Origin of the sequence: Cysteiniphilum marinum (genome assembly GCF_014857925.1) — a bacterium.
Lineage (GTDB): Bacteria > Pseudomonadota > Gammaproteobacteria > Francisellales > Francisellaceae > Caedibacter > Caedibacter marinus.
In genome coordinates, this window is the sequence record NZ_JACYVZ010000021.1 from 1 (window position 1) to 47490 (window position 47490).

At 39.1% G+C, this 47490-nt stretch carries 35 protein-coding genes, 1 tRNA gene and 1 pseudogene; 10 read left to right on the forward strand and 27 right to left on the reverse strand.

All coding sequences use genetic code 11. The features are described from left to right. Positions 1-88: 88 nt before the first annotated feature. The 9 genes from IE867_RS09600 to ligA form a co-directional block, all read right to left on the reverse strand. Positions 89-2236, reverse strand: a complete 2148-nt coding sequence (locus tag IE867_RS09600; RefSeq protein WP_192484509.1) for a hypothetical protein — start codon at positions 2234-2236, stop codon at positions 89-91. A gap of 14 nt (positions 2237-2250) precedes the next feature. Beyond that, the gene (locus tag IE867_RS09605) at positions 2251-2430 is read right to left on the reverse strand and encodes a hypothetical protein (protein WP_192484510.1); all 180 of its coding nucleotides are present in this window, start codon (positions 2428-2430) and stop codon (positions 2251-2253) included. A gap of 197 nt (positions 2431-2627) precedes the next feature. Then, positions 2628-3803 carry a hypothetical protein gene (locus tag IE867_RS09610; protein WP_192484511.1) on the reverse strand — a complete coding sequence of 392 codons (1176 nt, stop codon included), beginning with the start codon at positions 3801-3803 and terminating at the stop codon, positions 2628-2630. Between the two features lie 219 nt (positions 3804-4022). Then, a complete protein-coding gene (locus IE867_RS09615; protein ID WP_192484512.1) occupies positions 4023-4460 on the reverse strand; it encodes a hypothetical protein in 438 nt (145 codons plus the stop codon). A 27-nt stretch (positions 4461-4487) separates the two neighbouring features. Further along, positions 4488-4988 carry a peptide-methionine (S)-S-oxide reductase MsrA gene (gene msrA / locus IE867_RS09620; protein WP_203249656.1) on the reverse strand — a complete coding sequence of 167 codons (501 nt, stop codon included), beginning with the start codon at positions 4986-4988 and terminating at the stop codon, positions 4488-4490. Next, a complete protein-coding gene (locus IE867_RS09625) occupies positions 4989-6074 on the reverse strand; it encodes a 5-(carboxyamino)imidazole ribonucleotide synthase (protein ID WP_192484513.1) in 1086 nt (361 codons plus the stop codon). It lies immediately after the preceding gene. 34 nt (positions 6075-6108) lie between these two features. Continuing rightward, complete coding sequence (locus IE867_RS09630) at positions 6109-6369, reverse strand: Txe/YoeB family addiction module toxin (RefSeq protein ID WP_192484514.1); 261 nt, start codon at positions 6367-6369, stop codon at positions 6109-6111. Beyond that, entirely contained in the window at positions 6369-6611 is a 243-nt protein-coding gene (locus IE867_RS09635) for a type II toxin-antitoxin system Phd/YefM family antitoxin (RefSeq protein WP_192484515.1), read from the reverse strand. Before IE867_RS09635 ends, IE867_RS09630 begins: the two co-directional genes overlap by 1 nt. 267 nt (positions 6612-6878) lie before the next feature. Continuing rightward, entirely contained in the window at positions 6879-8933 is a 2055-nt protein-coding gene (gene ligA, locus IE867_RS09640) for an NAD-dependent DNA ligase LigA (RefSeq protein ID WP_192484516.1), read from the reverse strand. A 53-nt stretch (positions 8934-8986) separates the two neighbouring features. Here ligA and IE867_RS09645 point away from each other — a divergent pair. After that, positions 8987-9301: pseudogene (locus IE867_RS09645) on the forward strand (ATP-grasp domain-containing protein); the annotation flags it as partial. Positions 9302-9494: 193 nt separating this feature from the next. Continuing rightward, positions 9495-11069, forward strand: a complete 1575-nt coding sequence (locus IE867_RS09650) for an ATP-binding protein (protein ID WP_192484518.1) — start codon at positions 9495-9497, stop codon at positions 11067-11069. Between the two features lie 7 nt (positions 11070-11076). Here the strand turns inward: IE867_RS09650 and IE867_RS09655 are convergent, their stop codons facing one another. Continuing rightward, positions 11077-12330, reverse strand: coding sequence for a glycoside hydrolase family 5 protein (locus tag IE867_RS09655; protein WP_192484519.1), 1254 nt, complete (start codon positions 12328-12330; stop codon positions 11077-11079). Positions 12331-12730: 400 nt separating this feature from the next. Between IE867_RS09655 and purL the strand changes: the two genes are divergently transcribed. Beyond that, positions 12731-16621, forward strand: a complete 3891-nt coding sequence (gene purL, locus IE867_RS09660) for a phosphoribosylformylglycinamidine synthase (protein WP_192484520.1) — start codon at positions 12731-12733, stop codon at positions 16619-16621. 29 nt (positions 16622-16650) lie between these two features. On the opposite strand, the gene IE867_RS09665 is transcribed toward purL, so the two are convergent. From IE867_RS09665 to istA, 3 genes are all read right to left on the reverse strand, one after another. Then, positions 16651-17283, reverse strand: coding sequence for a PP2C family protein-serine/threonine phosphatase (locus IE867_RS09665; RefSeq protein ID WP_192484521.1), 633 nt, complete (start codon positions 17281-17283; stop codon positions 16651-16653). A gap of 83 nt (positions 17284-17366) precedes the next feature. Continuing rightward, positions 17367-18116, reverse strand: a complete 750-nt coding sequence (istB, locus tag IE867_RS09670) for an IS21-like element helper ATPase IstB (RefSeq protein ID WP_192484522.1) — start codon at positions 18114-18116, stop codon at positions 17367-17369. A gap of 10 nt (positions 18117-18126) precedes the next feature. Next, the gene (istA, locus tag IE867_RS09675; RefSeq protein WP_192484523.1) at positions 18127-19668 is read right to left on the reverse strand and encodes an IS21 family transposase; all 1542 of its coding nucleotides are present in this window, start codon (positions 19666-19668) and stop codon (positions 18127-18129) included. A 232-nt stretch (positions 19669-19900) separates the two neighbouring features. Here istA and IE867_RS09680 point away from each other — a divergent pair, with 232 nt between their 5' ends. After that, on the forward strand, positions 19901-20386 hold the full coding sequence (locus IE867_RS09680) for a hypothetical protein (protein WP_192484524.1): 486 nt from the start codon (positions 19901-19903) through the stop codon (positions 20384-20386). 149 nt (positions 20387-20535) lie between these two features. On the opposite strand, the gene miaA is transcribed toward IE867_RS09680, so the two are convergent. From miaA to tig, 8 genes are all read right to left on the reverse strand, one after another. Next, complete coding sequence (miaA, locus tag IE867_RS09685; RefSeq protein ID WP_192484543.1) at positions 20536-21453, reverse strand: tRNA (adenosine(37)-N6)-dimethylallyltransferase MiaA; 918 nt, start codon at positions 21451-21453, stop codon at positions 20536-20538. Positions 21454-21472: 19 nt separating this feature from the next. Then, a complete protein-coding gene (locus IE867_RS09690; protein WP_192484525.1) occupies positions 21473-23203 on the reverse strand; it encodes a SurA N-terminal domain-containing protein in 1731 nt (576 codons plus the stop codon). Between the two features lie 138 nt (positions 23204-23341). After that, positions 23342-23417 (reverse strand) — tRNA-Val (locus tag IE867_RS09695). Positions 23418-23432: 15 nt separating this feature from the next. Then, the gene (locus tag IE867_RS09700; RefSeq protein ID WP_263478727.1) at positions 23433-23738 is read right to left on the reverse strand and encodes an HU family DNA-binding protein; all 306 of its coding nucleotides are present in this window, start codon (positions 23736-23738) and stop codon (positions 23433-23435) included. A 122-nt stretch (positions 23739-23860) separates the two neighbouring features. Continuing rightward, positions 23861-26212 carry an endopeptidase La gene (lon, locus tag IE867_RS09705; protein ID WP_192484526.1) on the reverse strand — a complete coding sequence of 784 codons (2352 nt, stop codon included), beginning with the start codon at positions 26210-26212 and terminating at the stop codon, positions 23861-23863. Between the two features lie 11 nt (positions 26213-26223). Next, on the reverse strand, positions 26224-27534 hold the full coding sequence (gene clpX / locus IE867_RS09710) for an ATP-dependent Clp protease ATP-binding subunit ClpX (protein WP_192484527.1): 1311 nt from the start codon (positions 27532-27534) through the stop codon (positions 26224-26226). Between the two features lie 80 nt (positions 27535-27614). Continuing rightward, positions 27615-28226 (reverse strand): ATP-dependent Clp endopeptidase proteolytic subunit ClpP, encoded by a 612-nt coding sequence (gene clpP, locus IE867_RS09715; protein ID WP_192484528.1) that lies wholly within the window; start codon positions 28224-28226, stop codon positions 27615-27617. 146 nt (positions 28227-28372) lie between these two features. Next, entirely contained in the window at positions 28373-29689 is a 1317-nt protein-coding gene (gene tig, locus IE867_RS09720; RefSeq protein WP_192484529.1) for a trigger factor, read from the reverse strand. 233 nt (positions 29690-29922) lie between these two features. Here tig and IE867_RS09725 point away from each other — a divergent pair, with 233 nt between their 5' ends. The 3 genes from IE867_RS09725 to fabV all read left to right on the forward strand — a co-directional run bounded on the left by IE867_RS09725 (position 29923) and on the right by fabV (position 33500). Further along, the gene (locus IE867_RS09725) at positions 29923-31137 is read left to right on the forward strand and encodes a multidrug effflux MFS transporter (RefSeq protein ID WP_192484530.1); all 1215 of its coding nucleotides are present in this window, start codon (positions 29923-29925) and stop codon (positions 31135-31137) included. Positions 31138-31140: 3 nt separating this feature from the next. Then, positions 31141-32199, forward strand: coding sequence for a DNA polymerase IV (dinB, locus tag IE867_RS09730; RefSeq protein ID WP_192484531.1), 1059 nt, complete (start codon positions 31141-31143; stop codon positions 32197-32199). A gap of 107 nt (positions 32200-32306) precedes the next feature. Next, positions 32307-33500: an enoyl-ACP reductase FabV gene (gene fabV, locus IE867_RS09735; protein ID WP_192484532.1), complete on the forward strand. Its 1194-nt coding sequence runs from the start codon at positions 32307-32309 to the stop codon at positions 33498-33500. On the opposite strand, the gene IE867_RS09740 is transcribed toward fabV, so the two are convergent. Then, a complete protein-coding gene (locus IE867_RS09740; protein WP_192484533.1) occupies positions 33497-34177 on the reverse strand; it encodes a response regulator in 681 nt (226 codons plus the stop codon). The genes fabV and IE867_RS09740 overlap by 4 nt on opposite strands. A 349-nt stretch (positions 34178-34526) precedes the next feature. Here IE867_RS09740 and IE867_RS09745 point away from each other — a divergent pair, with 349 nt between their 5' ends. Next, entirely contained in the window at positions 34527-35489 is a 963-nt protein-coding gene (locus IE867_RS09745; RefSeq protein ID WP_192484534.1) for an FUSC family protein, read from the forward strand. Positions 35490-35608: 119 nt separating this feature from the next. Here the strand turns inward: IE867_RS09745 and pgi are convergent, their stop codons facing one another. The 5 genes from pgi to alaS all read right to left on the reverse strand — a co-directional run bounded on the left by pgi (position 35609) and on the right by alaS (position 43792). Beyond that, on the reverse strand, positions 35609-37237 hold the full coding sequence (gene pgi, locus IE867_RS09750; RefSeq protein ID WP_192484535.1) for a glucose-6-phosphate isomerase: 1629 nt from the start codon (positions 37235-37237) through the stop codon (positions 35609-35611). 15 nt (positions 37238-37252) lie between these two features. Continuing rightward, entirely contained in the window at positions 37253-37975 is a 723-nt protein-coding gene (gene pgl / locus IE867_RS09755; protein WP_192484536.1) for a 6-phosphogluconolactonase, read from the reverse strand. Between the two features lie 238 nt (positions 37976-38213). Beyond that, positions 38214-39725: a glucose-6-phosphate dehydrogenase gene (gene zwf, locus IE867_RS09760; protein WP_192484537.1), complete on the reverse strand. Its 1512-nt coding sequence runs from the start codon at positions 39723-39725 to the stop codon at positions 38214-38216. Positions 39726-39816: 91 nt separating this feature from the next. After that, positions 39817-41160: a TolC family outer membrane protein gene (locus IE867_RS09765; RefSeq protein WP_192484538.1), complete on the reverse strand. Its 1344-nt coding sequence runs from the start codon at positions 41158-41160 to the stop codon at positions 39817-39819. 43 nt (positions 41161-41203) lie between these two features. Next, positions 41204-43792: an alanine--tRNA ligase gene (alaS, locus tag IE867_RS09770; RefSeq protein WP_192484539.1), complete on the reverse strand. Its 2589-nt coding sequence runs from the start codon at positions 43790-43792 to the stop codon at positions 41204-41206. Positions 43793-43938: 146 nt separating this feature from the next. On the opposite strand from alaS, the gene IE867_RS09775 reads away from it, so the two are divergent. Both IE867_RS09775 and IE867_RS09780 read left to right on the forward strand, forming a co-directional pair. After that, complete coding sequence (locus tag IE867_RS09775; protein ID WP_192484540.1) at positions 43939-44637, forward strand: fimbrial biogenesis chaperone; 699 nt, start codon at positions 43939-43941, stop codon at positions 44635-44637. Beyond that, positions 44591-47104, forward strand: coding sequence for a TcfC E-set like domain-containing protein (locus IE867_RS09780; RefSeq protein WP_192484541.1), 2514 nt, complete (start codon positions 44591-44593; stop codon positions 47102-47104). The genes IE867_RS09775 and IE867_RS09780 overlap by 47 nt, the downstream gene beginning before the upstream one ends. Positions 47105-47490: the final 386 nt, after the last annotated feature.

A 47490-nucleotide genomic window follows, 5' to 3' on the forward strand; every position in this document is an offset into this window, starting at 1 on the left:
TGTTCCCAGCGCTTAATGACCTCATACCATTGTTCTTCCGTCATAAACCAAAGCTCTTTGTATTATCAATGCAATCAGTTTGCCAGATTTAAAACAGTATTCTAGATGGGGTTCGTGGGACGCTTACATTGCTATCGTTGCCGGCTTGGGTAATTAATGTTTGTAGATCACTGATGCACGCATCTCTTGCTGCTCCTGCGGCAAGGGGAAGTAAGTTTTGCGCAATACCCAACTGCTTGACAAAATAGCTAACATTGGCATTTGCTGTTTGCGTCAGTTCAGTCCCTGTTGGCACATTATAATCAGGCACCCAAATCTGATCATTGCCATTACATTGAGGCTGTAAGGTATTATCTAAACGACTATAACATTTACCTGGAATACCGTTTAACTGTCCAAAAGATTCGTACTCGATAAAACGACTACCCTGACCATCATTGTAGGTTAAGCTAATCGGTGGCTCAAAACTACTGATACTATTGTCACTGGTTGCTTTAAAAGTATAGAACTTATTCCAAGGTTGCGGACCACTTTGCCAAGTATACTTTTGAGTAATGGTGCCATTGTATAAATTATCAATATTCGTACCGACATTAACTGTATTTGGTACCATCTCACCAACCCATAAATTATCAGTTGTTGAGGTTACAGGCACACCATTTGGATCTAATAATGCATAGGCATTATTAGTCGAAAGAATGTTTTTATTAATCGTATAGGTTAAGTAGAGATTAGGAGACCCTGAGCTATCCCACGCTGGATACTTGGTTTCCCATTGGCTTAAGCCATTATTCCATACAGGACAATTGTTATAGCAATGTAATGTTAATATATCATCTGCTGCTGTCGGTGCTACAAGTGCGCTTGTCCATACGACTAATTGTGTATTATTGGTTGGTAACACAACTTGATTATTTTGATCACGCATTGGAATATTGGTAAAGCCACCGCCTCCAACACCATCAATCGATACATTTAGACTATAGTTCTGACCTAAATAAGTATTTTGCAAATCTGAGTTGGAAATAGCTACTGCAGGTGTTACAGGGGTAAAGTTACAACCACTTTGACCACAACTATCCTCACCAACTTTGTCAAATTGCTGAGTTGTTGAATTCCATAACACAATCGCTGTGGCTAGACTTTGATTAAGTGCATGTAGACGTAAACGTGTACCTGTTAACTGGTCCAATGTAATTGAACGTGCCGTTTGCAACTCAAGCCTTCCTGGCCCCACTTCAATGGTACCAGCAGTTGACGCACCTGTTTGCATGTCTTTTTTCGTAGCAGCCGCACCATCAGCAACCGTCGGGTTACCCGGCAACCATAATCCATAAAAACTTAACCAACCACGTTTTGTTTCATTATTAATGGTAATTTCAACGGGAAAGCCACCGGAATCACGATTAACACGACTACCATCCGCATTGTATAAACCATAGCGATAGACACTTGTGGTGTAATTATTGCGATCATAACAAATCTCAGCTTGACCATTGGTTAAATCAGCACGTGTGACCAAATTTTCTAAATGGCTGCTATTAAAAGCAATTTTTGCCAACATTGAGCTTTGATTAAAAACACTTGAGATCTGACCATAACCGGTATTTTCAGCCGTTTGTATAAAGGCTAAAGCAACATTACGACTATTATTAATGGTAGTACCTTCCGTTTCAAAGTATTTTACCAAAGCACGTCCATTGGTCGCCTGTGAAGCACTAATAAATCCTCTAAACTGCGGTGTTGTGCGATTTAACACACCGTTAACATAAGGATAAGACACGTAGTTCAAGCTAAAGACACCATAAGGATTAAGTGTCGTTGGTGTTTCCGTTGCCACTAATTTCCCTTCAATCAATACCGTGTCACCATAACCCACTTGTAAGCCATCAATCCAGAAAGTCACCGTTTGCACGCCATTGACATTCGTTGACTCACCGACAATATCAGACAAAATCGGTACACTGTTGTCACTCCGCTCATCACCCATATTACAGGCATTCATATCAACCTTTGACAGATAAGCACCTTGATTTGTAAACTCAGGATAATTGGTTTGTGCAAACACACACAAAATACCATTAATCTGATCCATCGTCTCTTGCGTGAAATTGTTGGTATAGGTCTGTGGCAGATCGTTTACATAATCGCCTGATGTCGGCACAGCATACGATGCCGACACAGACGCCCCCATTAAAATCGCAAGATAATATATATTTAATCGTTTAATTTTCATCGTATCCTCCTTGATTATGATTGAGCTTCAACCATTGACACCTGTTCAGGTGCACAGGTTGACCCCTGTGGGCAATTCACGGTCTGAGTGCCTACAGCAGCTGATGAGCCACCACCGCCACCACAAGCGCTTAATAATATAATGAAACCGATTGCAACGAGTGCAAACAGATTTTTTGAGTACCTTCCTAGCATATCATCACCTTTTATCATTTATGTTTTCTTCTGCTTTTTACTTTTTTTACTTTTTTTACTTCTTTTACTTCCAAGTTTTAAAGAATTTCTGATTCACCTGACTGCTAACCTAGCAGCAAGCAGTATTGTAAACATAGTGAATATTGATTTTTTTGCGAGCAATGTGCGTGATATTTAAAAACTTTATCTTTTTTAGCTTATTTTACTTCAACACCATTACTGAAAAACTGATAAGAAAAACCCGTCTTAAAGAGAGCTAGCACCTTATTTTTATATTTAACTCTTTGTCCATTGACCTTAAATATTTTTTGTTGCAGTGCACTACTTTTATCCTCTTGCTGCTTAAGTGTCAGCGTCTGCCATTGATAATCAAAGTTAAGCCAATTAAGCATATCTTGCCATAAGCTAAAGCTTTGTTGCTGCCCGTAGTTATTTACAGCCTTAATACTCAAACTTATGGGTAACACAATAAAATCAGCCAAACTAATAAATCCTCGTTTTAATAACGGATCACGTTGCAATAAGGCAATTTGCGTGAAATAGTCCGATAAATGCATCAATAACATGGGTGAATATATCAATGATTGATCGCCCAATAACTCCTGCATAATATCTTCAATAAGCCCTGTATTAGTTAAACTAAGCGTAAACTCACTGGGATAAACTTTATTTTTAGCACCATCTTGAACGTCTTGTTCTGTAAAATCTGCCCATAATGGACTAAGCGATAGCACACCATCAACTTGAGCATGAAAACGCATATGCACAAGTGCAAGTTTTGCAATATCAAGTTGAATATCAATATCAATGATTTGCTTCTTTTTGGTAATCACTGCCGTTAATTGCGCAGAATACATTTTCTCTAACTGTTGCGGCATAAACTGTTTCTGTGAAGGCAGTCCGATAAATTCAATGATTTGACGACTAGCAATCATCAATGGATAGGAGATTTCTATTACACCCTTATTAAGGATTGAGGGATTTAAATACGCTTGCCAATTCATAGGTTGTTGCAGCAAGCCCAATTGTTCTAAAAATAAATTAACATTTACATAAGGCGCGTTAGTCTCTTTGGCAACAGTCAGCTGAACTTGTGATTTATGCGCATCAAGCGCTTTAAGATGTAGACTCACAGTTGATTGGGCAATTTGTGATTTAATCGTCGGTGACAACCAACTATTCAAAGCACATAAGGTTGTTAATGCTTGATCTTGATCTTTCTTGCACTTTTCTTGCTGTTGTATAACCCATGAATTAAGTGGCACAATCTGCTGATAACCATTTGCTGCCGGATAAGCTAACTTCACACTGGTTGCAGTCACTATCAATGTATAAAAAATATAAAAGATATAAAAATAAAGACTTTTTCTCATACCGCCACCATCCTTGCCATCCGTTTGGTTTTTCCGCTATTTAAAATCCATTTAAGCCTAGGAGTAATTAAGAAAATTAGCAAATTCAAATTTGGGAGTATACATATGCATACTCCTCACCCGTGCAGCTGAAGCTACACGACCTCTCCCACAAGGGGAGAGGTGCTAGCTGGTGCAACTTATTGATACATCGTTACTATATGCAATACGCACCTACATTTAGTTGTCGACTAATCTCTCATTAAATTCAAAAAAGCTTTCAAGCACGATTTGATGCAACAAATCATCACAAGAATCATTATAATAATGCGCAAGTTTATCCAACGATTGTTGGTAATATTCTTCAGATCTTGCCAAATTGCTAATCTCAAATTTCTCCATCAACTCCAGATAGACTTGTAAACGGATCAATGCTTCATCTGCTGATGCTGTTGAGAAAAATACCGGTGCTTCGTCGTCATCCGATTCTCCTGCAATAATCGATACACCATATAATGATGATTTATCATCTTGATTGATAATCTGAAAATCAACGGTCAAGTTCCAATCCAAAAGCTCACCCAACTGATCTGCCATATCATCAATCATGCGCATTTTCTCGCGCACTGTCTGGCCTAACTCATAATAATTCTCAATATTTTCACTTATTTCAAACATATACTTTCTCGTTTTACTCGTTCATAGTTAATCAAATCGTTTTACACGTTGATGACAGACATGCAAGTGCGCATGTTTGTCAAAATACTGTTGATGATAATCTTCAGCTAACCAAAACTGGTGAAGGTTAGCATCAATTAATTGTGTTGCAATCGTTAAACCTTGCGCTTCAAGATAATCAATCACTTGCTGGCAAGTCGTTTTTTCCATGTCATTTGTATATAGAACAGCACTTAAATATTGCGAGCCAATATCAACACCTTGACCATCTTGCTGTGTCGGATCATGAATTTCAAAAAAAAGCTTCACTAAAGTTTCATAACTGACAAGACGTGGATTATACTCAACTTTAACGACTTCCAAATGATCGGTTTGCCCTGTTTTCACGTCATAATAAGTAGGATTCGGCGTTTTGCCCGCCATATAGCCAACTGCCGTTTTGACAACGCCTTTTTCTTTCGCAAAGTAATGCTCGACACCCCAAAAGCACCCTGCCGCAAAAAAAGCCACATTTAGCTGATCTGACACTTAAAACTCCTCCAAACATGGTTTTGCCTCAATATTTTGATAGATCATATTAACACTATTGATAAATGTTTCTAGTTCATTATCGACAATATTAATGTGCCCCATCTTGCGCCCTGCTCTTAAGCTCTTGCCATAACTTTTGGCATGGCTATTAATAGGTAGTTGTATATTGGGCACATCCTCAGCAATGAGGTTAATCATTAATATATATTGCGCTAATGTTTTGATCTTAGCAACGTTTTCACCAGTGATCGCGCGCATATGATTCTCAAACTGACTGGCATTGGCTCCATTGATTGACCAATGCCCTGAGTTATGCACTCGAGGCGCCATTTCATTGGCAAAAAGCTGATTATTTTTAACAAAAAACTCAACAGCAAAAGTGCCGACATAATCAAAGTGCTCGAGCAAACGCTTCACTGCTTCTTGCGCGTCAATACTTAGTTCATTTTTCTCCATCAACACATGCGTTTCACGTAAAATGCCATCACGATGCTCATTTCTAACCAAAGGATAAAAGGCAATATGCCCAAACTGATCGCGTGAGGCAATTTGTGAGACTTCATAATCAAATGGTACAAAGCTCTCTGCAATGAGTGGATGCTCTCCCAAAGCTTCCCACGCTTTTTCTAAACATTCAGGCGTTTTAATAATATATTGCCCCTTGCCATCATAGCCAAAGCGCCTTGTCTTAATAATAAATGGCAAGCTCAATAACTTGGCAGCCTTTTGAAGTTCAGCAAAAGAATCTACCGCCATATAATCATTAGTATTAATATCAAGTCGTTTAAAATTATCTTTTTCTAACAGCCGATCTTGAGCAACACTTAAGGCCTCAATCGTTGGAAAGACACACGTTTTTTTTGATACTGCTTGCAATAAATCAACTGAGATATTTTCAATCTCATAGGTTACAACATCATAGCTCTGAAGCTTCTCCTGCCAACGATTTATTTCCTCTGGAGTGCTCTTACCATAGCGATCAATCTCTGGCAAAGAATACGTGTCAATGCTTACATTTAACTCCCCAGCACTTTCAATCATCATCTGAGCGAGCTGCCCATTTCCTAATATTGCGATTTTCATTGTTTATTAACATCCTATTCTATTACTGTCATCATTATTCGTAGTGACTCCACATTCTGATCACTTTAATTATTTTTTGATCTTCTAACACCTGATAGATCAATCGATGTTGTATATTAATTCGTCTAGAGTAAGCACCCGACAAATCACCTATTAGTTTTTCATAGTTTGGCGGTTTTTGATAAGGAGATTCTTTGATGATATCAAGCAAAGTTTGAACCTTTACATGTAAGTTTGACTGCTTGATTTTCTTAGCATCTTTAAGCGCCTGCTTAGTATAGAAGAGTTGAGACATTACCATGCCAATTTATCTGAACAATCCGCTATATCTGTCGCTAATCCCTTTTGAATACTCTCACGCATTCCTTTTATTGACAGTAAATAAAGTGTCTCATTAATTGCGCTCCAATCTTCTTCTGAAATTAAAACGGCATTATTTCTTTTACCATTTATTTGGATTGGTTGATGGTCAACATTTACTTGATCAATCAAGTGATAAATATCTTTTCTAGCTTGTGTTGCATTAAGTGACTTCATCTTTAACCTCACCTATTTACTGATTAACAGAACCTATATCAAAGTTTAGCGTACATTATTTCGTACGTCAATTTACAGATATTTACCTCTCAAGCCAATTATTACCCTAATTTCTTTGCAACAAAGTAATGTCCCAATCACCTCTCCCCTTGTGGGACAGGTCGCATTGCTATGCAATGCGGGTGAGGGGGATATCTTATTGTTGTAACACTTGATAGATCTCTGCCAATACATTTTCTGTCTCTTTTAGTATGTCATGATTATTGATTAGTTTACTTGTAATTCATCTTCAGTTATCACTTCAATACCAAGTGCTTGTGCCTTAGATAATTTGGAACCGGCCTTTTCCCCTGCAATGAGAAAATCAGTTTTGCTTGATACATTGCCACTACACTTAGCACCCAATGCTTCAAGTTTTTCTTTAAGCTCATCACGTGTAAACTCAGCAAAGCTACCCGTAATTACAACGGTTTTACCAAAAAATGGGTTATCAACAACAGCTTCTGCTACTTCAGCCGCAACTTTCTTGGGTTCAATAATTGTAATACCCGCAGCAATCAGCGCATCAACAAGTTCGATATTTAAAGGATCCTGCCAAAAAGCTTTAACATGATTTGCCATCACCTCACCGATATCATAAATCGATACCAGCTCTTCAAGCGTGGCATTTTTAATCGCCTCTAGTGACCCAAAGTGATTAGCAAGTGCTTTGGCACTGACCTCACCGATATCTTTAATACCTAAAGCATAGATAAAACGATGCAATAGCACAGTTTTGCTCTTTTCCAAAGCATCTAATAAGTTTAATGACGACTTACGTCCCATACGTTCCAATTGACTTAGAACGGGTAAACTCAATGCATACAAATCAGCCGGCGTTTTAATCATCTCTTTATCGACTAATTGTTCAACGATTTTGTCCCCCATACCATCGATATCCATTGCCTTACGTGAAGCAAAGTGCTTAATGCGTTCTTTGCGTTGTGCCAGGCAGTGCCACCCACCTGTACAACGCGCAATTGCTTGATCGTTGATATACTCGATAGTTGATTGGCACACAGGACACACCTTGGGCATTACGATTTCTTGTATTGTATTGGTGTTACGATATTCAGGCAATGAACGCACCACCTCAGGGATCACATCTCCGGCGCGACGCACAATTACGCGATCATGCACTTTGATATCTTTGCGTTTAATCTCATCAAGATTATGTAATGTTGCATTTGAAACAATGACTCCACCTACGGCAACAGGCTTAAGTCTTGCCACAGGGGTTACCGCGCCCGTGCGCCCAACTTGAAAATCAACGGCTAAAATTTCTGACTCGACTTCTTCAGCGGGAAATTTATGCGCCAGCGCCCAACGTGGTGCTTTAGCGATAAAGCCTGCTTTAGTTTGCAAATCCAAACGATTTAATTTATAGACCAAACCATCGATATCATAAGGCAAATCAGCACGCTTATGACGCATGCGTTGATAATAATCAAGTAAGCCCTCTTCTCCGTCAACCACTTCAATCTCATTCGTTAATTGAAAACCCCAAGCTTTTAATTGTTGCATTAACTCATATTGGGTTTGGGGTAAGTCAAAGCCACTATATGCACCAACGCCATAGGCATACATCTTTAATTTACGCTTGGCAGCAATGCGCGAATCAAGTTGCCTTACACTGCCCGCTGCGGCATTTCTGGGATTGGCAAAAACTTTTTCATCACGCGCTTCAGCGGTTTGATTAAGTGCTAGAAAATCCTGCTTATTAATAACAATTTCGCCACGTACTTCAATCTCTTTAGGCAAATCATCACCTTTTAATTGCAATGGTACATTGCGAATCGTTTTGATATTTTCTGTTACCTTTTCACCCTCGACACCATCACCACGCGTTACAGCATAATCCAAATGACCATTTTTGTAATGAATGCTAATGGCTAAGCCATCTAACTTGGGCTCACATTCAAAACTTAACGCATGCGTTTGTGTAAGCTCTGTTAAACGTTTATAAAACCCAGCAATATCCTCATCATCAAAGCCATTGGATAGTGATAACATCGGCACCTTATGGGCAACGACCTCAAAGGCTGTTAATGGCTTACTTCCTACACGTTTCGTTGGTGATAATGAAGTATCTAAAATATCCTGATATTGCGACTCTACCTCAACAAGCGCTTGATATGCCTTGTCGTAAACTTGATCACTTACCAAAGGCGCATCTAAAGTATGATAAGCATAATTATAACGATTAATTTCCTCACATAGATTTTGGTAATATTCTTGAATTTCAATATGGTTGTTATTTTTTTTAAAAGATAAATCAGACATGTTAAAAAGGGCTTATATAGCATGTGCCCATCATACTAAAAGGGGAATAAGATGAAAAGCAAGGTTTTAATATTGTACCTTGTGCGCAAGCAACTAAACTAGCCATGGATCGCCAAGGCATTCGCTCACTTGCAGCTGATGAGCTTAAGCTTCCTACCTCAAGATTTGCCTTTGCTGATAGCAAAGAAGATTACCTAACCAAAGCACAAGCAATTGGCATGCCATGCGTTGTAAAACCTGTGATGAGCTCCTCTGGCAAGGGTCAGTCGATTGTTAGATCATTTGATGAGATTGAAGCTGCTTGAGCCTATGCGCAAAGCGACTCGCGCGGTAATAGCAACAATATACAAAGAGTGATTATTGAGGAGGTCGCATGGGGGTTGCTTTGACATATGATACGGACATTGAAACAGCTAAAGCGCGTGCTCAATTTGCTGCCAATAATATGCAACTTTATTTGGAAAGCAATTAAAGCGAATAAGAAACTCTCTAAAATCATTTGTGGTGGGTATATACACTTTGCTAAACTTTAGCACAAGATTAATCGGCAAGTCCTAAAAGATGACTCAGATACGCAAAAAGCTCCCTATTGGTGACTCGACAATCAGCCAAATTAGAAACAGAAATGCCATTTATGTTGATAAAACACGACATTTGCTACAGATGGTCAACTCTGGAAGATATTTCTTTTTGTCACGTCCCAGACGCTTTGGTAAAAGCTTAACCATTGATTGTTTAAGACATCTTTTCATGGGCAATAAACAACTTTTTAAAGGCACATTTGCCGAGAGTCATTGGGATTGGGATACGACCTACCCTGTGATTCATTTTAGCTTTGGTAGCTCTAGTGCTTTCGAGTCAGAAGAAACAATTATTGAAATCATACATAATAAAATTACTGAAATTGCCAAAGAGCATAAAGTTATCATAGAGGGTAAAACCATTGCTGTGCGCTTCCACAACCTGATCTGGCAACTAAAAGAAAAACATAAAAAACAAGTTGTTTTACTCATTGATGAATATGATAAGCCCATATTAGATGTTATCACCGATGAGCCTAAAGCAATACGTAACCGTGAGATTTTAAAAGGATTCTATAGCGCTATTAAAGATAATGATGAACACTTAAAATTTGTATTGCTTACTGGGGTGACCAGATTTTCTAAAGTTAGCCTATTCTCGGGCTTGAATAACCTAACCGATATTAGTCTTGATCAACGTTATGCAGATATTTGCGGCTACACTCAAACTGAGCTTGAATCATCATTTGAAGAATATTTAGTCGGTGTTGATAAAGTTAAACTTAAGAAATGGTATAACGGCTATGATTTTGCCGGCAATGAACAACAAAAGGTCTACAACCCTTACGATATTCTACTTTTTATAGACAGAGGGTATGAGTATCGCGACTACTGGTTTCAAACAGGCACGCCTTCTTTTTTAATTCAGCTGTTAAAGCAATATCGCTATCGTGTCCCTAACCTTGAAAATTTTAATGTTCAAGAACGCTTTATTGATAGCATTGATGTTAAAAACTTACCACTTGAGGCGCTTTTGTTTCAAGCAGGTTATTTAACCATTAAAGAGCAAATTACGATCGGTATGCAAATTGGCTATCGCTTGGGCTATCCTAATTTAGAGGTCAAAGCTTCATTTAATAACTGTGTTTCCGTTATTGGCACTAACTCACACGCTAACTCCGTGAACAATGATCGTTTAAGCCAAAGCCTTTTAAGTGATGACTGGCAACTTTTCCATGATAGTGTGGCCGCCTTATATGCCTCGATTCCTAATGAATGGTATCGCAATAACCCAATACAAGATTATGAGGGCTTTTATTGTACCGTTATCTACAGTTACTTAACAGCATTAGGCTATGATGTGATCGCTGAAGATTCCACATCTATTGGACGCATTGATATTTCAATTGTCATTCCTAATTACAAAGTAATTATTCTTGAACTTAAAGTTGCCAACGATAAAGATGCCTCCAAAGAGGCTTTGCAACAAATCATTGATAAAAACTATGCGCATAAATTCTTGAATTTAGATCTGCCAATCTATCAAGTTGGTATTTCTTTTGATCAAAACACACGATCGGTCAACGGATTCATGGTTGAATTGTTTAAACGCTAAGCCTAATTTATTTAACATTTTTATTTATCCCATCAATAACTGCATGCCACAATGGGTTGTTTTTATCATAAACATAATACTTATTGGCTTTGCCATAGCCAAGGTTTGGGAAAAGATTGGTTTTTTCTTCATCCTTCCAGAATTGCCACTTCATTGGTTTAACCCCAAGCTCATAATTCATGCCAGTCCATGCATCTGAACGATAATTGTAAAACGCCCAATGCCAATTATGTTTATTGGCAATACTCACGACATCTTTGAGATATTGAGTGGCTCCCTTTGTCATACGATCAACACCAAACTCCTCCAATATGATCTGCTGACTTGGAATATGATAGCGTTTTTGGAAGTTAACAATTGGCTGTAAAAACTTCTCAAGTGTTGCCTTATTCCAATCACTAAACGCTTTATTTCCCGTCGCTATTTTTCCTGGATAAACATATTTACCATTGTTGATTTTGCGCGTGGTATAGATATATGGCTCATACATGTGAAAGGCATAAAGGATATTTTTAGCATCAATCGGTTTAAGGTAATCCGCAGCAGGCGGCTCTGCGTACCAGCCAGCATCAACAATAATCGGTGTATCAGGATCAACATGACGAATACGCTTAACCATGTATTCGTAAAAGGCGTTTAAATCCTCACTTGTGCCAACCACTTTCTTATAATAATTCGTAAACTCAACGTTAAAAATAGCACTATTGCTGTTTTTAAGTTTTAAAACTTCAGGATGTGGTTCATTGAGAATATTATACGCAACAATATTTGGATTCGCTTTATAACGCTTAGCGGCAGCAGCCCAAAAATCCCCCGCTGCCTGCCAATGTTTTTTATCTTGCCATAATCTTAAATCATCACGATTGCCATGTTGCTGCTTCCATAGCGAAAAAGGCAGTGATAAGAAGCTTAAAATAATCGGAATACCTGTGGCCTTTGCATCTTTTAAGTTTTGATCAAAACTTTTTATTTCAAATTCCGTTAATTGGGAAACATTCGCAAGCTTAATAGGATACCCCAGATAGGCATCTATCGGGATACGGAAAAATTGAATGCCCACTTGCTTAGCATCTTGCCAATCTTTAAGTGATCCCGGATGTTGCCTAAAAAAGTTCGCCCCTTTCTTTTGTGTTTGCCAGAAACTATCCGTCATCGTATTGTTTGCGACAACACTGGCAAAAGAAGATTGTATTGACATAGCACTAATCGCTACGGCTGTCATCGTTTGCAGCCTAGTTACCCATTGTTTTTTATTTGACATCGCAGCTCCCCCTTTTGAGTAAAGATAACAATTAAACGCTTAAATGATATCGTTATATACATACAAATACATACCAAATTCATATTATTTTTAGCAAGAGTTTATAATAAACAACAACAGCTCAGATTAAATATTCGCTCACAAGTGCTCACCGCACCCTGAGCATCCGTCGAAGCGATGTACTGAGCATCCGTCGAAGCGACGCACTGAGCATCACTAGAGGCTTCGACTGACGCTCAGCCAACGCTTAATAATCAATATGGGCCAAAATATAGTCATAGCCACAAAAACATTGTTCATTTATCACTCCAACTCATAAATAAAATCACATTTTACGCTTTATAAATTGCAACAAATCTATCAGAATATTGGCACACAAACCTTCTGCACGAGTGCAAAGATGTTACAACTTTTTGGCAATGACGCATTATCTTCGTTTGATCAACAAAAAATCTTAGCTAAATTACAGGAGATTGATCCTCGTATTGAGATGGTTCAAGCGGAATATATTCACTTTATTGAGCACAGTGACACATTAAACGATGATGAGTTAAATAAACTCTCAGCTTTATTAAATTATGGCGACAAAGGACAGCTCACTGATAAGCAAGGACAAACCATTATCATCACACCACGTTTAGGCACAATCTCGCCGTGGTCATCAAAGGCAACCGACATTGCGCACAATTGCGGATTGAACAAGGTCACACGTATTGAGCGCGGCATTGTTTATTATCTCAAAAGCCAAAGCATACTGGATCGACATGCTTTAAACTTGCTCGCTACTAAGTTACACGACCGTATGATGCAAACCGTTAGCTTCTCAATTGCAGACACCAATCCATTTATCAGCACCCATGCTGTTGGCACACTACAAACGATTCCAATATTAAGTGAAGGGCGTAGCGCCTTAGAGAAGATCAATCGTGCGCTTGGTTTGGCGTTATCTGATGATGAAATTGATTATTTACATGATGGCTTCATCAACCTTAATCGCGATCCTAATGATGTAGAGCTTATGATGTTCGCACAAGCCAACTCAGAGCATTGTCGACACAAGATTTTCAGAGCTGATTGGATTATTGATGGTCAAGCACAACCACTTGGGCTATTCCCAATGATCAAAAACACCTATGAACATCACAAAGAAAATGTCCTCTCAGCCTATCATGACAATGCTGCAGTCATTGCTGGTTATGCTGCTGAGCGTTTACAGCGTGATGATAATGGACTGTATCATTTCAAACGTGAGCCTATTCATATTCAGATCAAAGTGGAAACACATAATCACCCAACGGCTATAGCCCCGCATCCAGGCGCTGCCACAGGAGCCGGTGGCGAGATCCGTGATGAGGGCGCCACAGGGCGAGGTGCTAAACCAAAAGCGGGACTTACGGGTTATACCGTCTCCAACCTAAATATTCCTCATGATATCCAGCCGTGGGAAACCCCTTACGGCAAACCTGAGCGCATTGCTTCCGCATTAGATATTATGATTGAAGCGCCTCTTGGGGGGGCTGCTTTTAACAATGAGTTTGGACGTCCTAATCTATGTGGGTATTTTCGTAGTTTTGAGCAAAACGTAAATGGTGAAATCTGGGGTTATCATAAGCCAATTATGATTGCAGGTGGCTATGGCAATATCAAAGAAGAACATATCGAAAAACGCAAAATCCCTGTCGGTGCCAAGATTATCGTTTTAGGCGGTCCTGGGATGCTGATTGGTCTAGGCGGAGGGGCTGCTTCTTCGGTTAACTCCGGACACTCTAATGAAGATCTTGATTTCGCCTCTGTGCAACGTGATAATGCCGAGATTGAACGTCGCGCACAAGAAGTGATTGATAGCTGCTGGTCAATGGGGCTCAATAACCCCATCATTAGCATTCATGATGTTGGTGCAGGTGGCTTATCTAATGCATTACCTGAGCTAGTTGCTGACTGCGAGCGTGGCGCTATCTTTGATCTCAATAAAATTCAAGTAGCTGAAAAAGGCTTATCACCCCTAGAAATCTGGTGCAATGAATCACAAGAGCGCTATGTACTTGCTATTGCTGAGAATGATTTAGCTACTTTTGATAATATTGCAAAGCGCGAGCGTTGCCCTTATAGCATTGTCGGTGAAGCAACTGAAGAACAAGTTTTGATTTTAAAAGATGATAATTCTAGCATTGACCCGATTCACATGCCATTGTCATTACTATTAGGTAAAGCACCTAAAACACTAAAAAATGTGACCACAACTGCCAATGCTTATAGCAATTGGGATTATAGTAGTATCGATTTACAAGATGCCGCTAAGCGCATTTTACGTTTACCCGCCGTTGGTAGTAAGAAATTTCTAATTACCATTGGTGATCGCACCGTTGGCGGTATGACACAACGCGATCAAATGGTCGGTCCATGGCAAGTGCCTGTAGCTGACGTTGCCGTAACTGCAACAAGCTTCACAGATTATCATGGCGAGGCAATGGCAATGGGCGAGCGCCCAATACTGGCAATGATGAACCCCGCTGCTGCTGCTAGAATCACCATTGGTGAGGCAATTACTAATATTGCTGCTGCTTATATCTATCACTTATCTGATGTCAAGCTTTCTGCCAACTGGATGGCAGCATGCTCACACCCTGGTGAAGATGCCCGACTCTATGAGATGGTTAAAACCGCTGGTATGGAGTTTTGTCCAGCACTTGATCTAACGATTCCTGTTGGCAAAGATTCCTTATCGATGAAAACCAAATGGCATGATGATAATAATCAAGAAAAATCGGTAACCTCCCCTGTTTCGCTTGTTGCTACGGCTTTTGCGCCTGTTCAGGATATTCGTCGCACATTAACACCACAATTGCGTTTAGCATTTGAGACTGATCTTATTCTTATTGATCTAGGGCTAGGTAAAAATCGCTTAGGTGGATCATCGTTTGCCCAAAGCTATAATGAGCTTGGCAATGAAACACCTGATATTGAACCTGAGCTTTTGCAAAATTTCTTTGCCGCCATCCATCAATTGGTTAAAGATGATAAGATTTGCGCTTATCATGATCGCTCAGATGGCGGCTTATTTACTACGTTGTGTGAGATGATGTTTGCGGCTAAGTGTGGTTTAGATATTGATATTGATGCGCTTGGTGATGATGTTCATGCCGCACTCTTTAATGAGGAGCTAGGTGCAGTGATTCAAATAAGAAACACTGATCGCAGCATTGTGATGCAAGTCCTTGCAAGCTTCCAGTTAAAAGCGCACGCGATTGGGCGACCAAATACATCAACCGATGATGCTAAGCTTATTATTAGTCACGATATTGATGAAGTCTTCTGTATGACGCGCGCTCAATTGCAAACACTTTGGTCTGAAACCTCTTATCAGATTCAACGTATGCGTGATAATGCACAGTGCGCTGATCAAGAGCATGATCTGATTAATGGTCATAACGATCATGGTCTTTTTGCCCAGGTTTCGTTTAATTGCAAAGAAAATATTGCGAGTCCTTATCTTAACCTTGAGAACAAACCCAAAGTGGCGATCTTACGCGAACAAGGAGTCAATAGTAATAACGAAATGGCTGCAGCCTTTACACTAAGTGGCTTTGATGCTATTGATGTGCATATGACGGATTTACAAAATAAGCGCATTAATCTCAATGAATTTAAAGGACTAGCGGCATGTGGTGGCTTCTCTTATGGTGATGTGTTAGGAGCCGGTGGCGGTTGGGCAAAGTCTATTTTATTTGATCCAAACCTTTTAGAGCAATTTGCACAATTTTTCGCACGTACTGATACCTTTACCGTTGGTATGTGTAATGGTTGTCAGATGCTCTCACAACTCAAAGATATCATCCCAGGTGCCACACACTGGCCACGCTTTGTGCGTAACCTTTCTGAACAATTTGAAGGTCGCTTATCGATGGTTGAAGTATTAAAAACGCCATCGATTATCTTTGAAGATATGGCAGGCTTAAAGATGCCTATTGTTGTCTCTCATGGCGAAGGTCGTACACAGTATCAGCATCAAGATGACTTAAAGCATTTGATTGCCAACGAGCAAACAGCCATGCGCTATATCGACAGTCATAATAAGCCAACCGAACACTATCCATTAAATCCAAATGGCTCACAAGGTGGCTTCACGAGCTTTACCTCACTTGATGGACGTGCCACCATTATGATGCCACATCCAGAGCGTGCCTTCAGATTAGCGCAGATGTCATGGTATCCTGCGGATTGGAAGAATAAAGACATTGAATATTCACCATGGATGCGTTTGTTTATGAATGCGCGCAGATGGGTTGGTTAAAAATATCCGTTGTAAATAACCCCATGCTTCTATAAGTGATCAACTTCAATATAAATAGCTGATTTATCATCTTTTAATTTCTCATCCTCAAATTCATTAATTGCAACAGCTAAAGACTCTAAATTGAAGGTTGATTGTTGCAATTTCTTAACCAATCTTTCTCTAGAAAACATTCCCTCAATATTGTTTCTTGCCTCAGACAATCCATCACTAAACAATAATATTTTTGAGATTTGATTAAGGTTTATATGGCAATCACTATACGTTTGATTATCAATAACACCTAAAATTGGCTCATAAGGCATATCTTTAGCCAATTCATTGTTATATTTATCTATAAATATAGGCATATCATGCCCTGCAAGCGCGTACTCTACAGTTTCTTTGTCTAAATCAAATTTAATGCAAACCGCCGTTAAATACATTTTCTCGATATTCATTTGTAATAAATAACTGTTTAGTTTACTCAAAATTTCACTTGGTGAATGTGAGTATTCAGCTAGAATCTTAAATCGCATGAGCGCAAATGTAGCATAAATGGCAGCTGAAAAATCCTTCCCTGTTGCATCCGCAAGGAAAAGATATACTGCATTTTTATTATGAATAATATCATAAATATCACCACTGACATTATCTGCAGGGTAATACATGCTTTCTGTCATTTAGCACCCTAATTAACCCACCTCAATCGCAGCCAAGTATCCCACTTAAAGCGCATCAAAAGACCGGATTTAGTTTAAGAAAATTAGGTTGTCATATCATCTCCTTTTTGCAAGTTTTTAATTGCACGATAACTTTTCCCTTCTATCGTCAGCATGTATGCATTATGCACTAAACGATCAATCGTAGCAGCGCCAAGCAGCTTATTTGGGAAAGCCTGATGCCACTCATGTGTTGAAAGATTACTGGTAATTAAGGTTGATTTAAACTCACTACGTTCAGCAATTAACTCATGTAGATATTCATCCTCTGGTGATCGCAATGGTTTTAAACCAAAATCATCGATGATCAATAATGGCACCTTAGCAATACGCTTCATCGTTTGCTCGTAAGTATTTAGCGCCTTGGCAGATTGCAACTGTTGTGCAAGCTTGGTCTGAGAGGCTAATATGACATCGTAACCACTTTGCACAGCACAATGTCCGATCGCCTGAGCGATGTGTGTTTTCCCTGTGCCACAAGGTCCCTCAATGATGACAGGGCTACCTTCTTTAATAAAACGACAAGTTGCTAGATCCCGTATCATTGATTGGTTAATCTTAGGATTTGCACTAAAGTCAAAGTTCTCCAAGGTTTTAAAGCCTTTAAAGTCAGCTTTTTTATAACGCCTTTGGTATTGTTTACGCTGACGTTCTAAGCGCTCATCCTCCAATAACAGTGATATAAAATCAGCATGCCCTATTTGATTAGCCACCGCCTCTTTAATCCGAGCATTGAACGCATCAGCCATGCCTGAGAGCTTTAATGCTTTTAGTTGCATCATAATACTATCCATTTGCCTATCCTTAATGTCTTGCTTGACTGCTTTGTCGTTGATAAATACCTTGTCCTTGATAAGCACTGCCTAACTGATCAAAGCTCTGCTCTAAATCTAAGGTGTGATGATCTAATGACGACTTTAAAATCGTTTTAATCGTATGCAAACTAATTGTATTAAAATGAATCGCTCTTAAACAGGCTTGTTCTAACCTGTTAGCACCATAGCTAGTAGCCAGACGAATAACCGATTGTGCAGCACGTAGCAAGTCTTTGACTGGATGATTAAGTAAGCACTCAATTACCTTGCAACAATGAACACCAATGCTTTTAGCTTGCGCCAAACACCACGTAGCATCTTGCTCAAAGAAAGCCTTGGCATTATGAGGCAAGTGTGCCAATTGCGTTTTAGGGACATCAGGATCAAAGCTTCGCGCATGTGTTGCAACCAACTCATGTTGATGATAAATCCGCACGGTTGTTTGGGTTGATGCTACCCATAACTCAAGTAACGCATATTGAAAGGGTGCGCTATAACGGCAATGATTCACCTTAACATGGCAATCACGATGAAGCTTTGCCTTTGTCCATGTAACCAACTCAACAGGTGCCGCAGGGAGCTTCTTTAAACTGGCTTTTTCAATCGATTCAAATCGTGATAAAGGCTGCTCTTTGGTTGTGCCATGTTTACGTGTGCCTGCGGTCGTTAGCACCCATTGTTTCAATGCCTTATTAGCTTGCTGTAAAGAGGTGAATGTTCTTAAAGGAGCAAAGTTATTTTTAACATATTTAACGCCTGATTCGACACATCCTTTCTTTTGTGGGTCAGCGATGGGACAAGGACTGATAACAAATCCATAAGCTTCTGCTAATGATTCATAGCTTCGCTGTATTTGAGGCTCCGTGGTTGACGCTTTGATAATCGCACATTTAGGATTATCAATAATAATCTTCTTAGGCACGCCATCAAACCATTCAAAGGCGTTTTTATGACAGTTTAACCAAGTATCAACATCTTGATGTGTTACTAGTTCAACATATTGGTGACGGCTATAGCAAAGCGTCATAACAAAGAACCATGTTTTAACTTCCTTACCAACACGATCATCATATAGTACAGGTCCTTGCCCAAAGTCTACTTGTGCTGCTTCGCCTGGCTGAAACACCAAGGGTGTTGTTAAGTCGACTTTGCTGTCAAGTTTGAGTTTTTTGATAAAGCGTTGAATGCTGTGATAAGAGCCTTCATAGCCATAATTTTCCTGTAAATGTTGATGAATAACAACGCCTTGTATTCCTTCATTAAACCAATCGATTATTTTATTTTTGAAAGCTAGGGCTTGAGATTGATTTTGCTTTGGTTGCTCTTTGATAAAATGCTTAGCAAGCTCAGCATCAGAAGGAATCTGAGCATTCTTTGCTAACCAGCCTTGTTGTTTTGCAACTTTGATAATCTCTCGCAGTTTAGTTCTGGAGGCTAGCTTGCATCGTTCAATTTCACGTTGACTTTGGTCCGATCTTAAGCGGTAAATTATTTGTTTGTAGTGGTGCACTTCAAAATTCCTGTTTGCCATCTTTTAAACACGTATACATGCAATTACAACAGCGTAATTCATGTATGCACAATATACAACTATGGTCTAATCAGATGCGAATTAAGTGGGCCACACCAAGCCTAAGCTTACTGGTATGATTGGGTGCTAATGGAATGGTATGATTGCGGTGCTAAGTGATACAAGACGTTGACTATAGCGTTATTTTATAAAATTTTAAACAAAAGATTATTAATTTAATAAGGGGAATAAAATGCTTAATCTACAAAGAAACAAAGGTATATCATTAATTACATTGGTCGTTTGTTCTATTCCTTTAAGCCAGCTCAGTTATGCTATTACTCATTGTACTTTTCATCCTATGAAAAATTTTGGAAGCGACCATCCTATCAAAACATGCAGCGTTTCTCGTATGGATGATGATAGAGATAATAATACAGTGAAGTTTGATAATTCTATGGATCCAGTTTTGTTTAGGGGTTTTAAAAAAATTCCAGAAAAGGTCAGCTGCTATCCTACAAAAGACAAAAATGCAACTGTCAATCACATAACACTTGAGTACTATCACCAGATAGGTAAGCATGCTGTTGGAGTCAATTCTAATAAAAAAGAAATTACTCCAAGCGCTTATATAGAACACTTTGGACCGCTTGTTGGAATGGAAATTACTTATGATAAAAGATTTACCCTTCACGAAGAATTTACATGTGAGTATACAAAACAACAACCAAACCAATAATCCGAGCTTTACGAATCGAATTTCCGGCCGGAGGTAGCCTTGCATTTGGCAGCAATTTTTTAAAGTTGATGTAGCGACCACTTGTTAAGTTTAAGGTAGCGGCTTAATTTGACGTGGTATTTTTAAAAGCAATTCCTGACAAACAAATCTCATACGAAAAACCGCAACGCTTGATCAAGCTTGTCATTAAATCCTAGATTAGCATCAATCGTAAACATTGGTTGATGCCAGTTACGAATCCAGGTTAACTGGCGCTTAGCTAACTGGCGTGTTGCTGCAACTCCCTTGGCAACAAATTCATTATAATCATACTCGCCATCAAGGTGCTGCCATGCTTGGCGATAACCGACACTGCGCATGGAGGGCAGATCAGCATGCATAAGCGCTAGATTTTTAAGCCCTTCAACTTCTTTTAAAAAACCATTATCTAGCATTTGCATAAAGCGCTTTTCAATCATCTGATGTAAATGTTTACGATCATTTGGAACTAACGCGCATAGCTTAAGTAACTGACCTAAACCACCCTCTTTGGCATTTTCAGCAATAACATGCGAATAAGGTTGCTCAGTAAGTAATATCACCTCAACGGCACGCTCAATCCGTTGTTGATCATTTGGGTTAAGCTTGTTAGCTGTGAGAGGGTCTTTGTGCATCAAGAAGTCATACCAATACGCTAAATCTTGTAATTTGATTGTGTCACGCACTTTATCATCTGCTTCAGGCAGTTTAGATATGCCCTCTTGCAATGCTTTAAAGTACATCATCGTGCCACCTACAAGTAATACTTCTTTGTTACGTGCATGGATCTCTTGAATCAATCGCTTAGTATCATTGATAAAATCATTGACCGAGTAATTAAACCACGGCTCGATAATATCAATCAAATGATGAGAAACACCCTTCATTTCCAAGAGATTCGGTTTAGCTGAACCAATATCCAATCGCTTGTATACCAAAGCCGAATCAACACTGATAATTTCAGCATTCATTTCTTTGGCAAGCTCAATGGAGAGAGACGTTTTTCCTGAGGCAGTCGGACCTGCCAAAGCATAGACTTTTTTTGAAATAACAGACATGGAGAAATAGTTATTGAATCAGTTGATGATTAATCTCAACTTTATATTGTTTCTTTAATGCAGCCAAATAGTCATTTAGCTCAATATTACTATAGTTATTCTGTAGTACTTGCGATGGCAACTCATCCGTGCCATCAATGACTTTTGCCACTTCATATACCCAATAAGACTCGCCATTTTTTGCCAATTTATATGACTTCAAACTATCACTGAAAATAGCTGTTTTTAAGTCTTGATCAAGGGTAAAGTCACTGCGTGAAATGGTTTCGGTTTTTGCCTTCACCGTTTTGACTTCTTTTTTATCTTGTAAAGTTTTAAGCGCATTTTGTGCTGCTTTTTGCGCTTGTGCTAATGACTCTGTGGCAATATACGCCGTTTTGACCTTATCTTTAACCTTATCAAAGCTTAAGGTATGTTTCGGAATCATCTTGTCAACTTTGTAGATAATGCCATCGGTTTGACCTTGAGCAATAAAGCCTTGCGCTTTATTGTGATCAAATACCGCTTCTTGTAATTTGGCATTGCCTTCAACACTGCCACTTGTCGTATTTTTATCAAATGCCTTTGTCGTGGTAGGCGTTAATTTATTGGCTTTAACGACTTGGTCAAAGCTATTGCTATTAATACTTGTTAACACTTCATTAAACTTAGTCAATGCCGCACGATTTTTAAGAATTTTTTCAATCACAGGCTTTGCTGCTGACAATGACATTTGGGCAGGTGCTGTGATTTTTGTTAATTTAACAAACTCATTACCCGATGTTTCTTTGACAGGTGATTCAAGCGTTAAATTAAATAACGCAAACTGCGCAAAGCCTGAAGCATCTGCTTGTGATAGTGACTTTATTTGTTCAATTTTAACTTCTTTTAACTCATCAGCCGTTAATGTTTTATTGGCTTTAAGTTTATCAGCAATTGTTTTGCTATCTTTAGCCTTTTTATCAATTGTGATTGTCTCACCAGCTCTTAACTCAGGTGACATAAGCGCATCTTTATTGGCTTGATAATAGCTATTGATTTCACGCTCAGATACTGGCTCTTTGCTCACAAAGTCCTGAGATGATAATTTGACATAAGATACAACCGCTTGCTCAATCTGCTCATATTGCGCTTTGTGTGCATAATAATAAGCTTGAAGCACTTTGTCTGTTGGCTTGATCTTACTGGCGTAATCTTTCGCGGCAAAATCATAATAAGTCACTTCGCGCTTTTGCCCCATTAGTGCACTTAGTGTTTTTTGTTCATCACTTAACACAAACTCACTTTGCAATAGCGGTGTGACAATACTTGAGGTCAAAATACTATTGGCAATCAATGCTTTGATATTGCCGGCACCACCATATAACTTAGCTAACTCATCAAAACGTTTCGCTGAGTATTGCCCATTTTCAATAAACGCCGGATTTTGGAAAATTGCAGTGGATACCGCAGATTGTGTAATGGCAATATGCGATGCCGTGGCATCTTGTTGCAACAATGCTTGATCCACTAATTGATTTAATGTTTTCTCTTGTAATGCTTTTTGATCAAGTGAAGGCTGTGCTTGCATATTTTGCGACAAGCTTTGTTGATAGCTATTTTGCGAGATTTGCACATCACCTACTTTTGCCACAGATTGAGGTGAAACGCCACCTGAGACAAAAAAATAACTAATACCTGTTAATACAAAAACCGCACTCACTGCGATGATGATAATCCACGTAATCCAACCTTTAAATTTATCATTAATCGATTGCAACATATGACACTACTACCTACTTCCATTGAGCTTAAAATTAAGTTGTCACATCTTAGCATGGGATATACCGCTCGTGAATCATTTTGCGGTGTTTAATAGTGAAAACAAAAAAGGCATGCTAAAAGCATGCCTTTAAATATATGGTGGGTGCTGAGGGGATCGAACCCCCGACCCTCGCCTTGTAAGGGCGATGCTCTCCCAGCTGAGCTAAGCACCCACGAGCTGAACTATATTAGTTCACAGCATCTTTCAATAGTTTTCCTGCTTTAAATGAAGGTGATTTAGATGCTTTGATCTTCATTTTCTCACCTGTCTTAGGGTTGCGCCCCTCACGTGCCGCTCTTTCACGAACTTGGAATGAACCAAATCCAACAAGAGTAACTGTTTGACCTGCTTTTAACGCTTCAGTTACCGCTTCAGTCGTCGCGTCTAATGCGCGCTGAGCGACATCCTTGGTTACGTCAGCTTTTTCTGCAATTGCTTTTACTAGTTCACTTTTATTCACGATGCTTTCCTCTTTCGTTGTTGAATAACTCACTGTTTAAGCGGCTTGCGACCGCCTAACTCGCCTAAGTTATAGCAAGCACAGTAGCGCACGTCAACACGGTTTATTGCTAATTCATTGTTTTTTAACGTTTTTTTGATGTTTTCCCATTTTTTTTAGCTTTTTTTGGTTTTTTTTGACATCAGCGCACGTGCTAAAACTTCTTCAATTCTCTTAACAGCAATGATTTCCAAGCCATCTTTTACATTCTGCGGAATATCCTGAAGATCCTTTTTATTTTCAAATGGAATGAGGACTGTCGTAATACCTCCGCGAAGTGCTGCCAAAAGTTTTTCTTTTAAACCACCGATCGGTAATACGTCACCGCGCAAGGTAATCTCACCTGTCATCGCGACATCTTTTCTAACTGGAATATCTGTCAATGAAGATAAAACCGCTGTACACATCGCAATACCTGCACTTGGTCCATCTTTGGGTGTCGCACCTTCCGGTACATGGATATGAAAATCACGTTTCTCATAGAAGTCATCATCCAATCCATAGTCTTTTGCCATCGTGCGCACGACGGTTAAGGCTGCATGGATCGACTCTTGCATCACTTCACCGAGTTTACCCGTGCTCTTAAGCTTACCTTTGCCTGGCGTTGCTACTGCTTCAATGGTTAATAGATCACCACCCACTTCAGTCCACGCAAGTCCCGTAACTTGTCCAATTTTATCCTCTTGTTGTGCTAGGCCAAAATCATAGCGTCTAACACCAAGGTATTTATCCAAATTTTTGCTATTAACTGAGACTTTCTTACCATCCTTAGCGGATAAAATATGTTTAACCGCTTTGCGACAGATCTTATTAAGCTCCTGCTGCAAGCGACGTACACCCGCTTCACGTGTGTAATAACGAATGATATCCTCAATCACTTTATCAGCAACAGCAATCTCAGCTTCTTTTAAACCATTGTCTTTAATCGCTCGTGGCAATAAATAATTCTTAGCAATATTCTTTTTTTCATCTTCGGTATAACCCGATAGATAAATAATCTCCATGCGATCTCTTAAGGCATCAGGGATATTTAAACTATTTGCCGTTGCCACAAACATCACATCTGATAGGTCATAATCGACATCTAGATAATGATCATTAAATGTATTGTTTTGCTCAGGATCCAATACCTCAAGCATTGCAGAGGATGGATCACCGCGAAAATCAGCTGACATCTTATCGATTTCATCCAATAAAAACAGCGGATTGTTCACCTGTACTTTACTGATTTTTTGCATAATTTGCCCAGGTAACGCACCAATATACGTACGTCGATGGCCGCGAATTTCCGCCTCATCTTTAACACCTCCTAATGCCATACGCACATATTTACGCCCTGTCGCCTTAGCAATTGATTGCCCCAATGACGTTTTACCAACACCCGGAGGCCCGACTAAGCATAAAATAGGTCCTTTAAGCTTACGCATTCTTTGTTGCACTGCTAGATATTCCAAAATACGCTCTTTGACCTTCTCAAGACCATAATGATCCATATTTAAGGTATCTTCTGCTTGCGCTAAATCTTTTTTGACTTTGCTACGCTTTGACCACGGCAATGACGTTAAGGTTTCGATGTAGTTACGTGATACGGAGGCTTCAGCCGAGGATGGCGGCATGGCTTTGAGCTTCTTAAGCTCAGACAATGCTTTTTCAGTCGCCTCTTTTGACATCTTAGCCGTATCAATTTTTCCTTTTAATTGCTCAAACTCTTCAGCTTCATCAGCATCCCCCATCTCTTTATAGATCGCTTTGATCTGTTCATTGAGATAGTACTCACGCTGATTTCGCTCAACTTGCGATTTGACACGATCCTTGATATTACGCTCAAGCTGTAATACATCGGTCTCTGCCATGAGTAGTTTTAATAATAATGACGCACGTTGCTGCAAGCCTTCCGCTTCAAGCACTTCTTGCTTTTTAGATACTGTCGCATGCGCTTGCGCTACGATTGTATCGATAATGCGCGTTAAATTGGTATCTGACAAAATTGACGACAAAATTTCTTTTGGAATCTGACCGTTCATATCCGCCAAAGTTTTAAAGCTTGACAAGATCGCACGAATAAATCCACCTTCATCAACATCATTTAAGTCATTTTTTGTTTCAATCAACTCAATCTGAGCGGCAATAAAAGGCGTGTCTTCAAAATACTTAAGCACCTTCGCTCGACGAACACCTTCAACAAGTACCTTACAAGTACCATCTGGCAGCTTCATCAACTGCAGGATCTTGGCATAGGTTCCTGTGGTGTGTAAATCCTTAACTTTCGGATTATCAATATCATCCGATTTTTGCGTCACCAGTAAGATTTTTTGTCTTGTTGCATGCGCTTCACTAATTGCGGCAATTGATTTTTCTCTACCGACAAAAAGTGGCACAGCCATATAAGGATACACAACGATATCTCTTAATGGCACAACCGGTACTAATTCTTCAACACTTTGTTTATCATTCGAATATAATTGCATGCATGCTAACCTTATTGAACTGAAGCTAATCTAAATTGTGCCTGATCTTTTAATACAATTAATGGCTCTTCTTTACCATTGATTGCCGCCTCATCAATCACAACTTTTTCAACATTTTCAATTGATGGTGCTTCAAACATGATATTAAGTAACGCATTTTCCAAAATGGAGCGTAAGCCACGCGCACCTGTTTTGCGTTTAACTGCTCTATGCGCTGCTGCTTTAATCGCTTCCGGTGTGAACTCGACATTAACTTCTTCAATTTCAAATAGCTTGGTATACTGCTTGATCAAAGCATTTTTTGGCTCAGTTAAGATCTTCACCAACGCCTCTTCATCCAACTCTTCCAAGATAGCCATCACTGGTAAACGACCAATCAACTCAGGGATCAATCCAAACTTAACCAAATCTTCTGGCTCAACTTGCTTAAGCAGACGATTATGTGACGCTTGATCATCTTTACCGAAAACATCAGCACCAAAACCAATACCGGATTTCTCAGTACGCTGCTGAATAACTGATTCGATACCAGCAAAAGCACCACCACAAATAAACAAGATATTTGCTGTATCCACTTGCTCAAGATCCTGATTAGGGTGTTTTCTGCCACCTTTTGGCGGAACAGAGGCGACTGTGCCTTCAATTAACTTCAATAAAGCCTGCTGCACACCTTCGCCAGAGACATCACGTGTAATTGATGGGTTTTCTGATTTGCGCGCAATTTTATCGATCTCATCAATATAAATGATGCCACGTTCTGCCTTTTTGGCATCAAAATCTGCATTTTGTAGCAGCTTTTGAATGACATTCTCAACATCTTCACCAACATAACCTGCTTCGGTTAAAGTCGTCGCATCAGCGATAGCAAAAGGAACGTTAAGCATTTTTGCCAAGGTTTGTGCCAACAAAGTTTTACCTGACCCTGTTGGACCTAACAGCAAAATATTACTCTTTGATAAAGTGACATCATCATCTTGCTTTTGCTTGTTATAAATTCTCTTGTAATGGTTATATACCGCTACTGATAGGACTTTTTTTGGTGCATCTTGACCGATGATATACTCATCAAGGTGTTTTTTAATATCAACCGGCTTAGGTAAACTTTGTTTGCCCTCAGCTGTTGATAAGTCCGGCTCTTGTGTTGCATCTTGCGGGCCACCTGTTTTGATGATGCCCTCACATAAGCTCACACATTCATTACAAATATAAACAGAAGGTCCTGCGATTAACTTACGTACTTCTTGTTGTGATTTCCCACAGAATGAACAATACAGCGCACGGCCATTATCACCATCACCGTCGCCACGTCTTTTTCTTGGCATATTTTCCTCTCTAAAAACAATCAAAATTATAAACGCCCACCGATTTGCGGGCGACTAGGCAGAAATTCAAGCTTTTATTTTTATTTAATACCTGGAATATGCGCTCTTGATTCAATCACCTGATCAATTAAGCCATATTCTTTTGCTTCTTCCGCCATCATGAAATTATCGCGATCCGTATCTTTCACCGTCTGCTCATAAGATTGACCGGTATGACGCGCTAACACATGATTCAAGCGCTCTTTGATTCTTAACATATTGCGTGCATGGATCTCGACATCAGATGCCTGACCTCTAAAACCACCTAATGGTTGGTGAATCATGATTTGCGAATGTGGCAAACTATAACGCTTACCTTTTTCGCCTGCTGCTAATAAAACAGCACCCATACTTGCCGCCAATCCAATACAAATTGTGCTTACATTGGGCTTGATAAACTGCATCGTGTCATAAACACCCATGCCTGCAGTGACTGAACCACCTGGCGAGTTGATATAAAAATAAATATCTTTATCAGGGTTTTCAGACTCTAAAAATAACAATTGAGCGATCACTAAATTAGCCGATGTATCATTGACTTCACCATTTAAAAATATAATGCGCTCTTTTAACAAACGCGAATAAATATCGTAAGAACGCTCACCACGTGATGTTTGCTCAACAACCATAGGGACTAAATTATTTGTAATCATATTTTCACCTTATATCCATATTGCAAGTGTGTTTACACTGACAAGTTAATAACAAAAAAGCCACAAACGTGGCCCTTAGTTTAAGTCGATTATTTTATTTTCTCCAGTGCTTTACTGGCACAAATTGCGTTGTTTTAATTCATTGATTAAAACATGCCACCTTGTGGTAAAACTTTTTTGATCAATTCAAAGAAATCTTCTGTTTTTTCAGTAGATTGACCTTGCTCAACCACCCAATCCACTAGCTTATTTTCAACAACAACGTTTTTGATGTTTTCTAATTCTTTCTTATCACTGTTAACATGATCACGTACTTCTTGCGCATCTTCATACACTGATGCCATCTCTTCAATCACCGCATCAATAGATTCTTGATCGGCTTCAAGTTTTTGATCATGTACAATCGCTTGCAAAATCAAACCAAGCTTAACTGATTTTTCAGCCTTAGCCTTGAATAAGTCATCTGGCAAATCCTCTGCTTTCATTTTTGACTTAGCACCACCCATACGCTCAATAAGATCATGCTTAGAGCGATCGATCTCACGTTGCACAAGCGCTTTAGGCACATCGAAATCAATAATATCAACCAACTGATCAAACACTTGTGTTTTGACCGTTTTATTAATCGCATTTTTTAGCTCGCGTGCCATATTTTGCTTAATCTCAGCATAAAACTCATCAACGCCACCTTTGATACCAAACTGCTCAACAAACTTGTCATCAATCTCTGGCAATTCAGCTTCTTTAATATTTTTAACGACGATATCAAACTGTGCTGCTTTGCCTTTTAACTCATCATTTTGATAATCTTCAGGGAAAGTCACATCAATCGTTTTTTCTTCATCTTTTTTCATGCCGATGATGCCATCTTCAAATCCTGGAATCATTTGACCTGAACCGATCGTCACTTCAGAGTCATTGGCAGAACCACCTTCAAAAACTTCACCGTCAACACGACCAACGAAGTCAATTGTGACACGGTCATCAGCTTGAACTTCACGCTCTACATCTTTCCACGTTGCAAGTTGTTTACGTAGATTACTGATCATTTGCTCTGTTTGCGCATCGCCTAACTCAACGACTGGTTTTTCAACAGTTACTTTATCTAAATCCTTAACAACCACTTCAGGGAAAAGCTCAACATTAACATTAAACTTAAGCGCTTCACCTTCTTTGTTATTTAGAATTTCAATTTCCACACCGGCTGCATTTAATTGATGCTCTTGAATTGCCTGCGCATATTTGGGAGGTAAAACATCACCTAATACTTCAAAACGTACTTGCTCACCGTATTTTTTCTTAATCATACCTGCTGGCACTTTACCTGGTCTAAAACCATCTACTTTCGCTGTTTTAGCGATACGCTGAATACGCTTTGACACCTCTGTATCAATCACAGTTGCTGGTAATTCAATATTTAAAACGCAATGAATGCCTTCTTTTTTTTCAACAGATACTTGCATTACTAATCCTTATTTGTACTCTTTATATTTTCAAGGTTTAAAATTCAGGGTCAGAGTTTATATTTTGCCCGCTCAATTGTCTAGCGCTTTAATGCTTGAATTTAAAGCCCCGCTTATTTTGTCATTAGAAGCACTCGACTTTGCTTTGAGAATAGATACAATAATTCGCATTACCCGCTTGCAACGAAATCAAGCAAGTACAAAAACAAAAGAATAAAGACAAAATAGACATCATGACAGATAAAACCTATCAATGGCCGTACTCACCAGTTATTACGGTCTTTTTACTAGCACCCGTTGTTTTTAGCTTTGCATTGGCACTTGACACCTATATGCCCGTGATTCCTGAGATGAAAGCCATTTTAAATACTTCTCAGGAAATGGTGCAATTAACCTTATCTTTATTCTTCCTTGTTACTGGATTTGGCCAATTAATCTTAGGTCCATTATCAGATCAATTTGGTCGCTATAAAGTACTTTTTATTTCGGTGAGTTTGTTTTGTATCGGCTCATTGTTGTGCGCACTATCAAACCATATCGGCTGGCTTATCGCCTTTCGTATCATTCAAGGCTTTGGTGCTTGTGGCATGTCCGTTAGTGCATTTGCGATTGTCCGTGATGCTTTCTCCGGCAAACAAAGTGCGATGATCTATAGCTTTCTAAATGCTATGATCTCAGTCTCTCCTATATTGGGCCCTATCATTGGTGTGTTATTAACTGCTTATTTCCCCTGGCATGCCGTGTTTTATTTTCTAACAGGACTTGGTGTGTTTACACTGATATTAACCGTCTTGTTTGTCAAAGAAAGCTCACATCCTAATAATCGCAAACCTTTTAATTTGAGCTTGTTTAGTCGTTACTTTAGCATTTGCAAGAGCCTGACCTTTTGGGCATATACCTTGCCTGCCATTGCTGGTGTTTCTGCTTTTTTCACACTCTTTTCAATGACACCTTACATTATTAAAACCCTTGGTGAACCACGCTCACAAATCGGTATTTTCTTTGGTATGGCAGGAGGTGCTTTTTTAGTTGGCTCAATCATCTCTGGCGCTATCGTGCATAAACTAGGGGTTTTAAAGACATCGATTCTTGGATCCATATTGATATTATCTTCAGGCATTTTACTTATTGTGATCTATCAACTGTTTGGTTTAAGTCTTTGGGGCTTCTTTGGTCCGAGCATGCTTGCAACTTTTGGTTGCGCATTAACTGCAGGCTCAGGTGCCAGTGGTGCACTTGAGCCTTTTGGTGCGTATCCTGGAGCGGCATCTGCGATGTTTGGCGCACTTGAATTAGGTGGTAGTTCAGTTGTTGGCTCAGTGGCAACACTCTTTGCGATAAATACTTCCTACCCGCTGGCACTGACAATGCTTACAACTTCCATCACTAGCTTAATTTTATTATTCGCTTTAACCCTTTCTTTAAATAAGAATACAGCAAAGACATAAAATATGAGTGACTTCGCCACACGTAAAATAATTCATATCGATATGGACTATTTTTTTGCGCAAGTTGAGGAAAAGAACAATCCCACCCTTCGTGACAAGCCTTTTGCTGTTGGTGGCAACAATATCAAACGTGGCGTACTATGCACTTGCAATTATATTGCCAGAAGCTATGGTGTGCATTCTGCGATGCCTACACGTATTGCATTGCAAAAATGCCCCGATTTAATATTACTCCCCACTGACTTTGATAAATATAAGCGTGTTTCAAATATTATTCGCGATATTTTTAAAAGCATTAGTCCACTCGTTGAACCCTTATCATTGGATGAAGCGTATATTGATGTAACAAATATCAAAAGCCACGCCAATAGTGCAACATTAATGGCACAAGCCATCAAAACAGAAATTTTAAAACAAACAGGACTTACTGCCTCAGCAGGTGTTGCGCCAAACAAGCTCTTAGCCAAAATCGCCAGTGACATCAATAAACCCAATGGCTTATATGTCATTCGCCCGCATGATGTAGATAAATTTATTCAAGATCTGCCCGTTGGTAAGCTTTTTGGTGTTGGCAGTGTGACAGAAAATAAAATGCAAAAAATGGGACTTAGGAGTTGTGCTGATTTACAAAAGCTTGATATCAAAGCGCTTGAGCATCATTTCGGTAAGCTTGGCACGAGTCTATATGACTATTGTCGCGGCATTGATCGACGTTTGGTAAATCCAAAACGCATCCGCAAATCGTTAGGTGTTGAGCATACCTATCAACACGATCTAACCACAAAAGATGACTGCCTAAAGGCATTAACACAATTGCATCAAGAGCTTTTAGCAAGACTCAAGCCTGAGCATACGCTATGTATTGAGGGTATTTTTATTAAAATCACTGACAACACATTTCATAAAACAAGCATTGAACGCCACACAGAAAGTAGTGAGCTTAATCTCTATTTACTGCTTTTTGACAACCTTTATCACAAACAAAGCAACCCTATTCGTTTACTTGGATTAGGTGTCAAACTCAGTGAGCAACCTGTCAAACAAATTCCCTTGGCTTTGTGATGAATATACCCACCACCAAATGATTATGATGAGTATAACCACTTGACTCACTAAGAGCTGCTGAATATCATCGTCAACACTTTAAGACTTTAATTTGTAAAAATACCATGATTGTAAAACCTGAAATTATGCGCGGCGGATTAGTTAAGAACCCTCACCCAATAGGCTGTAAAGCGGCTGTTGAAAAACAAATTAACTATATGAAAAGTTTACCAAAGTTTGCTAATAAAAAGCGAGCACTGATTATTGGTGGCTCCTCCGGCTATGGTCTTGCCTCACGCATTGCCCTTGCTTATGGTGCCAATGCCGATACGATTAGCGTGTCATTTGAACCTGGCGTTAATGATAAGCGCTTAGGAAGTGCCGGTTGGTGGAATAATATCTGGTTTAAAGAGCAAGCTGAAAAGGACGGACTCATTGCTAAAAATATTATTGGTGACGCTTTTTCCGATCCGATCAGACAGCAAACCATCGATATGATCAAACAAGCGTTTGATGGCAAGATTGATATATTAATCTACAGTCTTGCCTCACCAAGACGCACAGATCCAAAAACCGGTATCACACATAGCTCTGTATTGAAAAGTATTGTTGGTGAAATCGCAGCTCCTACGCTTGATCTGAATAAACAGGTCATTGTTGATGGCAAGATGATGGCTGCAACAAAGCATGATATTGATGAAACAATTAAAGTCATGGGTGGTGAAGATTGGCAGCTTTGGATTGAATCACTTAAAGAGGCAGGTGTTTTAGCCGATGGCTTTAAAACCACCGCTTACTCCTATGATGGTGCTGATGGCACCGATGCTATTTATAAAAAAGGCACGATTGGTGCTGCTAAACGTCATTTAGAAAAGACTGCACTAACGCTTAACAATGAACTGCACAGTCTACAAGGTGAAGCATTTGTTACCGTTGCCAAAGCACTAGTTACTAAGGCTAGTGCCTTTATCCCGCTATTTCCACTCTATGGTTGCGCACTTTTTAAGGTTATGAAAGAACTTGGCACACATGAGAACACCATAGAGCAAATCGATCGCTTTATGCGTGATATGCTCTATGGCAACAAACGTATTACCGATGAGGTTGGGCGTGTGCGCCCTGATAATCTTGAAATGGATGCCAACACGCAAATCTTGACTAATGAAATCATGTCAAAAATGACTTCTGAAAACTTTAAAGAGATTAGTGATTTTGCTGGATTTTATCAGGATTTCTTAGAACTCAACGGCTTTAATGTTGCAGGTGTTGATTATGATGCATCTATCGATATTGATGCATTAAAATCAAAGCAGCCTTAGCCATTGGATGCTTCTTGTGGTGGTTTTTGAATAATATAGCCAACACCACGCAGTGTTTTGATATATTTGTTCTGGATTTTCTTACGCAAGTTATGAATATGCACTTCTAAGGTATTTGAATCAACTTCTTCATCCCAACCATAGAGCTTTTCAAGCAGCTTTGTTTTAGAAACCACTTTACCAATGTTCTCTAACAAGCATTCTAATAGCGCAAACTCGCGCCTAGATAGTTTAACAAACTCGCCATTGATCGTTAGTGTTTGTGCCGCAGGATCTAGCTCAAGCGCTTCAAACTTAATCTTAGGTTCACTGCGACCAACAGAGCGCCTCACCAATGCACGCATTCTTGCCAAGAGCTCAGATAAATCAAAAGGCTTTGTCAAATAATCATCCGCTCCTGAGTCCAGTCCACGCACACGATCATCAATGGCATCACGCGCTGTTAATAGTAATACAGGAACTGCATTGCCTTTCGCTCGAATGCTTTTAACAATGGCAATACCATCCTTATGCGGCAAACCAATATCCATTACCACGGCATCATAAGGCTCAGTGTCTAACGCAAGCTCAGCCATTTTGCCATCACGCATCAAATCAACAGCATAATTATGCTGTCTTAGGCCTTCAACAATACCATCACCTAACATTTCATCATCTTCAACGACTAATATTCGCATGAAATATTCACTTATATTTACTCGACAATGCTTGAAATAGTAGCATTATCAATGCCAAAGGTTGATATGTTTTACCAATTTTTCATCCATTTAGATATTCTAAACAACTATCTAAACTAAATGAATGTAAAGTTTGATCCGGCTGTAATATAATCTGATTATCAATAACAAAAAGGATGTATATACCGCTTGTAAATCATTTTGCGGTATTGGATGCCGAAGAAGTTTTTGATGATTTTAGGTGACTGAATCGCCGGTAATAGCTAGGACTATTGCCAAAGTTCAATCATCTAAAAGGACATAAAATTCAATGGCAGAAATGCTGTGAAATGGTTTATGGGCGGTATATATGTATAGAATTTTCAATTATTCATCCATCATTAAAATGCTTATTGCCGTTGTTCCTGCGGCTACTTTAAGTTATTTGCTTTCACAACCTATTTATCTACTGTGTGGTTTATATGCTGCTGCAGTAATTATTCCTTTCTGTGATCACACCAGTAAGCGCATTGCTTTTGTGATGCTTATTTTTTTGTTTGTGATCACCTTTGTTTTAGTCAAACTGCTGATGCATAGTGATTTTTATTTTATCAGTGTCGTCTCAATCATTGCGATTATCATTGGTATAATTGAAACCTATAATCCAAGCTTTAAATCCATGGGCGCTTATTTATTTATCGGCATTATTTATACTGCCTTTGAAATAAGAGCATATGGTGATCTAATCACTATTGCAATCATTGCTAAGCTTTTTGGCATAAGTCTTTTGAGTGTTTTGATTGTTTTTATTATGAGTCTCACAACAAAAGCAACCAAGGGCTATCAAAACTTCACATTACAACTACAATCTCAGCATTGCATTCATTACTGTGTTTATTTCTTGCCGCTTTTGATCAGCATGCTTGTTTGGCATTTTTCACAACTGGCTGAACCGCAATGGCTGCTATGGTCATCATTATCAGTCGCCAGTCTAAGCTTTAAAAAGGCACGAGATAAGATTCAAAAACGTATCACTGGCGCATGTATTGGTTTATCATTGGGCATCATTGTCACATTATTATTCAATCTAAATAGTCCACTGATTTTTAACTTAAGCTTTGTTGCTATTATTTTCAGTTTACGAGGCATTAACAACTATACTGCATCCTTTGCAACCCGCTGTTTTTTTATTGTCACTTTTGCCGGTGCGCATTACTTATATACCAGTAGTGATCGAATCATTGATGTATTTATCGGTGGTTTGATCGGTCTAATAAGCAGCGCTGTTTTAAGCTATATTATTCAACGCCGTGAGAATGAAATAAGTTACTAAGTAATGAATCAAGAATAAGTTGCCTCAGCTAGCACCTCTCCCCTTGCGGGAGAGGTCGTGCGGCTTAAGCTGCACGGGTGAGGGGAGTAATTGAAGCTCAACTTATTTTTGAATTATTACTAAGAAATGTATTTGAGCAAGCCCTTTGTTGAACTATCATAACTTTCATTATCAAAATCTTGTTGCTCTAAGCTTGTTAAAATAGGCTTACCTAAGGCTTTACCTAGCTCCACTCCCCACTGATCAAAGCTGTTGATTCCCCACAAAATACCTTGGACAAATATTTTATGCTCATATAAGGCAATCAACTCACCTAATGCATGCGGGGTTAGCTCATCAATAACTATCGTGTTGCTTGGTTTATTGCCCGCAATCACCTTTTGCGGTGCTAACGTATTGATCTCATTCTCTGCTAAGCCTTGTGTTTTAAGCTCATCAATGACGTCATTTAATGATTTGCCTTGCATCAAAGCTTGCGATTGCGCTAAGCAATTAGCCAATAGTGCTTGATGATGATCTTTCAAGGAATGATGAGGCTTTTTAATTGCAATAAAATCAGCAGGTACAATAACATTACCTTGATGTAATAACTGATGAAACGCATGCTGCCCATTGGTACCTATTCCACCCCAGAGCACGACACCTGTTTGCTCAGGGCTTAAGCTGCCATCTTTTTTGCATGATTTGCCATTGCTCTCCATATCCGCTTGCTGCAAATAATCAACCAAATGACGCAAACGCTCATCATACGCCAAAATCGCCTGTGATTGCGTGTGATAGAAATCACTATATAAGGTTGCGATCAAAGCAACAATAATCGGCATATTCTTTGTCAATGGCGCGCTTTTGAAGTGATTATCCATCGCAAAAGCTCCTTTTAATAAGTCTTCAAAATGCGCAAAGCCAATCGCAAATACAATTGCCATGCCAATCGAGGACCAGAGCGAGTAACGCCCACCGACCCAATCCCACATTTGGAAACAGTTATTAAGGTCAATGCCAAAAGCCTCTACTTTATCAAGTGCACTGGATACCGCAACGAAATGCTTAGCCACGGCGGCTTGATCTTGTTTGTAGAATTCAAGCAACCATTTGCGTGCAGTCATGGCATTCATCAAGGTTTCTTGTGTGGTAAATGATTTAGATGCCACAATAAACAACGTGGTCTCAGGATTAAGTTTGGTGGTAACACTCAAAATAGACTCAGCATCAACATTTGAGACAAAGTGCACCTGTGTTTTGTTTAAGTGATAAGGGGCAAGTGCCTCAACCACCATTCTAGGTCCCAAATCAGAGCCACCAATACCAATATTAACCACATCAGTGATCTCTTTACCTGAATGCCCACGCCATTGCCCAGTATGGACTTTTTCAACCAACGCTTTGACACGCAAGCGCTCTTTGATAATTTCAGGTTTAACATCAACGCCATCGACCATGATCGCTTGATCAGAGAAATCACGCAATGCAGTATGCAATACAGCACGCTGCTCGCTGCTATTAATCTTCTCTCCAGCGAACATTTTATCGCGATATTTCTCAACTTTTGCGTCACGTGCCAACTCAAAAAGTGTCGCTAAGATATCATCCGTTAACTTATTTTTTGAATAATCCAATAATAAACTGTCAACCTGCAAATGATATTTATTAAATCGATCTTCATCTTCTTTAAATAAACGTTTGATATCCAAGCTTGAATACTCTGTTTTCAGTAAATGCTGTAACTGCTGTCTTATATGTTGATTCATTTTAATTCCTTGTTCTTATCCCTTATCCAATTCACTGGCAGCGGTCTGATCAATATGCCAAACCAAGCGCCCAGTTGTGAGATCCACTGCTTTAGCCGGATAATCGATCACCACACTCTCGCGATCAAATACTTTAGCTAACATAGCGGCTTTGTTTTCACCTGTCACTAAAAAGTCAATCATTTTGGCATTGTTAAGTACTTTAAGTGTCAAGGTAATCCGTGTCTGCTTTGTGCTTGGATGCACGGCCACCTCAACCCATTTATCTGATGATAATGGCACGCCATTGACAAATAAAGATGCGGTATGCCCATCATCACCCATACCCAACCATACCCAATCAAATTGCGGCACACCATCGATTTGTGGCACATGCTTTTTTAGCTCTCTAACATAGTTAAGGGCGGCTTGCTCAGGTGAGATATCACCTTGCATTGGATGTAAATTCTCCCTTGGGATATCAACACTTGCAAACAATAACCTATCGGCCTCACCGAAGTTACTTTCTTTATCCGCGAAATCAACACAACGCTCATCACACCACCAAAAATGAAGCTTCTGCCAATTGATTACTGTGGATTGCCCTAGTTGATTAATCAGCTCAAAGATACTCTTAGGTGTTGTACCACCTGATAATGCAATATGCACACAATCTTGTGTTGAATGTGATAATGCAACTAACTTGTCAAACATCGCATAAGCGATATCTTGCTGCTGTTGATAGATAATATATGACATTGATTTCCTCAAATTATTTTGGCTATGACCATATTCCTGCCCACTTTAATTGTGTCAACGCCGGCTGAGCGTAAGTCGAAGCCTCTACGAGAATGTGATTTTCCCAAGCTTGCCACACTTCGACTAACGCTCAGGGTACAGTAAGCACTTGTGGGTGAATATTTAGTCTTAACCATTATTTATTAATTTTCTAACTCATTTGCGTTACACGCTTTTTCTACTTCAATACCATGTATTATTACTTTTTCTGTTTAAAGACAGACGATGGATTACGCCAAGTATGTCCAAGCTCAGCAAGCATGTTATCGGCTTCAATAGGACCAAATGAACCACTTGGATAAAAGCTTAGTAAGCTTTTGCCATGCTTTTGCACGTACTGAATAATCGGGTCAATGATATTCCAACAGGCTTCAACCGCATCATTTCGAGCAAACAAGGTATTATCGCCCTGCAAGGCATCGAGAATCAAGCGCTCATAGGCAGTTGGCATTGATTTCTGTGCAAAGTCAGAGTAGTAAAAGCCCATATCGACTTCATGCGTTTTAAAGCCACTGCCTGGTTCTTTGGCAGCAAAGCTTAATTTAATACCCTCATCCGGCTGAATACGAATCACTAATTGATTTTTAAATTTGGTAATCTTTTGCACTTGTGAGAAGAAAGGATGAGGTGTCGCCTTAAAATTAACCACCACCTCAGAAACACGTTGATTCAAGCGCTTCCCAGTGCGTACATAAAACGGCACATCATGCCAACGCCAATTATCAATAAAAAAGCGAATCGCGGCATAAGTTTCCGTTGTTGAGTTCGCTACAACACCTTCTTCATCGCGATAAGCACCTTTGCAAACACCTTGCACACAGCCTTCTTGATATTGTCCTGTGACAACATTCTCTTTAATATCTTCTGCTGTCTTAAAGCGACGAATCGATTGGAATACCTTTAAGGTTTCATTGCGAATTGAGTAAGCATCCATCTTTGCCGGTGGTTCCATAGCGACAATGCCTAATAGCTGCAACAGGTGATTCTGAATCATGTCACGAATCGCCCCATTTTGATCATAGTAACCGGCACGCGCGCCAAGACCAATTGCCTCATTGGCATAGATCTGAACGTTCTCAATATGTGAAGCATTCCAAAGTGGCTCAAAAATCGCATTGGCAAAGCGAAATACCAACAGGTTTTGAACGGTTTCTTTTCCGAGATAATGATCAATACGAAACAACTGTGACTCTTGGTAATGCTGCAATAAATGCGCATTTAATGCTTGGGCACTTTGCTCATCTGTACCAAAGGGCTTCTCAATAATTATGCGTTTATAGCCATCATGCTCATCATTAAGCCCAAGCTTGGCAATATGCTGTGGAATTTCGTAGTACAAGCTCGGTGGCGTTGATAAATAAAACAAAAAATTATGCTCAAGCTTGTGTGTTTTACACAGTGACGTTAATCGCTTTTGTAAACAGACATAGCCTTCATCTTTATAGACATCGATCTGCTGATAAAATACTTGCGCCAAGAACTTATCGATTGACTTTTTTTCTTTGGGACACTCTTGTAAAAGCGCTTCTTGCATTTTCTGGCGAAAACGCTCGTCATCAAACTGGCTACGCGACACCCCCAACACAATATTGCTTTTACTTAAGTCTTTTTGCTGATAAAGACTAAATATTGCCGGCATTAATTTGCGTGCAGTTAAATCCCCAGAGGCACCAAAAATGACGATAACTCCGTTTGCTAGCTTCTTTTGCATTAAGCTTCTCTAGTTAGTGATCAAACGCCGTTAGTTATATCATTTTTTACTGGTAATTTCATCTGCTGATTGCTTTGATCCTGAGAATAAATTAAGACTTAAGCCATGAATTAAAGATTTGAACATCGCGCTCTGATAATGTGCCTGCATCAAGCTTAAGTTGCAAGACATCGGTGACATATTGGTATTTCGCTGTTGCTAACAATGACATGCTTTCATATAGTTTTTGTAGCTGATCTAATACCTCAGTAATGGTTGAGCTACCCACTTTATAACGCGCTTGATATTGCTCATATGCAGCCTTTGCTGCAACTACTGACTGCTTATAGGCTTCGATTTGCTTGACACCAGAGACTACATTATAAAAGTCAACTTCAATATTCTGAGTGATGCTGCGTTGCTGATCAAGGGTGGTAAACTCAGCTGCTTGATAATTAAAAGCTGCTTGCTTTCTAGCGGCATAATCACTGCCACCATTTAGAATATTCCAACTAAAGGTTACGCCAACATAGCCATTGCTATAGTTACCCAAAGGTAAACTTGCAGCATCTGTTGCAAAGCTACTGCCTGAGTTATCATTAACACTATAATTTGCCATCAAACTGACATTTGGCAAGAAATTACCCGTTGATGCAGACCACGTTTTTGCCGCTGCATTTTGCGTATAGATCTGCGCCTTGAGATTTGGGTTACTGGCATGTGCACGCTTAACCCACTCATCAATATTATCAGGTGCAGGATTAGTGAAACTAACATTACTCTTTAAATCAGCCAATGATTTATTATCAACACCTGTGTATTGATACAAAGCATAATAAGCTGACTCAAGACTGTTCTCAGCCGCCTTTAAATCCGCCAATGCACTATAGTAATTTGCTTCAGCGGTCTTAACATCCACACTGGTTGACATCCCAACTTTAAGCTTGAGCTTTGATTGATCTAATGTGCTTTTAACAGATTTTAATTTCTCTTTTAAAAAGACAACCTGCTCTTTAGCATTAAGCACATTAAAATAGGCTGTTGCCACATCCAAAATAAACTGTTGCTTTTGTGCATTATAGGTTTCTTCAGCACTTAAAGCACTTTGTTTTGAAGCTTGGTAAGTCTGATAATCACCATAGTTGAAAAGTGTTTGTGTGAGCGTGATACCCGCTGTGTAGTTACGATAACTACCACTTTCTGGTGTTGTCTGAATTTGATTAAGTGTGGCTCCTGCGTTTAAGCCGATATTTGGTAGCAAAGCACCCAAGGCAATAGGCTCTGCCATTTTACTTGATTGCATCGTGTAAAAATCAGCTTTATATTGTGGAGAGTTATCAAGTGCTTGTTGGTAAACTTGCATCAAGTTTTCAACAGGTGCTTCAGTGGCCGCCATAGCAGTACCCGAGCTTACAATAAGTGATATTCCAAGAAGTGTTTTTATTTTAAAGGTCATACCTTTTCTTCCTAAGTTTAATGTTCGATATAGCGCCTTGCTATTATAGTCTGTCTTTTACCCATTCATGCACCGAAGTCATGGCTTTTGGTAAATTTTGTGGATCATTACCACCTGCTTGCGCCATATCAGGGCGCCCACCACCTTTACCCCCAACTTGATTTGCAATGAAATTGATTAACTCACCAGCTTTTATCTTATCCGTAATTGCTTTGCTAACACCTACGGCAATTTGTGCTTTGCCTTCATTTTCAGTAGAAAGTGCAACAACTACTTTGCTCTTTTGTGCTTTGTATTGATCAATTTTGTCGCGTAGCACACCCATATCAACATTTGGCAATAGCGCTGAGACCAGTGTGACATCATCAATTTGCGCTTCATTAATGGCAACAGCATCGCCTGATGAAATTTGCTGTTTTAAACCTTTAATCACCTTATCTTGTGCTTTGATTTGCTGTTGCAGTTTCAATAATTTATCCAAGACATTATCATCGCTGGATTTTAACAACTCATGAATTGTTGTTAATGTCTCTTCTTTTTCCTCTATATAGTTCTCAGCATAAAGCCCTGTGACGGCTTCAATACGACGCACGCCAGAAGCAATACCACTTTCAGCGGTTATTTTAAATAAACCAATATCACCCGTTTGAGTGACATGTGTCCCTCCGCAAAGCTCAATAGAGAAGTCTCCAACACGCAATACACGCACGACATCACCATACTTCTCACCAAAAAGCGCCATCGCTCCCATGTCTTTAGCCGCCTCAGGCGACGTCTCTATCATTTCGACAACAAGGTTTTGACGAATAATCGCATTGACTAAATGCTCTACTTCTTTTATCTGCTTTGTCGTAACTGCTGATGGGTTTGAAAAATCAAAACGTAATTTATTACACTCTACCAATGAGCCTTTTTGCTCAACATGACAACCAACGATTTCACGTAATGCTGCATGCAATAAATGTGTTGCGGTGTGATGCGCTGCCGTTGTTGCACGTTTGTTAGAGATTTGTGCAGTCACTTCATCATCAACAGCAAAGCTTCCCTTTGTTACCTTACCAATGTGCAAAAATGCAGATCCTGATTTCTGCACATCTTCGACAGCAAACTCACTACCTAATGCCTCAATAACACCTTTATCGGCAACCTGTCCACCAGACTCCGCATAAAAAGGCGTTTGATTCAAAATAACAACACCCTCTTGCCCTGAAATAAGTTTATCTGTTTTTTTGCCCTGACTAAAAAGTGCTAACACCTGTGCATCAGATACCGGCACTGAGTAACCAACAAAAGTTGTCTGTAAATCTGTCTTGATCATTTGATTATAGTCAACACCAAACTTACTGGCTGACTTTGCTCGCGCTTTTTGCGCTTCCATAGCGTTTGTAAATCCTGCTTCATCAACCGTTAAATTGCGCTCTCTGGCAATATCCGCTGTTAAATCCAATGGAAAACCGTAAGTGTCATATAACTTAAATGCCGTCTGTCCTGAAATCACATTGCTATCAAGTGTGGCAATTTCCTCTTCAAGGATTTTCATACCATGACTTAATGTTTTTTCAAATTGTTCTTCTTCTTTCTTTAAGACATCTTCAATTAACGCCTGCTTTTCTTGCACAATAGGATAGGCTTCAGCCATTACTGCAACTAATGTCGTCACTAATCGATAGAAGAAAATTTCAGTTGCACCTAGCTTATAACCATGGCGCACGGCTCTACGAATAATGCGACGCAATACATAACCACGCCCTTCATTGGAAGGTAAAACACCATCAACAATTAAGAAACTGCATGCACGAATATGATCTGCTAGAACTTTAAGCGATGGATGATTGATATCCTTAGTTGCCACAATCTTTGCTGCAGCATTAATAAGTTTCTGGAATATATCAATCTCATAATTACTATGCACATGCTGCAATACCGCTGCAATGCGCTCAAGCCCCATCCCTGTATCAACCGATGGATTAGGCAGATTCTCTAAGGTGCCATCGATTAGGCGATTGTATTGCATAAACACCAAATTCCAGATCTCGATATAGCGATCACCATCTTCCTCAGGCGTCCCAGGAGGACCTCCGGCAACTTCCTCACCATGATCATAAAAGATCTCAGTACATGGTCCACAAGGTCCTGTATCCCCCATTGCCCAAAAATTATCTTTAGCACCTATGCGAGACAAACGCTTAGGATCAACACCTACTTCATTGATCCAGATATCTTCTGCTTCTTTGTCTTCTTCAAAGACAGTCACCCATAGTTTCTCTTTAGGGAGCTTCAATACTTCGGTGAGATACTCCCAAGCATAGGAAATAGCATCACGCTTAAAGTAATCACCAAAGCTAAAGTTACCTAACATTTCAAAAAAAGTATGATGGCGCGCGGTATAACCGACATTCTCTAAATCATTATGCTTACCACCTGCACGTACACATTTTTGTGAGCTAACAGCACGTTTATACGATCTCTTATCCGCACCCAGAAAAACATCTTTGAACTGCACCATACCGGCATTTGTGAATAGTAAGGTTTCATCATTCACTGGCACCAGCGATGAGCTTGCTACCTCCTGATGTCCTTTGGATTTAAAAAAGTCAATAAAAGACCGTCTAATTTCATTAGTTGTAATCATGCTTACTCTACTGGTATCAATTTAAAATTCAAAATCGACGCTTAGTTTACTATAGAATCGCAGCTTGGCAAAAGTAGTTAGCGCAAAATTTCTATCATTGACTATACTTTCAGGCGCACGACAAAATAATTTTACAGGAGTTTGCCATGAACCAAAAATTTCATTTATGGGCGTTTTTAACTTTTTGCATATCATGCATTGCATCACAATTTGTGTATGCAGCCATTTCCGTCTCACCGCTTAGACTTGAATTTGGTGATGGCAATAACATGAGTAAGCCACAAAATATTCTTATCAAAAACATTGGAACTAAAGTCGCTTTTGTCAAACTCAACATTTTAAGCATTCACAATTTAAACACCAAAGATCGTCAAGAAATTCCATTAGAAAATAAAAGTAGCAATGGTGTTTTTTTCTTACCTGATAAATTAATTTTAAAGCCTCAACAATCAAAATTAGTACGTGTCATGATGACGGAACCTGCTACTGATAAAGATAAAATTTTTCTGATTGAATCAACCGAGGTTGAAAGCTTAGACAGTAAGGCCAAAACAAAAGCCCAAATTATTTATGCAACTTCAGTGATAGTCCACGCAAGAAATGCCACCCCTAATATAAGTGCATCGCGTACTGACCATAATGTAATATTGAGTAATAGTGGCAATACCTCAGCTAAAATCACGTCTCATATGCAATGTGATGATCAAGATGAAAACTGTCAAGATCCGCGCATTGTCATGCAGCTACTGGCTGGTCAAACTGTCACAGTTACAGTCCCTTATGCAAGGCCTTTGACTTATGATGTTCGCTACCTTGATCAAAAGCTTACACAAAGCTCTAATTAGGGCAATTTTCATCTATTTACTTCTCTGTCAAAACATTGGCTTGGCAAACAATCAGCATGAGCTAAATACATCACTTAGCGCGGCAAGCATTCCTTTAGAGTTTCAAGAGATGGCCGAAGATTTTTTAAATGAAGTCAGTGTTTACTACAATGGTGACTTGTTAGGTGACTTTAAAATTGAAATCATTGATGGCAAGCTGCAATTCACCGAACCCAAAAAGTTGATTGACAAAATCAAAGGCTTAGCTAATCCATCAGCGATAATGACACGCCTATCATTACCATTTGATACAAATACCACTTATGCCTGCCCAGATAAAAAAACAGGTATCCCAGTTTGTTCAAACTTTAAAGCAAATAAACTTTCCATTGTTTTCAACCCCGATTGGTTTCGTGTGGATTTATTTATTCCTGCAAAGTATCTTACAACATTATCACAAAACAATTACCTCATTAAAACACCAGGGCTTACGTCACCCTCTTGGCTTAATAATTTTCTTCTCACTGCTGCGGGCAAATTCAAGGATATTCAAACAGGTTCTGGCACTCAAACACTCTTTAATACAGGCGCTATTTCAAGTGGTAATCTAGCGCTAAATTACCAACTAGCAACAACGAGAGTATCAAACAATGGTACATCAACGATTAATAATCATTTCAATGAACTTGCGGCAACTTATTATCTTGATCGTTATCAATATCAAACAGGCTATTTACAAACATCAGGGAATTACTTCGTCACCAATCAACGCATTTTGGGTGTTGGAATAAGTAGTAATAAAAATTTGCTTAATCAAAGCTACTTATATAAATATGCTCAAAACCTAAGCTTATATTTAGATAATCCTAGCCAAGTCAGTATTTATAAGGATGGTGATCTTGTCAGCTCTGCTGATTACCCTGCTGGCTTGCAACAAATAGATACTTCAAATCTACCTTATGGCTCTTATCAAATTAAAATTGTCATCACAGATTTCTTGGGTGCAACAAAGGAAATTACTCAGTTTTTCTTTAAGAACACTTCTTTGCCACCAGCACAATTTCCAGATTTATTTATCTATACCGGCTATTTATCTAATACAACCTCTAATAACGATTATTTTCCCGATTACCAAAATGATGCCTATGTGCTTAACTTTGGTTCCAATCTAAAGATTAGCCGACATTGGGGCGCTAAAGCGGCATGGCTTCAAGTCAAAGATAACATATTCCTTGATTTTGGACTTTATGCCGTATATAAAAACACCTATTTTGAGCCCTCATTTTTACTCAGTGCACAAAATGATTATGGCGCTGCTTTAAATATTAATTATCAACATAATGATTTTCTTAGCAGTAATTTTTTTATTCGTTCGCTTTGGGCAGAAGAAACCACAAATCAACAAACACAAATACCAGACCTATTTACAACAACAAATACACAGCTCAACTATTCATTATCACTTAATTATAATCAACATAATGCCGTCTTAAGTAGCACATTAGACAAGACACAAGGAAATCCCATTGATTATACATTATCGACTTCTTATAACTACCCTGTCTATTCAACAAAATCACTGAAGGCTTCACTTGGTTTTAGTACCAATTACGCTAAAAACGACTTTAGTATTGCCACAAATATTACGATTACCTTTGGCTCAACTCACTGGGCAACGACCGCATCCAATCGCTACAATTCAGCCAACAGTAGTACATTGAGCAATGAATTAGCTGTTGCTTATAGTACACAAGAGAGCAACAATATTAGCAATGCCTCCTTAAATTATATAAATGAAGACAATAATAATGGTCTATCCGCATACTTGTATCAACAGTCGGAGAACATCTTATTACGTAGCAATTTAAATTACAGCAATACGAGTGAGGCTATTTACAACCTAACCTTAAGTTCTGCTATTGCTTGGAGTTATCCATTTAGCTTTGGTGTAGGTTATATTGCAAACACACAACCACTACCCGCTGGCACACTTATCTCAGTGAGTAGCTCTGATGGAGATGATGGTCAGTTTGAGGTCTATGACTATACGCGCAATATTGGAAAGCTTGATCTAAATCAAACCAAATTATTTCCATTAGAGGCATTCCGTGAGCATAAAATATCTATTCGATCTATCTCCAATAATGCTTATGAATTTGAGGCTGATACTAGAAATAATACGGTAATGCCTGGCAATATTGTTAATAATCATTGGCAGATTATTCAATATATTACCGCATCTGCCACCCTAGTTAACAAAGAGAAAAAACCACTTGCAAATGCTTACTTAGTGTTAAATGATAATATCTACTCATCAGATAGTAATGGTTTTGTCTATTTTGAATATCCAAATAGTAGTGATCAATTACTATTTACTCTACCATCAGGAGATAAATGCTCTATTATGAACCTCCCTAAAACGCCAAGTAAAACAAGCTATATTCTCAACATTGGCACCATTATTTGCCATTCAACCAATAGCAATTAACTGTGACTTAAGTCATAAAGTCTCAACATTGACTCATGAATGTCTTTTTTTTGATCAATTTATTTGATTTAATCGCGCCAAAAGCTATATTCACAGTGAGACAAACACTAATTAAGTTTGTTCTAACATAAATATGGCAATCATATACAAAAAATAATAAGAACAAAACAACGTAAATATTTTTGGCAATGCTGCCAACACCGTATGTAAGATAGTTTATAAAATTCTTTTCCGTTGCTTTGTTTTAACCCGCAAAAACAAAGGAGATGAGATGATTAAATCTACAGCTCACCGGTTTAATTCTAATCAAGTGTATAATATTAACTTGGTTGGAGCAGATAGATGATAGATTGGATCGTTAATTTAGGGCGTATTGACCCTGTAAA

Excerpts from the sequence above, each read along its gene's own strand:
- IE867_RS09600 (WP_192484509.1), bottom strand. The coding sequence starts at position 2,236 with ATGAAAATTAAACGATTAAATATATATTATCTTGCGATTTTAATGGGG.
- IE867_RS09605 (WP_192484510.1), bottom strand. The coding sequence starts at position 2,430 with ATGCTAGGAAGGTACTCAAAAAATCTGTTTGCACTCGTTGCAATCGGT.
- IE867_RS09610 (WP_192484511.1), bottom strand. The coding sequence starts at position 3,803 with ATGAGAAAAAGTCTTTATTTTTATATCTTTTATATTTTTTATACATTG.
- IE867_RS09615 (WP_192484512.1), bottom strand. The coding sequence starts at position 4,460 with ATGTTTGAAATAAGTGAAAATATTGAGAATTATTATGAGTTAGGCCAG.
- IE867_RS09625 (WP_192484513.1), bottom strand. The coding sequence starts at position 6,074 with ATGAAAATCGCAATATTAGGAAATGGGCAGCTCGCTCAGATGATGATT.
- IE867_RS09630 (WP_192484514.1), bottom strand. The coding sequence starts at position 6,369 with ATGTCTCAACTCTTCTATACTAAGCAGGCGCTTAAAGATGCTAAGAAA.
- IE867_RS09635 (WP_192484515.1), bottom strand. The coding sequence starts at position 6,611 with ATGAAGTCACTTAATGCAACACAAGCTAGAAAAGATATTTATCACTTG.
- ligA (WP_192484516.1), bottom strand. The coding sequence starts at position 8,933 with ATGTCTGATTTATCTTTTAAAAAAAATAACAACCATATTGAAATTCAA.
- IE867_RS09650 (WP_192484518.1), top strand. The coding sequence starts at position 9,495 with ATGACTCAGATACGCAAAAAGCTCCCTATTGGTGACTCGACAATCAGC.
- IE867_RS09655 (WP_192484519.1), bottom strand. The coding sequence starts at position 12,330 with ATGTCAAATAAAAAACAATGGGTAACTAGGCTGCAAACGATGACAGCC.
- purL (WP_192484520.1), top strand. The coding sequence starts at position 12,731 with ATGTTACAACTTTTTGGCAATGACGCATTATCTTCGTTTGATCAACAA.
- IE867_RS09665 (WP_192484521.1), bottom strand. The coding sequence starts at position 17,283 with ATGACAGAAAGCATGTATTACCCTGCAGATAATGTCAGTGGTGATATT.
- istB (WP_192484522.1), bottom strand. The coding sequence starts at position 18,116 with ATGGATAGTATTATGATGCAACTAAAAGCATTAAAGCTCTCAGGCATG.
- istA (WP_192484523.1), bottom strand. The coding sequence starts at position 19,668 with ATGGCAAACAGGAATTTTGAAGTGCACCACTACAAACAAATAATTTAC.
- IE867_RS09680 (WP_192484524.1), top strand. The coding sequence starts at position 19,901 with ATGCTTAATCTACAAAGAAACAAAGGTATATCATTAATTACATTGGTC.
- IE867_RS09690 (WP_192484525.1), bottom strand. The coding sequence starts at position 23,203 with ATGTTGCAATCGATTAATGATAAATTTAAAGGTTGGATTACGTGGATT.
- lon (WP_192484526.1), bottom strand. The coding sequence starts at position 26,212 with ATGCAATTATATTCGAATGATAAACAAAGTGTTGAAGAATTAGTACCG.
- clpX (WP_192484527.1), bottom strand. The coding sequence starts at position 27,534 with ATGCCAAGAAAAAGACGTGGCGACGGTGATGGTGATAATGGCCGTGCG.
- clpP (WP_192484528.1), bottom strand. The coding sequence starts at position 28,226 with ATGATTACAAATAATTTAGTCCCTATGGTTGTTGAGCAAACATCACGT.
- tig (WP_192484529.1), bottom strand. The coding sequence starts at position 29,689 with ATGCAAGTATCTGTTGAAAAAAAAGAAGGCATTCATTGCGTTTTAAAT.
- IE867_RS09725 (WP_192484530.1), top strand. The coding sequence starts at position 29,923 with ATGACAGATAAAACCTATCAATGGCCGTACTCACCAGTTATTACGGTC.
- dinB (WP_192484531.1), top strand. The coding sequence starts at position 31,141 with ATGAGTGACTTCGCCACACGTAAAATAATTCATATCGATATGGACTAT.
- fabV (WP_192484532.1), top strand. The coding sequence starts at position 32,307 with ATGATTGTAAAACCTGAAATTATGCGCGGCGGATTAGTTAAGAACCCT.
- IE867_RS09740 (WP_192484533.1), bottom strand. The coding sequence starts at position 34,177 with ATGCGAATATTAGTCGTTGAAGATGATGAAATGTTAGGTGATGGTATT.
- IE867_RS09745 (WP_192484534.1), top strand. The coding sequence starts at position 34,527 with ATGTATAGAATTTTCAATTATTCATCCATCATTAAAATGCTTATTGCC.
- pgi (WP_192484535.1), bottom strand. The coding sequence starts at position 37,237 with ATGAATCAACATATAAGACAGCAGTTACAGCATTTACTGAAAACAGAG.
- pgl (WP_192484536.1), bottom strand. The coding sequence starts at position 37,975 with ATGTCATATATTATCTATCAACAGCAGCAAGATATCGCTTATGCGATG.
- zwf (WP_192484537.1), bottom strand. The coding sequence starts at position 39,725 with ATGCAAAAGAAGCTAGCAAACGGAGTTATCGTCATTTTTGGTGCCTCT.
- IE867_RS09765 (WP_192484538.1), bottom strand. The coding sequence starts at position 41,160 with ATGACCTTTAAAATAAAAACACTTCTTGGAATATCACTTATTGTAAGC.
- alaS (WP_192484539.1), bottom strand. The coding sequence starts at position 43,792 with ATGATTACAACTAATGAAATTAGACGGTCTTTTATTGACTTTTTTAAA.
- IE867_RS09775 (WP_192484540.1), top strand. The coding sequence starts at position 43,939 with ATGAACCAAAAATTTCATTTATGGGCGTTTTTAACTTTTTGCATATCA.
- IE867_RS09780 (WP_192484541.1), top strand. The coding sequence starts at position 44,591 with ATGATGTTCGCTACCTTGATCAAAAGCTTACACAAAGCTCTAATTAGG.